A 46,576-nucleotide genomic window follows, 5' to 3' on the forward strand; every position below is an offset into this window, starting at 1 on the left:
AGCATCTGACGGGCAAAATTTTCACCCAACGCATTGAACGTAATAACCTGACGCTCCGCACCCGCATTAAACGGTTGGCTCGTAAAACAATCTGCTTTTCGCGCTCAGTTGAGATCCACGAAAAAGTCATTGGAGCGTTTATCGAGAAACACATGTTCTACTAATTGGAGGCATCACCCATGCGGGTATACCATTGCTGGTCCATTTTGTTTATCAGATGATGTTTGCCATCATCACGCCAGCATTAATTACCGGTGCCTTTGCACACCGGGTTAATTTCTCAGCTTATATGATTTTTATTACTTTATGGACATTACTGGTCTATTGTCCTTTTGTACATATGATCTGGAGTTCCGACGGATTTTTTGCCAGATGGGGCGTGGCCGATTTTGCCGGGGGCATTGTGGTACATGCTACCGCCGGACTGGCCGCACTCGCTTCCGCGATTTACGTTGGCAAGAGAATGGTTAATACGCAACAGGATCATAATATTCCGTTCGTTGCGCTCGGTGCCGGACTGCTGTGGTTTGGCTGGTATGGTTTTAACGCCGGTTCTGAATTTCAGATTAATACCATCACTGTTTCAGCGTTTGTTGCCACTGACATATCGGCGGCCTTTGCCGCTATTGTCTGGCTTATTATCGACCGGGCACATTGTGGTACGGTTAAATTATCTTCTTTTCTGACCGGTGCCGTAGCCGGCCTGGCAACCATTACACCAGCGGCAGGCTACGTATCACTCGAATCGGCGGCAATCATTGGCGTGATTGGCAGCATTATTTGTTACTACAGCGTTCTGCTGGTACGACGTCACATTGACGATGCGCTTGATGTTTTTGCAGTACACGGCATGGGCGGCATCACAGGATCTATTCTGGTGGGCGTATTTGCTTCAATGGTCTGGAGTCAGTCAGGTTCAGTCAAACCGGTAGACAGTGGAACAATGCAGATTATTAAACAAACCTGTGCCGTTCTGGTTGCCGCACTCTGGTCCTTTGTCGCCACTCTGATTATTTTAAAACTGGCAGATACTATTACTCCGGTAAAAATAAATAAAGATATCGTGGGTGATAATCTTGATCAAAAACTTCTTGGTGAAACCGCCTATGAATAAAAATCACTCCAACAACAAAAAATACCAACACCAGTGAAAAAGCAATAAAAATCTGAAAATTAATGAGGAAAAATATGAAACTCACACCCAGAGAAATGGAAAAAATAATGATTTATGCCGTTGCCGACATAGCCAGTCGACGAAGAAAAAACGGACTTAAGCTTAATTATCCGGAAGCCGTTGCTATCATCACCGCCTCAGCACTGGAAGGTGCTCGTCAGGGAAAAACCGTTGAAGAGGTTATGGATGATGCCCGTCAGGTATTAACCCACGAAGATGTTATGACCGGCGTTGCTGATTTAATTCCAAACGTACAGGTTGAAGCTATATTCACCGATGGTAGCCGACTCATTACTGTACACAGTCCAATTAAATAAATTCCTGCCACCAGGATAAATCATCTGGCAGTTATTAAGCATGGTTATATTTTTTAAGAGATATAAAATATGAAAAATCAAAAAAAACTGGCGCAGATTCCGCCCGGCGGATACCTGCTGGCGAAAACCCCGATTACCTTTAATCAGGATAAAACGGAAACACGCCTGAAAGTCCGGAACACCGGAGATCGTCCGATTCAGATAGGGGCACATTTTCATTTTTTTGAAGCCAATCAGGCACTGAAATTCAACAGAAGTGCGAGCTGGGGAAAACGACTGAATATTACCGCCACAACGGCAATGCGTTTTGAGCCAGGTGATGAAGTTGAAGTCTCGCTGATCGATTTTGGCGGGAAACAGACAATATATGGCTTTAATAACCTTGCAGACGGCTGGGTAGGATACAGCCCAGTCGCCTTTGGCGAACGTGCGCAGAAAAAATGTGCCGTTGAACGCGCCATTGCACTTAATTATCAAACAACTGAATAGCACCTGGTGTTTTTAAGGATAAAAGATGCCTGTAATTTCCCGTCAGGAATATAGCAGTTTATTTGGCCCTACTACCGGCGATAAGATCCGCCTGGGCGACAGTAATCTGTTTATTGAAATTGAAAAAGATCTGCGCGGCTATGGTGATGAATCCGTCTATGGCGGCGGAAAATCACTGCGTGACGGCATGGGTGCAGATAACGTCATGACCAGTGACAATGTACTTGATCTGGTTATCACCAACGTCACCATCCTTGATGCCCGTCAGGGGGTAATCAAAGCCGACGTCGGCATTAAAAATGGGCATATCGCCGGTATTGGCAAAAGCGGCAATCCGAACATCATGACCGGCGTCACGCCGGGAATGGTTGTTGGCGTCAGCACCGATGCTATTTCAGGTGAACATCTGATCCTGACGGCTGGCGGTATTGACAGCCATATCCATCTTATCTCCCCTCAGCAGGTGCAACACGCGCTGTCTAACGGCGTGACAACCTTCTTTGGCGGCGGTATTGGTCCAACGGATGGTACCAATGGCACGACCATTACTGCCGGTCCGGGTAATCTTTATCGCATGCTGCGCGCCATTGAAGGATTGCCAATTAACATCGGCCTGCTGGGTAAAGGCCACGCCGCTCGCAGTGCCCCACTGGAAGAACAGATTCTGGCCGGCGCCGCAGGTTTAAAAGTACATGAAGACTGGGGCGCGACCGGTTCAGCCCTGCGCCAGGCACTGCGTATCGCCGATGATATGGACATTCAGGTTGCGGTGCACACCGACAGCCTGAATGAAGGTGGCTACGTGGAAAATACTATCGATGCCTTTGAAGGTCGTACTATTCATACGTTTCATACCGAAGGTGCCGGTGGCGGGCATGCCCCGGATATTATCAAGGTTGCATCGCTGGCTAATGTTCTCCCCAGTTCAACAAATCCTACCCTGCCCTTTGGCATTAATAGTCAGTCTGAACTGTTCGATATGATTATGGTTTGCCACAACCTCAACCCTAACGTAGCGGCAGATGTCGCATTTGCTGAAAGCCGTGTGCGCCCGGAAACCATTGCAGCAGAAAATGTACTGCACGACATGGGCATCATTTCAATGTTTTCCAGCGATTCCCAGGCAATGGGCCGGGTTGGCGAAAACTGGTTACGGGTGGTACAAACCGCCCACGCCATGAAAGAAGCGCGCGGCAAACTGCCCGAAGACAGTGCAGATAATGATAACTTCCGCGTATTACGCTATGTGGCCAAAATCACCATTAATCCGGCCATTACGCAGGGCATTAGCGATCGGGTCGGCTCAGTTGAAGTCGGTAAATTTGCCGATTTGGTGCTGTGGGAACCCGCCTTTTTCGCTGCCAAGCCGAAAATGGTGATTAAAGGTGGCATGATCAACTGGGCCGCCATGGGGGATCCAAACGCCTCCCTTCCCACCCCGCAACCGGTTTTCTACCGGCCGATGTTTGGTGCCTGCGGTAAAACACTGCAGGACACCTGTCTCACCTTTGTTTCCCGTGCCGCACTGAATAACGATATCGGCGAACGTCTGGGCCTGACGCGTCAGCTCAGTGCAGTAAAAAACTGCCGTGCAATTGGTAAAAAAACCATGGTGCGCAACGATCAGACGCCAGAGATTGATGTTAACCCTGAAACCTTTGCCGTGACGGTGAATGGCCTGAACGTCACCGTCCCTGCGGCAAAATCTGTGGCGCTTAACCAGCGTTATTTTTTCAGCTAAGGAGGTAACAATGAAGATCGTTGAACGCGTACTGGGTAACGTCAACAAAGAGAACTTCTGGGCGCAACGCATGCATACGTTAACCCCCGACAGGCTGGTGTTATCACAGTGGGAAGCACAGAAAAGCCGCTGCCGTAAACACACGCTTGGCGGACTGGAGCTAGGCATATTGTTAGACCGCAATCAGCCGCTGGAAGATGGTGACGTGCTGTTATGGGATGCCAGTCAGCAACTGATGGTTATTGTTGAATTAAAGCTGCTGGAAGTGCTGGTGATTTATCCTGGCTTACTGCAAGGCGCGGTGACGCAATTGATGGCCACCTGCTTTACCTTAGGGCATGCGTTAGGCAATCAGCACTGGAAAGCGCTATTCAAAGATAACCGGGTGTTTATTCCCCTGACCGTCCCGCGCAAAATGGTTGAGTCAGTTTTAAAAAGTCATGGATTCAGTCAGTTTCCCTTTGCCTGCGTACAGGGTGAAATGCTGCTGCCCGGGTTAACCCCGGCAGAGGCACGCGTGCTGTTTGCCGGTGCAGAAGATACCTCAACGCATGTACATGTTACCTCCCAGCCACTGACCATACAGCCCACGTCCTTGCCATGAACGCACTCCGGCTAATCAGGATCATACAGTTTAGTGACTCCATGCTACCAGTCGGCACATTTGCCTTCTCTAACGGCATTGAGTCTGCTATCCAGTCCGGTGTCGTCAGAGACCCGGATTCGCTGCGTGATTTTACACGACAGGCATTACAACAAGCGGCCAGCGGCGATGTACGGGCCGCGGTCTCCTGCTGCCGGGCGCTGAGAGAAGGCGATAAACACGCCGCCCTGCAGCATGACCAGGCCTTGTTTAATCGCAAGCTGAATGCTGAGAGCCGGGTAATGATCACGCGCATGGGGAAAAACTGGCAGAAATCGCCGTGCTGAATATTGACAGCCCGTTAGTCGAATGGTGGCTGGCACAGATCCGTGCACAAAAAACCCCAGGAAGTTATGCCATCACGCAGGCGGTAGTCATGAGTGCGATGGATATTGCACCGCGTGAGGTCGCGGTAATCAGTCTGTATGGCGTCGCCGTGACCTTGCTGAGTGCCGCATTACGGCTGATGCGCATTACCCATCTTGAAACGCAGCGCATTCTGTTTGCCGTGCTGAATGAAACAGAAACCCTGTGTGATATTGCCGGACAAGGTGATATCACACAAATGGCATCCTGGGCACCCGCCAGCGATATCCTCGCGGCCTTGCATGTCAACGCATGGACCCGGCTATTTAGCAGCTAATCAAGTTTAAGGAGAAACGACCATGAAAAAAATAACCCGCATAGGCATTGGCGGCCCGGTTGGTTGCGGTAAAACCGCCATCATTGAAGTGATTACCCCCAGATTGCTTGAACTGGGTATCAAGCCACTGATTATTACCAATGATATTGTTACCACCGAAGATGCCAAACAGGTAAGGCGCACCTTAAAAGGTATTCTGGACGAAGAGAAAATTATCGGCGTGGAAACCGGCGCCTGTCCCCACACCGCAGTGCGCGAAGATCCCAGCATGAATATTGCCGTCGTCGAAGAGATGGAAGCCCGCTTCCCCGACAGCGACGTGATGCTGATTGAAAGCGGCGGAGACAATCTGACGCTCACATTCAGCCCGGCACTTGCCGACTTTTATATCTACATTATTGACGTTGCAGAAGGCGAAAAGATACCGCGTAAAAATGGCCCAGGCCTGGTCCAGGCCGATATTCTGGTTATTAATAAAATTGATCTGGCGCCTTATGTCGGTGCCAGCCTGAACGTGATGGAGCAGGACACCCGTCAGGTTCGCGGTAGCCGCCCGTATGTGCTGACAAACTGCAAAACGGGTGAAGGAATCGATGCGTTACTGGCGCTTATCCTGCATGACTTCCTGTTTACGCATCCCCAGCAGGTGGCTTCATGAACCCGATCAGCAAGGTACAACAACAGCTTGCCCGGCTGGGCACCTCCACGCGCGCTTTCGCTGCCTATCAGCAACAGCCGCCGCAGATGGCGGTGGGGTCGCCGGGGAAAAATGGTTATCTGTCCCTGCGATTTATTCGTCGTGGTGAACGCAGTTTGCTGGCGCACCTGTCTTATCGTTCACCGTTTCTGGTACAACGACCGCTCTACTGGGATGAAGCGCGACCAGATATGCCTTGTCTGTTTCTGATTACCACCTCAGGCGGCATCTTACAGGGGGACCGGCTGGCGCTGGATGTTGATATGCAACCGGGTGCCTGCGCCCATATCACGACACAATCCGCCACCAAAATTCAGTCAATGACCCACAATTATGCCGCCCAGATACAGCAGATAACATTGCGGGAAAACAGTTATCTCGAGGTACTGCCGGAGCCGCTGATTCTTCATAACAATGCGCGCTTTATTTCCTCAACACAGTTGTTTTGCCACCCCAGTGCAACGCTGCTTTATAGCGAAGTGCTGATGTGCGGGCGTAAATATCATCCGGCAGATGGCGGTTTTAAGTTTGATATCTATTCCGCCCGCACCGAAGCCGAGGATCTGAGTGGCAACGCCCTGTTTAGCGAACATTACCTACTGGAACCTAAACGCCAGTCGCTTAACGGCGCTGGCATTATGGCGGACTTCCATGTCAGTGGTAACGTTATTCTGCTGACGCCGGAACACCACCACCAGGCAATACTGACCCGCCTTCACCCATGCTATGACGCGACAGCGGGCATCGCCTATGGAGCCAGCCTGTTACCCAACCAGTGTGGCTTAGTTTTTAAAGTACTCGGTAACGAAACGCGTCAGGTGAAGTCTGCCATTTTGCTGTTCTGGCAAATCGCGCGCGAAATCATTACCGGAAGTAAAGTCCCCACGCCTTTTCTTTGGCGTCAGGCCTGATGCCGGACAGATATGATGGAAGAAAAAACACGTTGGTTAACCTGGTGTAACCGCTATCCGGGACTGCACTGGCTCGACGGGATACTGCGCGGATACAGTCAGGTGATGTTCCAGAATAATCCCCTGACCGGTCTGTTGTTTTTCGCCGCGGTTTTCGTCAGCGCCTGGCAAGCCAGCGCGCTGCAAATTGCCTGGGGATGCTTACTATCAACCCTGATAGCCACGCTTGCAGCACGCCTGCTGGTCAGTAACAAAACCGCGCTGAACAGCGGCATGCTAGGCTATAACGGCTGTCTGGTAGGGGCGGCATTACCGGGTTTTCTGGCCCCTTCGCCATGGTTGTGGCTAGGCGTTATCTTTAGCGCGCTGATGTCAGTGATTATCACGCTGGGAGTCAATCGTCTGCTGAAAACCTGGCATATCGCTGCGCTGACCGCGCCTTTTGTGTTAACCACCTGGACGCTGCTACTGGCCAGTTACGCTTTCTTAAATTTAGCGCCCTTATCTCTGCCACAACCGTTACCGGTATCGGTGCCTCACCCGGGAGAAACACCGCATGCCGGCGTGATTATTCCGGCGACGCTGGATGGTATTTCTCAGGTGTTTTTATGCCATAGCCCTCTGGGTGGCGTCCTGTTCCTGCTGGGACTGGGCGTCTCCTCACGCTGGGCAATGATGCTGGCAGTAATAGGCTCACTTATCGCCGTACTGATTGCCATGCTGGCCGGCGCCAACAGCCAGCCAATTGCCTCTGGCATGTATGCCTTCAGTCCGGTTCTCACTGCCATTGCACTGGGTTCGGTATTCAACCAGCCCAGTGTTAAAACGCTATGTTATACGCTAATCGGAGTGGTGTTTACCGTGCTGATGCAGGGGGCCTTCAATACGCTGCTCAAACCGTTAGGCATCCCAACCCTGACAATGCCGTTTGTTATTGTCTCATGGTTATTTCTACTGGCTAATCAATGGATTACTCCTCCTTCGACCCGGCCACCTAAAGGAATTTAACATTTTTCAGGAAGAATATGATGACTACGCATTCGCTACACCTGGCGGCGTTACCCCGCCGTCGCGCTATCTTATTACTGTCCGGACTGATTACGCTTAATCTGCTGGTCTGGCTGCTAAGCATTCTGGTATTCCGACACAACGCCGCCCTGATGGGCACCGCACTGCTGGCATGGAGCTTTGGCCTGCGGCATGCGCTGGACGCCGATCACATTGCGGCTATCGATAATGTGACGCGTAAACTGATGCAGCAAGGCAATACCCCGGTGGCGGTAGGGGCCTGGTTTTCGCTCGGCCACTCCACTATTGTTATTCTTGCAACAGCCGCCATTGCCGCCACAACACTGCTGTTCCGCCAGCAGCTGGAAAATTTCCATGCGATTGGCAGCGTTATCGGCACGCTGGTCTCGGCCCTGTTCCTGCTGATTATCGGGCTCATTAATCTTGCGATTTTATTTGACGTCTGGCAAAAATTTCGCCTGCTAAAACAGGGCAGGCTCAATGATGAACTGTCGCCAGAGATGCTCTCTGCTGGCGGAGTCCTGACACGTTTGCTTAAACCATTATTTAATATGGTCAACCATAGCTGGCAAATGTACCTGGTGGGATTCCTGTTCGGACTGGGTTTTGATACCGCCACTGAAGTCGGTTTGCTGGGCATTGCCGCCGCCAGCGCGCAGCAAGGGATGGATCTGTGGGCACTGATGCTATTCCCGGCGTTGTTTACCTCCGGCATGATGCTGATTGATTCGGCAGATAACCTGATCATGGTCGGCGCTTACGGCTGGGCATTTGCCCGTCCGGCGCGCAAGCTTTACTACAATATGACCATCACCAGTGCTTCCGTCATCGTTGCGCTCTTTATCGGCGGCATTGAGGCGCTGGGTCTGCTCGGCGATCGTCTCAATGGACAAGGCGCGTTCTGGCAACTGATCGGCGATCTCAATGATCAGATGGGGAATCTGGGTTTCTGGGTAGTGGGCATTTTTGTCCTCTGCTGGCTGATATCGATGATGAATTATCGCCTGCGTGGATACGATAGCCTCGATTTAACCCACAGTCAGTAATCGTGCCGGCAGCATTACCGCTGGCTATCCTGTCGGTAATGCTACCATGCGCCGGCCTGCCGGCTTTTCATCGCTCGCAGCTGACTCACAACCGCATCAGACAAACTGCACTACTGCCGCCAGCGAAGAAAAATGTGACGCTGGCCGGCAAAAAGAAGTTTATTTTCTGTCGTAAGCAGATGAATAATAGTTATTCAGGCGACAACATAGATATTTAACAGATGAAATCGCCAGCGCATTGTCAATAATGACAAGCTAAATCATGGCGTTAATCAGAACAGTCGCGCCGCTCTTCCCGCACACCTGTCACAGACAAATCCCTATCCGGTCATTATATTGTCAACATATTATGCATCGGGTAAATTACTTCGTTCCTGTCTTTTTATCACCGGCACACAGGGCAGTGCGCCCGTTTACCTTTTGGGGAGTAACTCAGCGAAATGCAATCTGGATGGCTGTCTCTGGGATTGTTTGCAAGCGCAGTTTTTCTGTATGCCAGTAAAGCGGGTCATCATAAAGGCTGGTTTAGCCTAATCCTGACGCTGTCCGGGCTGTACGTTTTGCTTAATGCTATTTTATTTGCCTGTAATTATTTTACCGGCGAAGGTATCAACGATGCGGTGCTCTACACCGTCACCAGCAGCCTGAGCGGTGCCGGTATCCACAAATACCTGCTGCCGGCAGGCGGACTGATACTGGGGCTGGTGATACTGTTTTTGTTACTGGCCTGGCTATTGCGCCGGCGTAAACCTGCCGGTCACAGCCGTCTATGGAGCCTGGCGGCACTGCTGCTGATTATTGCCTCAATAGAAACCGCGCCGGCCTATCAGCAGGTCAGCCGGCTGGTGCAATCACAGCTATCAAGCGGTGACAGCGACTTTTATAGCCACTACAAACAACCGGCCAAAAGGCTGCGACCAGGTCAGCGGCCCAATCTGATTTATATCTATGCAGAAAGTCTTGAACGCACCTACTTTGATGATAAAGCCTTTGCCAATCTGACGCCGGAACTGAATGCAATAAAAGAAAACAGCCTCGATTTCAGCAACACCGAGCAGCTGCCGGGCACCAATTACACCATTGCCGGTATGGTGGCTTCACAATGTGGCATACCGCTGTTTGCTCCGTTTGATGGCAATGCCTCCAGCGCGCTGTCGACGTTTTATCCGCGTAATATCTGTCTTGGCGACATTCTCAAAGCGGCTGGCTATCAGAATTATTTCCTGCAGGGTGCCAGCCTGCGCTTTGCCAGAAAAGATACTTTTCTCTCTTCCCACGGCTTTCAGCATCTGTACGGATTCGATGAGTTAAAACCGCTGGTGAAAGATCCTGACTACCGTAATGACTGGGGCTGGTATGACGATACCCTGCTTGAACTGGTCTACGACAAATATGTCGAGCTTTCGGCAACCGATAAGCCTTTTGCCCTGTTTGCGCTGACCGTAGATACCCATCATCCCGATGGTTTTATTTCACGCAGTTGTAGCCGGCGCAGTTATGACTTTGCCGGCAAACCGAATAAATCATTTGCTGCGGTCAGTTGCAGTCAGCAGCACATCGCCGCCCTGATTGACAAAATTAAGCGGACTCCGGGCTTTAAAAACACCATTATTGTGGTGTCTTCCGACCATCTGGCCATGAACAACACCGCCTATAAATACCTTAATCAACACGAACGTCGCGACCTGTTTTTTATGCTACGTGGCGATCGCCCCGACAGCAAAATCATTGCAACAAAACGCAGTACGCTTGATAACGGCGCAACGGTGCTGGACGCTATGGGGGGGGATAACTTTATCGGCCTTGGACGTAGCAGCCTGTCAGCCACATCTCTCAGCGTCAGCTATCTGAATCTGGCAGAAAAAATAACCCAGTGGAAAGCCAACGTTATCCAGCTGTGGAATCTGCCGAAAACTCTCAGCGACTATCAGATTGACACCGGGCAAAACACCCTGAGCGTCGCCGGGGTGGATTTTCGCCTGCCGCTGCTGCTGGCGATAAAAAAAGATAAAATTGAACCCCATTTTGATGTTTACCTTTCCGATTCACTGAAAAAACAACTCAGCCGTTTCCCGGCGGATGAAAAATTTGTCTGGATCGATCGCTGCTACAAAATGAGCAATGTCTGGAATCCGCAGCTGGCCACCAATACCCAGTATTGTCTCGCCCGCGGTCAGCTGAACGCCAGCGTAGAGATTTCGCCGGTAAGCGAAGGAATAAGCCGTGGCCGGGTTACGATGCCAGCAGATAGCCGTCCGCAGGCGACCCGCTATCAGCAAGTACAGCAGCAGCTGCGCGTCGCCGACAACGATCTGAAATATCCCGGTGATAAAATTCTGTTCTGGTTGCCAGGTATGCCCGATGGCGTCGCCCATATCAGCGGGCTGTCGCAGACGGAAAGCTGGGGCCGCTGGTCGGATGCTAACCTGCAACCGGACGTACGCATTGGTTTTCAACAGCCTTTACCCGCACGTTTTTCCCTGACGATGGAAGCGCGCGCATTTGGTGAGAACATTCATAAACCGCTGACAATACGAGTTGGTAGCGTCAGCAAGACGGTGATGCTGACCGACGACGTTGAACAGGTCACTCTGACGCTGGACAACCCGGATGCCGCCAGTGAAATTACCCTGACGCCCCCGGCGCCGACATCAACCAATGAGGGTTTTAGCGACGGATCACCTTCACGCAAGCTGGGTATTGGTCTGGTCAGCCTGCAGGTTAGTCCGCTGCCAACGCCAGCAACAGCACCATGATGACTATGATGACGAAGACGAAGACGAAGACGAGCAACCATGTACACCCTTCCGGTTAAGCGTGGAATGGCAAAAAATCATCCTGCTCTGCCCGTTGCCAGGCAGATAGCACCACGACACTAAAATGAATTTTTTATTTTAACGACAAGGATTTAACCAGTTTGAAATCGCGTCTTTGCCTATTATTTTCCCTGATCGCCGCCGCACTGCCGATTGGTGGACTGGCCAGGCCGGCGGTCACCCCACCAGACCCGCTACTGGCTTCACAGATTGTCGATCGCTACGCGGAACACATTTTTTATGCCAGCGCTGCCACCGGTATGGCCCTGGTGGCTATTGATGGTAACCAGAAGGTGTTTGCCAGCCACGGTGAAACCCGTCCGGGTAATAATATCCGGCCGCAAAAAGACTCCCTGATCCGCATCGCCTCACTGAGCAAACTAATGACCAGTGAAGTGATGATCAAACTGGCAGAGCGAAGCATGCTGCGCCTTGACGATCCGCTGAGCAAATATGCTCCGCCGGGCTACCACGTACCGGCCTATGGTGGACAGACAATCCGCCTGCTCAATCTGGCAACCCACACCAGCGGCTTGCCGCGCGAACAGCCAGGCGGTCACTGGCCACGCCCGGTATTCGTCTGGCCAACCCACGATCAGCGCTGGCGCTGGCTGAATCATGCCCGGCTGAAAACGCCGCCGGGGGAACGTGCTGCCTACTCAAACCTGGCTTTTGATCTACTGGCGGATGCCCTGAGCCGGGCCGCGGGCCAGCCTTATCCCGTGCTGCTGAAAAATGAAATCACCCGTCCGCTCGGTATGAAAGACACCACCTTTACCCCTTCACCGGAGCAGTGCGACCGCCTGATGATCCCGGCAAAAGGCGCCAGTCCTTGCGATAATACCCTGGCGGCAATTGGCAGCGGCGGGGTGTACTCGACACCGGACGATATGGGTCGCTGGATGCAGCAGTTTCTCTCTTCTGATGTGCATGCTCGCTCGCCACAGGTCGACCGGCTACAAACACTCATTTATAAACGTAACCAGTTGTCGGTAGTGGAAGGCATGGATGTGCCGGGCAAAGCCGATGCGCTGGGGCTGGCCTGGGTATATATGGCGCCGCGCGACGGTCGGCCCGGTATTATAGAAAAAACCGGTGGCGGGGGCGGTTTCATCACCTATATCGCCATGGTGCCGGAATACAATATTGGGGTATTTGTGGTGGTCAGCCGCTCCGCGTTAACCCGCTTTAGCGCAATGAGCGATGGCGTCAACGATCTTCTTACTGAGCTGGTCAATAACCAAAGCTGAGCCATCACTGACTGCGGTAACCGGCTGCTATAACACAGTAGCCGCCGGTCATGCGCTTACACACCCAGCTTGTAGCTGTGCAACCAGGAAAAATGCCGGTCAAGACTATTGAGCACGGCGTTACGTTCGGTGCGAGCCTGTCCCGGCGGCAAATGCAGGCAATCATTCAGGCTGCGTGACGACTGCTGGATTTTTTCGCCACGTGCTTTACGCTCCTGCTGGTAACGAGCCAGCCCTTCAGCAATCGAGCTGATGCGGCTGTCGTTGAGAACATGACACAGCGCCACCGCATCTTCAAAAGAAGAGATCGCTCCCTGACCATGATGTGGCATCATGCCATGGGCCGCATCGCCAATCAGCACCGCGCGCCCGCGATGCCATGACTGCATCGGACTGACCTGGAACATGCCCCAGCGTTCAGCAAGGTTGACGTGCTGCAGCAGCTGAGCCACTGCCGGATGCCAGCCGTGAAATTTCGCTCTGATGCTTTCCGCGTCAGCCGGAACTCGCCATGCTTCATGCTGCCACTTTTCCGGACCATCCATAAACACCACAATGGTCTGATATTCAAAGTTCTTACCCACCGGAAAATTCAGCACGTGCATCCCGTCGCCCATCCAGTCAGTGAAAGAACGCGGTTCCGGTAGCTTGTCGAGTTCTGCGGTTTTCGCCAGCCCGCGAAACGCGCTATTGCCGGTAAAAACCGGTGCAGCTTGCGGACTGACATACTGACGCACCACTGAGCGAATACCATCGGCCCCCACCACCAGATCGGCACGGTTACTGCTTCCGTCGGCCCAGCGCAGCGTTATCTCATCTACCGACTCATCCAGCCCGGCCAGCTGTTTGCCCAGCTGAATTCTCTCGCGTCCAACCACCTCCAGCAAAGCAGACTGCAAATGGGTACGAAAAGCACCATAGTAAGGATAGCCATAGGCATTACGGTACCAGTTTTCACGTGCCAGCAGCTGCGATCCGGCGACACTGCCATCTTCATTACGAAAGAAAGCCACTTCGGTCTCGCAGGATTGTTCCGCCATCGCGTCCGCAATCCCCATCTCGTCAAACAAGCGCGTACCGTTCGCCCATAACGAAATGCCGGCGCCAAGCTCAACCAGTTCGCTGGCCTGTTCATAAACCGTCACCTCGTGCCGGCTATTTCTCATTGCAGCGGCAAAGGCCAGACCGCCCATTCCTGCACCAACAACTGCTATACGTGCCATAATTTTGTCCTCTTACGACTGGCCGGGATAGGCTAAATAACTCATTCCGGTTATCCATTCAGGTACCGACTCATAAGCGACATAATCCGGACGCGCCCCCTTCATCGCCCCCATCAGTGCGACCCAGTTAAGCACTTCATGGCCGCCATGCCCGCCACGCTCCTCCACTTCGTCATAAGTCAGCGCGCGCATATACTCAACGTCACCGGCTTCAAAACGGGCCAGCATTTCGCGATCCCACTCTTCGTTAACCAGCGGGTGGCTATTACCCAGCGGCCACTCCATTCGGCTCATCATCTCAATTTCATACTGCGCAAAATCGGTATAAAGCGACGGGTCGTTAATCAGGGCATCTTTGCCAATCGTCTGATACACCTTCATGCGCTGCAGCAGCTCATCATCCTCCGGGGCGCCTTCAGTCCACACCGGTGGCCAGTGGGAAAGTCCCCCGGTCGCAAGAAAATGAACGCGATAGTCGTCGGGCAGCTGTTCAATAATTTCACGCACTTTTAACCCCAGGTCATAGGCGCGGGAATAAGGCATTAACGGCGGTGAAAAAACATTGATATATATCGGCACCACCGGAATATTGAATTGCGGGTTAATAAATACTAACGGCATCATCAGGTTATTGCCGTATTCAATCGGCCCCATCCGGGCGGCTTCAAAACCACCATGAATTAACTTCTCATGAAGCATTCTGGCAATATCAGCATTACTGGCAATACTATGCTGGCGGTCAAACTTCAGCGCTTCCATCATATATTTTGCCGGACCAATATTGGCATCACTAACCGGGACGGCCAGGGTTGGCATCATATTACGAAAATTATTTTCAAAGTGATCATCTAAAAAGGCAATAATTAAATTAGGCTTGGTATCATCAATACACTTCTTTAATTTTCCATGTATTTCTGCCAGCCGCTGACGTTGTTCTGCTGAAGGTGCATCGGCCCAACCTAACGCGCCAGGCACGTGAGACATACTGATTGCACTAACAATCTTAGCCATAATAATCTCATCCTGTTTATATTAAATAATGGTGTTGACCAGCTGACCAATTTCATTCATTGAAACCACTACCTTATCGCCTTTTTTCAGATAACGAGGTGGTGTAAAACCGAGGCCGACGCCTGCCGGTGTGCCGGTAGCAATCACATCACCAGGTAGTAAAGTAATGTTCTGACCAATGGTCTTAATTAATGTGGGAATAGTAAAAATCAGATCGGCTATTTGCGCCTGCTGACGCAATTCGCCATTCACCGTACAACGAATTTCCTGACGGCCAGGCTCGCCAAACTCATCGGCAGTAACCAGAACCGGCCCCATAGGACAAAAGCCGTCAATGCCTTTTCCCAGCAACCACTGGCTATGCTGCTTTTGCAAAAAACGCGAAGTCAGATCGTTTATCAGCGTATAACCAAAAATGTATGACAGCGGGTCGTCCTGGTCAGTCACCCGCCCTCTTTTTCCCAGCACTACCGCCAGTTCAGCTTCATAATCCAGCGAATTATGCGGATCAAGACGGCTGTCAATGGCATCGTCCGGACCACTGATCGAGGTCGCTGGCTTACTGAAAATAATCGGATGTGCCGGCACATTGCCGGCCGCTGCGCTGGAATCATAGCCACTGCTGGCAAACTCTTGTGCATGAGCATAATAATTTTTACCGACGCAAAAAATATTACGCCGGGTCATTGGGATCGGCGCCAGCAGGCGGACCTTCTGCGGTGATAACGCGGCCCGATTGGCACCTTCGCAACAGTCGGTAAGACGACCTTTCAGCTCGGCGAAGCGATCAATCAGCAGGTTCATATCATTGGTCTGCGCAATCTCCGTGACATCAATGATATTTCCGTCATGATCAATGACGCCAATATGTGTGTTATCCTGGTAATAATAACTAACCAACTTCATAATCAATCCTTTCCTGAAAACGGTAATTAGTCGCGCGCGCGCGCCACGGCTTCGACTTCAATAAGAAAATCTTCTTTGACCAGTCGATTCACCACCAGCAGGGTGTTGGGGGCGTAATCTGAAGAAGCAAACAGCTGCGGAAAAAGCGCCTGACGATTTTTCATAAAATTATCGATATGCTGGGAAGCCACCAGATAAGTATTAAATTTCACCACATCGTTAAAATCGCAGCCGACCGCCTCAAGCACATCACCGAGGTTTTTAAATACCTGAGCAAACTGCGCATCAAAATCCCCTTTACCAACCACGCTGCCGTCACTGCCTACCGCCAGCTGGCCAGAAATATAATAGAGGTCACCACTGCGCACTCTGGTCAGATTGGAATAGAGTCCTTGCGCAGGGCTGCCATTTTCCGGATTGATGTATTGAACATTTGCAGACATAACCACACTCCATTTAACAGGATTAATTATTTCATTGTTAATAAACGCTTTTTCTGATGGGTATTAACGGAGATATCAGTGCGACTCCCGCCGGCGGAAGCGATCGAGAATCACCGCCAGAATAATCACCACGCCGACAGCCAGCGTCTGGTAATAAGCCGATACGCCCACCATGTTCATCACGTTAGAAAGCAGTGTCAGCACCACCACACCGGTAATCACCTGACGCAAATCACCGGCCCCCCCGGTCAGGGCCACGCCGCCAAGCACCACGGCGGCCAGCGATTGCAGGGTCATATTTGCTGCCGCAATCGGCTGTGCAGAACTGGTCCAGGCCGTGAGAACAATGGCGCCAGTGCCGGCGCAAAAACCGCTCACCATATAGACCAGTACGGTATTAAAACGTACGTTGATCCCTGATTTTGAAGCAGCCGAAACGTTAGAACCCATGGCATAGACATAGCGCCCGAACAGAGTAAATTTCAGCAGCAGGCCAATCACTGCCGTCAGGGCAAAGGCAATCCATACCATCACCGGCAGCCCGAGCAACGTGCCGTAACCCACCGCATCAATATAGGCAGCGGGCACATCATAAATAGGTACGCCGCCGGAAAGGATCAGCGCAAACGCCTGGGCAACCGACAGCATTCCCAGCGTAATCACCAGCGGCGAGGTGTTGAAAAAGGAAATCAGCATGCCAGACACCGCGCCGGTAAGGGTTCCGGTTAATAACATGGTGACCAGCCCGGCGCTGACACCAAACTGATTCATCACCATCACCCCCGCCACCCCGGCCAGCGACATCGCAGAAGAGAGGGAAAGATCGAGGCCACCACGAATCACGGCCACCGCCTGGCCCAGTGAAATAATCAGTAATGGCGCAAGCTGGCAGGCAAGATTGATACCGTTACTGACCGATAAAAAACGCGGCTGAATAATGCCAGTCACCACAGCAACCACAACCACCAGCAGCGGCAACATCCAGTCAGAGAGGGAGAACACCTTTCTCCTGGTATTTTTTTCTGACGCCATCAGGCCCACATCCCGGCTTGTGTTCATAACACCCACTCCCGCTTGTGCATATCGTTTAATTCATGGTTTTCGGCGCCGACGCTATTCTGACCCACTACGTCGGCAATAATGGACGCCTTATCGTGTTCGTCCGGGGCGCAATAGGTGTTAACAATGCTGCCGTGAAACATGGTCCAGACGGTGTCACACAGCGTCATTGTTTCGGCTAAATCACTCGACAGCAGCATCACTGATACGCCTTGCGCCGCCAGCGCACGAATGCGCTGATGAATTTTATATTTGGCGTCAATATCCACCCCGGCGGTGGGTTCCTCCAGCACCAGCAGTTTTCTGGCACTGGCCATTGCCCTGGCCAGCAGTACTTTTTGCTGATTACCGCCGCTCAGGCTGGTTAGCCGTTCACGCTTATCGGCAAACTTAACGCCACAGCGCTGCAAAATCCGATCGGCGCTTGCCGCCACCCGACCGGTACGCAGAAACCCGGCCAGCGTGAGCGAACCGAGCTGACTCATCATCAGATTTTCTTCAATTGACAGCGTCGGATAGACGCAGTTACTGGCCCGGCCGGCCGGCAGCCAGGCCACGCCTTTTTTCAGTGCCTCAACAACACTTTTAGGCCGCCATTCATAGCCATCCAGACGAAAGCGCACTGAGGCACTGCGCGGTGTGGCAATATACCCCACCAGATTTTGCAGCAGCGTATCACCACCACAACCCACCACGCCGTATATCCCGACCACCTCGCCTTTACCGACGCTAAATACCCGATGACCACCGCCGCTAACCGGCAGATTTTCAAAATCAAGCAGTGGGGCAAACTTCTGTTTCCCCTGATTTTCAATACGATGACTGCCAGCGGCTTTACCGGTTAAGCGCGCCACAATGACCTCAGCGGTGACATCGCGGTTAACGGCAAACGCATCCACCACCTGTCCGTTGCGCATAATGGTGACTTTGTCGCTCACCGCCAGCACATCATCGATATGATGCGTAACCAGCACCGAGGCGATACCCGACTGACGAAGACGACGTAATACGTTGAAAAAATTTTCTTTTTCTACCGCACCCAGCATGGCAGTTGGTTCATCAAAAATAATCAGCCGCGGCTGTGACATCAGCGATTTACCAATTTCTATCAGCTGCTGAACCGCCACCGGCAGACTGCCAACCGCGCTTTCCATATCAATGTCGGCCAGACCAAGCTGCGCCAGGACTTCCCGCACGCGCACGGTTTCATGCGCTTTGCGGGTCAGGGAGAGAAGCGTTTTTCCTTGTTCTGCACCCAGCCACAAATTGGCCCGGACGGAAAGATCGGGCGCCAGCGACAGCTCCTGATACACCATGACGATGCCTGCATGACGCGCCTCCCGCGAACTGCTAAAAGCCACCGGCTGTTCGTCATACCAGATGCTGCCTTCATCCGCCGGATAGAGTCCGCTAACAATTTTGCCAATAGTCGATTTTCCGGCGCCGTTCTCACCCAGCACACAGTGCACTTCACCGGCAGCAAACTGTAGCGAGACATTATTTAGCGCCTGGGTGGCACCAAATCGTTTAGATAATCCGCTGATGCGCAGCAACGGTGAATCGGTGTTGCTGGCCGGCTGTATGTTAGGCATGTGCTTCTCTCCTCTGACAGGCTTACTGCATCGCCGGAACTTTCCAGTCCGCCGGTGCAATTTCATAGGTTTCAAAGGGATGAGTAGCGACGTTATCCTTCTCAAGTACCTTATTAGGCACGTTATAATGTGCGTAACTCAGGCCATCACTGCCGGCAGGTAACAGGTTAGGCAGTGGCTTGTGTTCCATCTCACGGATCGCGTACTGAACAATAAGCCGGCCCATCAGAATGCCAGGTTCGGAAACCACTGCCAGCATTTTGCCTTCTTCAATCATGGGAACGGCGCGTTTAACCATGGCAGAACTGACCACGGTAGCCTCGCGGTGTTGCTGGCGAATAGCCTGCACCGCACCCATACCTAAGGTAATCTGCGGAGTATAAATAAAGTTGACGTCAGGATTGCGCAGCATCAGGTCAGAGGCTTTTGACAGACCTTCCTGCAACTCAATTCCGCCGCCGAACGCCGAATCAATAACCGCTATCGGCGTGGCACATTTTTGTGCTTCAGCTTTGAAGCCTTCATAGCGCAGACGCACCCATTCGGCACCAGCCGGACCGGGGATCATGGCCACTTTTTTCGGTTTCGCCGCGGCCTTACAAACCGCATCCGCCATCAGCTTGCCGATGTAGCTGTCATCCTGCAGCACCCCGAAATCGATATTTTTACTGTTGACCGGAATACCAACCGAAGCCACCTTCATTCCCCCGGCTTTCAGTGATTTGATAATGGGGTCAAAGCCGTTAAAAGCGGCCGGTGCCAGCACCGCAACGTCGGCACCGATACTTTTGAAGGCTTCCAGCTGGGCAAACTGCTCGCGCACGTTACCGTAAGCCCCGGCAACCGACACCTGTACCACATTCACGCCGGTACGTTTTGCTTCGTCAGTGATGCCGTAAATAATGCCTTTATAAAAATCATCATTAAGATGCACCACCGTCACCGCAAGCTTAAAAGGTTTATCAGCTTTGAGTGGCGGAATTAATCCAACCAGCCGGTCCTCTGCAGATTTTGCCGGTGAACTGATTAAGGCAGAAAACATCACTGATGCAATAAAACAGGTTAAACGTAAAGATGCAGTTTTCTTTTTAGACAGAGACAGCCCGTTCATTATTGTTTCCTCATTTTAAAAACTCAGGGACAGACGCATCCCCCCTGGTAAAAGGATGTTTAAAAATAAAATTCGGCGTGTGTGCAAATAGCGAATTAACCAGTATTTATTTTATCAGTGCGTTATCCTCCTTTAGTTAGCCAACAGATTATTAAATAAAAATCTGATTCGCGGCGGCAATAAAAGCGGCGCTTCGTTCAAATGCCACAGAATGTGAACATTCACAAAGAATCTGTAAATCTGCATATTTAATTTTTGCGGCCAGTATTTCTGAAGTTTTCGCCGGAAACGGAATATCATTTCGGCCATGCAACATTAATACCGGACAATTAATCGCGCTAAGGGTGTCATCACTCAGCGTTGTTTTTTGTACATATTGCTGCTGATCACCGGAAAACATTCCATTGAAATAATCCGCATAGCCGGCGGCAAATACTACCGGCTCACGTGCGCGGATATAACTGTCATCAATAATGGAAGCATCGTGAATTAAAGTACTCAGGGTGGCAATCAGCTGTTGGCGGTCGGTTGGACAGCGCCAGACCCGCTGGGTTGCCTCATTAATCGTAAAAGGTGCACCAATTGCCCCGGTCGTCAGCACCGCTGAAATGCGCGGGTCAGCAGAGGCCAGCTTCAGCGCAATCGCCGCCGACAGCGAGTGCCCAATCACACCTATTTGCGGTGCATCAATCAGATCCAGCATCGCCCTGGCCTGGCGTACCCACATCTCAAAGTCAAAAGCAGGCTGCTGGCGGTTACGATCGCTGATACCAAAACCGATCAGGTCCATTGCATAAACACGATAGTGCTGGCTCAGCGGTTCCAGTACCCGGCTCCAGTTACCCAGGCTGGATGCCCCGGGTCCGGAACCATGAATCATCATCAGCGGCTTACCTTTCCCGCCGTGATAATACCCGACCTGCATGCCTTCAAAGGTAAAGGACGATTTTTCTAGTGTATGGGACATACCGGCTCCAATAACTGACTGGCGTATGGAAACGATAATACCTGGTGAAAACCTTTTTTAAAGATAAAAATGGATTTTTTTGTTAATTATAAGTTTAATGTATGAATATCCTTTTAACATCGCCTATGCTATGATCACCCTCACGGCGAAATGAACACGGCTAACCAAATGAATCGCAATACAAAAACGGAGAAACCCATGAAGGCGCTCAGGGAAGGTCGATCCCTTAACGAAACGATCTATTCCCGCATCCGGGAACTGATCCTTACCGGGCAGCTGCTGCCAGGCAGTAAACTGAAAATTGCCGAACTGGCACAACGTTTCGATGTCAGCCTGAATGTCATACGCGAAGCGCTGAGCCGACTCGCCGGGGAACTGCTGGTGGAAGTCGCACCTCAGCAGGGTTTTAGCGTGCGCAGCCTCGATGCCGATGACCTGATCGATCTGACCGCTCAGCGCATTCGCTTTGAAAGTATTGCCTTACGCAAATCCATTGAGTCTCAGAACGTTGAGTGGCAGGCCCGGCTGGTTGCCGCAAACCACCTGCTGGTGCATACGCCGCAGACTCAGGCAGATAACCCAACCCGGCTGAACCCGGAATGGCATGCGCGCCATGAAGATTTCAATTTGATCATGATGGAAAACTGCGGCAGTAAATGGTTATTTCTGATGATCAAACAGCTTACCGAAGCGTTTGCAATTTATCAGCGCGTGTTGCTACCAGTGGCACCGGAAGAGGGAGAACGCAATACCGATCATAACCAGCTGCTGCAGGCGATCCTGAATAATCATGCCGATCTGGCAATTACTATCCTTAGCGATCATCTCAATCAGACCCGGGATGTGATGTTACGTGCGCTGCAGGACGTGACCCACGCCGGTAAACAATTTTCGCTGTCAGAATAAGCGGCTGGCCAATATGGACAGAGAATCCCTGCGCCGGCTACGTGAAGTGACCATCAGGCAGATTAGCCAGCCTGATGACGGAATCACACGCTTAGTGCTTGGTGGTGACAATATTGCGCATTTTGCCGGGGCATTACCCGCTGCCTGGGTAAAAGTATTTTTCACCGCCTCAGTACAAGCCGAAGGTCCGGGACGGGCCTATACCATCCGCTCCATTGACCGCCATAACCAAACCCTGACAATCGATATCGTCAGGCATGCAGACGGCGCGGCAATGCGCTGGCTTCCGCTGGCACGATGTGGTGACAGAATCCGCATTGCCGGCCCCCGTGATGGCTTTGAGCCTGACGGCGTGAAAACCATGCTGCTGTTTGGCGATGAAACCGCCCTGCCAGCAATAGCCTCCATTGTTGAACAGCTGGATAACCAGACCCACGTGCATCTGATTCTGCTGCTGCGTTCGCCATTCCGGGCGACGCTTCCAGCCGTCCGCTGCCGGCTGGACCTTTGCCAGTTACAGACCGGAACAGACGACCTCGCCAGCCACGTCTTTGACTATCTTGCACGTCATCCGGTAGACCGGGTATGGGGTGCCGGCGAACAGCGTGATGTGATTAATATTCGCAAAACCCTGTTACGAAACGGCCGTCAGCGTAGCCATACCGATATCACGGCCTACTGGAAACAGGGCGAAGCCGACCATCACGATCGGTGAGCCTGACGCTGCACAGACGATTTACTGCAGCGTACGCCGGTCATCCCCGGCGATTTGCGCCCACTACCTTTCTGCGCCTCATCACCTTCTTTACATTTGCCGGGTTATTACCGCGTCGCATTGCGGCTCAATCGACATAATTATCAGGCAAATTATTCAACGCAAGGCCCTGTCATGTACAAAAAATGCTGCCTGCGTCCTTACTGTCGCTGCTTTCAGTCGCCAGCCTGCGGTTAATCAGCAGCGTGAAAACCGCGCGGCTTCGCCATCAATAACAGTAGAAAATATCTGATTGCTTCAGGGAAAAAATCGCCACAGCTGTCGCTCTATCATATTGATCAACAGAGCGGCAAACTGAGTCTGTTACAGCAGGTCGCAACGGATAAAGGCGCCAACTGGATTAGCCTGCTGGAATAACACCCGACGACTTGCAGCGTTTTACCGATCGCTGACCGCAGGGGGGGCCTGCACGGCCGGCAGCGGCGCGCTGCTATCCCTTATCTGTAAACTCACCGGCAGAACCGTCTGTGAGATCGGGGCCTGTGGCTGTTGCAGCCGGGCCAGCATCGCCCGCGCCGCCATTTGCCCAAGGCAACGCTTCGGCTGATCCACCGTTGTCAGTCCCTTGCGCTGCCAGCTGGCCAGCGCGCTAAAATGGCCGCCGAAAATATCATCAAATCCACAGACGGAAATATCCTCAGGAACCGCAATGCCCTGCTCAGCCAGCTGATTTATTACCGCAAGCGCCACAAAGTCATTTGCTGCCAGCAGCGCAGTCGGGCGAGGCTGACAGCGTAACAGCGCCGCCACCGCATGGCGGGCACTGTTGCCACGATAATCCCCTTCAATCAGATAATCGGCAGGGGCGGCGCAGCCCAGCCGGGCCATCCCCGCCTGCCATGCGGCTTTACGTTCAACTACCGTCGACGACTGCGCCGGTCCGGTAAGACAGGCAATACGCCGGTGGCCCAGTGCATAGAGATGGTCCAGCAGCAGATCAATCGCCTGCTGGTTATCCGGGCCAATATAATCGGCAGTAAAATCGCTGGGCATACGGTTAACAAAAACGCAGGGCGGACCGTTTACCAGCAGAGCACGCGAAGCCTCACTCAGACTTTGCGACAGCATAATTAACCCATCCACCTGCCGGTCAAGCAGCGAGCGAATCAGCGTCTGCTGGCGCCGGGGATCTTCATCGGTATTACAGAGAAACAGGGTATAACCTGCTGCGCTAACGCCTTCATCAATGCCTTTCACAATCGCCGGAAACAGCGGGTTGGTGATATCCGCCACCAGCACCCCCAGCGTCATTGATTGCTGGGTACGCAGTGCTCTGGCAATGGTAGACGCCCGATAGCCAAGGCGTTCGGCCACAGAGAGAATTTGCTGTTTTTTTTCCGGACTGACATAGCCGTTACCTGCCAGTGCCCGGCCAACCGTGGAACGGGACATACCCAGCTCACGGGCAATATCCGCAAGGGTCGCCCTTCTGGCGGCGGCCCGTAGCGAAGATGATTTCATCAGCGCTCTCCTTTCATTCAGATAGCGTGGTTATACCTTAACCGGCGGAAAAATTAAACTGGGATCGATCTCACATACAAATTTCCTGTCGCCAGTTAAGTTAACAGCACAGCCTGAACAGGACTGGGTGCGCCGATCATAGCGGCGCTTCTTTTTCGCTGCATGTGGGATCGATCCCATATCTAACCACGGCGTCATCTGCAGACAACATGAAGAGAACGATAAAAGTAACCACGCTGGCCGATGCCATTGGCAGCGTGGCAGACGGAGAACGCATTGCACTGGGTGGACTGGCGATTTATCAGCGCCCGATGGCACTCACAGCGGAACTGGTTCGCCAGCGCAAGCGTCATCTGACGCTGGTCGGCATTGTGAATGGTATTGAAGCAGACCTGCTGATTGGCGCCGGGGTGGTTGATCGCATCGAAACCTCCTATGTCGGACTGGAACGTTTTGGCCTCGCGCGTAATTTTCGCCGTGCCGCGCAGCAAGGCAGCCTGCATAGCACAGACTATCCGGAACTGATCGCCTGGGACCGCTTCCGTGCCTCCCAGGAAGGCTTGCCTTTCTGGCCCTGCACTTTTCTCGGTGGTAGCGGTATTACCGCACATAATCCTGATATTGTGGCTTTTGCCTGTCCGGTAAGCGGTCGTCAGTTATGGGCGGTGCCGCCGGCCAGTCCGGACGTGGTGCTGGTACATGCCCCGCTGGGGGATGCATTTGGCAACGTCGCCTTTCATCAGCGCAAAATGTTGCCACAAAGTGCCGATATTACCCTTACGCGCAGCTGCGATCGGGTCATTGTCAGCGTGGAAAAGATCGTGAGCAGCCGGGAGCTGCAGCGCCAGCCCCATCTGGTGGAAATTCCGGCTTTCCGCACCAGCCATATTGTGGAAGCCCCGTTCGGTGCCCATCCCACTTCTATGCCCGGCCTGTACGATTGTGATGACGCCTTTTTTAACGACTATGTTAGCGCCAGCGCCTCACCCCAACAATTCGCCATCTGGCTCACGCACCATATCAGCCAGCTGCCAGATCATCAGGCTTATCTGCAACAGCTTGGCGTTAGCCACCTGATGGCCCTGCGTCATACGGAGATCCCACAATGAAAGCCGCCGTCTGCAGCCGCGAAGAACTGATCGCCATTTTGCTGGCTAAGCAAATGCGTAACGGCGAGGTCGGTTTTACCGGTCTGGCGACCGGCAGCATGGCCGCGCGTTATATCACCGGTATTCCGCTGGCCGCCATGTCATTTGCCCGTCATACCCATGCGCCGGATCTGACAATTCTGCTGGCCGGCTGGTGTATTAATCCGTACCTCAGCCAGCTGCGTGTCCTGCCCAGTGCCGAGTTTGATAACCACTTACAGCAGCTACCTTGCGAAGCACAAATGCAGGCCTATCCTGGTCACTATGCCGTTCGCCGTGGAGAGGTTGATTTTGGCTTTGGCTCCGGAGTACAGGTTGATCGTCAGGGAAATATCAACAGTACCTGCATCGGTGCCTTTCAGCAGCCTGAGGTGCGGCTGGTAGGCTCGATTCTGCTCCCGGAACATCTGACCTGTTTTGGTCGCGAGTATCTGATGATGCCGCGCCACGACCGGCGCACTCTGGTGGAAAAAGTCGATTATATCTCCGGCGTCGGCTGGCCTGGCGGACAAGCCGGCCGCTACGCCCTTGGATTAGAGCGGGGTGGACCACAGTGGATCGTCACCCCGCTGGCCATCTTCTCCTTCGATCGCCAGCAGGGCAATGCGCAACTGCACTCAATACATCCGGGGGTTACCCTGCAGCAGGTCCGTGACCACACCGGTTTTGCCATTACAAACGAGGAGGTAGCGGTGACCCCGTGGCCAGACGCTGAAGAACTGTCGCTGCTGCGCCGGGTGGTAAATCCCCACGGTGCGCTGATCCCCCATACTGAAGAGGTATAACACCATGAAATGCAAACTAACCCGCCTGCAGGATGCTGTGGCACGCATTCCTGATGGTGCCAGTATTGCCCTCGGTGGCTCACTGTTACGGCGCCAGCCAATGGCGCTGGTCCATGAGCTGATTCGCCAGCGCAAGCGCGATCTGACGCTGCTGACCTGGGCGACCACGCTGGCCAGTGACATGCTGGCCGCCAGCGATGCCATTCGCCGTTGGGAAGGTATTTACGCCGGTTTTTTCCGCCACGGCCTGGCACCAAACTTTCGGCGCGCGGTACAGAGTGGCCGCATTGAAACCCATGACTATTCCGAATTGGCCTTCGTCGCCCGCTTCCGCGCAGCGGCGATGGGGTTACCATTTTTGCCTTCTACAGCCCTGCTCGGTACCGGTATGGTGGATAAAAGCCCTGATGAGATTAAGCCGTTAAGTTGTCCGTTCAGCGGCCGGCCCTTGCTGGCGCTGAAAGCCGCCGCCACCGACTTCACCTTATTGCACGGTTATGCCGCCGATGAGTACGGCAACGTACAGTGGCCGGTGGTGCGCGACAGTGATGATATTGACCAGATGATGGCCTCCGCCTCAACGCGACTGATTGTTACCGTTGAGAAAATTATTCCCCACCAGCAGGTGCAACAGCGGCCGGCGCTGACCTATATCCCCCATACCCTGGTGGAGGCACTGATTGAAGTGCCCTATGCCGCCCATCCTACCGCCACCGACGGTTTTTATGATGAAGATGAAGCCGCACTCAAAGGCTGGCTGGCCGCCTCCGCCACCCCTCAGGGGGCGCAGGCCTGGCTGAAGAGTATGTGTTCAGCTGTCCACAGCGCGCGGATTATGTGGAAAAAGTCGGATCGATTTCAGCCCTGAAACGCTTCGACGTCACCCGGGAGTTTTAAAATGAATACGCCACATTACACCACAGAAGAGCTGATGATTTGCGCTATCGCCCGCGAGCTGGCTGATGATCAGCTGGGTTTTGTCGGTCTTGGTACCGCTGCCCGCGCGTTTACTTTAGCCGTGGGTATTCCGATTGCCGCCGCCCGTCTGGCACAGTTAAGTCATGCGCCGGGTTTTTCTATTTACTGGGGCAATCTGCTGACACCGGCGCTGGATAATATTCCCGATGCGCTATGTCAGGACGCCTACACCCGCTGGCCCGCTGCCGCCTCACCGGCCGATGTCGGCTACAAAATTGATATGGTAACCCGCGGACGCTTTGATGTTTCCTTTGAATCAGCACCCCAGGTGGATCAGTACGGCAATCTGAACATTACCGAAATTGGCGGCAGTCAGCCGCCTGAAACCCGTCTGGTTGGCTGTCTGGCCCAAACCGAACACCTGGCGTTTATTAAGCGGCCGATTATTGTCACCGACCTTAGCCGGCGCAGCTTTGTGCCCAAAGTAGATTTTATTACCAGCGTCGGCTATCTCGACGGTGGCGACAGCCGTTCCCGCCTCGGGTTGCCGGGACCAGGGCCGGCCCTGTGTGTCACCAACAAAGCCATTTTCGACTTTCACCCACGGTCAAAACGCATGCGCTTACGCTCCCTGCATCCCGGCGAAACCCTGTCAGGCGTGCTGGCCGCGATGAGTTTTCAACCGGAGATTGAAGGTGAACCCGCTTTCACGCCGGTGCCAACCTTAAAGGAAGTACAGCTGATTCGGGAAGTCATTGATCCAAAAGGGACGCTTTATCAGCTCCATGCCGGCAGCTGAACCTGCGGCGCGTCAGTCTTCCCTGACGCGCCCGGTTGAACCTCGCACAATCAGTTTCATTGGAAAAATTTTCTTTTTCGCTTTTAGCGACCCTTTCTGGCGAATCATTTTCATCACCAAATCGGTGGCGGCGGCGCCCATTTCGCGCCGTTGCAAAGCTATAGTGGTAAGATTAATCGGCGAAAAAGAAGCCATTTCAATATCATCCAGACCAATCAACGAGAAATCCTCAGGAATACGCAGCCCCATTTCATGAGCGGCATTCATCACGCCAATGGCGCTCATATCATTGGCCGCCAGAATGGCGGTGGGCGGCGATGGCATAGCAAAAAATTGTTTTGCCGCCTGATATCCGCCGTTCACCTGATAATCCCCCTGCACCACGTATTGCGCCACTCGCGGTAAGCGGTGCAGCTGTAACCCGTGCAAATAGGCAGCATAGCGCTCGTCAGCGGTTGAGGAGTCTCGCGGCCCTCGAATCAGCCCGATACGACGATGCCCCAGCGCCACCAGATGTTTCACCGCCGCGCCAATCCCTTCTTCGTTATTCGCGCCCACGTAATTATCATCATGACTAAGAGAACGTCGCTGAATCATGACATAGGGTGTATCACCGTTGAGCAGTGCGCGCACTTCAGGCTGTTCACAGTGTTGCGACAGTAACACCAGGCCATCAACGCGCCGGTCAAGCAGCACGCGCATTTGCGCCAGCTGCTTGTCCAGCTGGCCGTCGGTGTTACACACCAGCAGGCTGCACTGCTCGCTGTCAGCGATATCTTCAATGCCGCGCAGAAAATCAGGCGAAGAGGGGTTAGCGACATCGGCCAGCAGCACCCCCAAAGTAAAGGTACGCTGCATCCGTAGCGACCGGGCCACCACTGACACCCGGTAACCCAGCTTATCCGCCGCCGCCTGTACCCGTTCACGGGTGGAAGCTTTCACAATCGTTTTACCGGTCAGCGCATTGGATACCGTTGAAACCGCCACGCCGGCCTCACGCGCCACGTCGAAAATAGAAACTTTGCCGCCAGCGCTGTGCTTGCTTTGCGGGGGTTTTCTGGTCATTCAGTGGCACCTGCTGAAGATAATGAGTAGTGAGAATGAACGGATTATTACACAAGCATTAGTGATGAAAAAAACGTTTTTAGACGGAGTGTGGGCTGAAACACATCGGGGAAGCCTGAGCCTCCCCGATGATAGTTAACGACTTTTTGCCAGAATCGCTTCATTATTGCTACTTTTCGCCGCTGACCCCAGCATATCGTCGTTAAGATCGCGATGCATGGTTTCACCGGTCGCCAGCGCGCAGAAGCCGGTCACCGCGCCAGAAATAATGATCATCCAGGTAATCGGCCAGAAGCCACCGCCCGCCCAGGCCACCAGTGCTGTCGCCACCATCGGTGTAAAGCCGCCAAAGACGCCGGCCAGCTGTGAGCCGACCGACACGCCGGTATAACGCACCTCGGTACTGAACATTTCCGACAGGTAACAGGGTTCAATGCTATACATTGAACCAATGACAAAACTGTAGCCGAGGATCAGCGCCAGGTAGACCCCCCACAGGGTGCCACTCTCCACCAGCCAGTAGAACGGATAAGCCAACAGACAGGAGCCAAAGGCACCTATCAGGAAAACCGCACGACGGCCAATTTTGTCAGACAACATACCCCATAGTGGGAAGGTAATCAGCCCGCTGGCGGCCGCCACCATCACACCCGTCAGTACCGCACTGCTTGGCATATTAAATTTAGAGGTGGTGTATTGCAGAACATAGCTGATAATCAGATAGCCCACCACGCTTTCACTGATGCGCAAACCGGCGGCGAGGAATATCTGCCGGGGAAACTTTTTAAACACCTGCACAATCGGCAGACTGGTTTTTTCACGCTCGGCCAGCATCTTTTTAAACAGAGGCGGCTCCTGGATCTTCATGCGAATAAAGATGCCAATCAACATCAGGATAATGCTGGCAAGAAAAGGAATACGCCAGCCCCAGTCGAGAAAGATCGCTTCAGGCAATGCCGAAGCCAGCGCGAAAGAGCCGGTAGCGCAAAGCACGCCAAGTACGTTACCTAACTGAACAAAGGTGCCGTAAAAACCCCGTTTATTTTTCGGCGCGTACTCAATCATCATTGTTGTTGCACCGCCCCACTCTCCGCCGACGGCCAGTCCCTGAATCAGGCGGATAATAATCAGTAATATCGGGGCAGCCAGACCGATGGTTTCATAGGTCGGCAGCAAGCCAATTACCACGGTGGCAATCCCCATAATACTTACCGAGGCGATAAGCATCGCCTTGCGGCCAACGGTATCACCATAGTGACCAAAAATAATGGCGCCAATCGGTCGGGTGACGAAAGCTACGCCGAGGGTAGCAAACGACACAATCGTCGCCACCGTCGGCGTCAGTTCAGTAAAAAACAGATGAGGAAAAACCAGGGCGGCAGCCGCGCCGTAGATAAAATAGTCATAAAACTCAATAAAAGTGCCAATCAGGCTGGCAAAAGCGACGCTGCTCAGCTGTTTCTTATCGACTTTTTCGCTGTCAGCCGGGGTTGCAATCTGATTCATATAACCTCCCTCAGGAGTGAGCTTGTAGGGTAAGTCCAGGGTGTGCGGTCTCCCGCCCCCTGCTGGGTTGTAGTAAAAGTAAGATGAAAAACTGCAACAGCCGGAAACCGGCCGGGTACACGCCAGCCGCCGCCTGGGACACGCGGCAGCGAGCGGATTCTGGTTTAGGGTTGTCGTCTGCCGCGAGCCCAGCCAATGGCCGTACGTTCACCATGCTGGTTCTCCGCCCAGACATGAAAAGTCACCGTCTCACCCTGCACTGATTCAACCAGCGCCCGGCAGGTGATATGATCTCCCCGGTATACCGGTCGGATATAAGCCATTTTGATCCAGCCAGAGCTATGCCAGCCCGGCCCGATAAAGCGCGCCAGCATCTCGGCAATCCAGCAGGTTTCCATCATTCCCTGTGCCAGGGTGTCACGAAAACCGGCGTTAAGCGCCACCTCAATATCGGTATGGATGTTGTACCACTGGCTGTTACCGCCGGAAAAAACCGTCATCTGCCCCTGTTCAGGGTGCTTGACCAGCGGTGCCACCGGCGTACCTGCGACCATATCAGCCGTGGCATGGTGTAACGGTGTCATATCGACCGGCCATTGCGGATCGATATGATCCCCCTGCGCACTTTTTGCCGCGCCGCCGCTACCAAGCTGTATGCCATCGGGGATGCGCATAATCTCGGTGCTTATCTGGCGCACATAAGGCGTCCCCTTATCGGCATCACGCGCTTCGCTGTCAAAAACCGTATAGCCCTTACCACGCTTCATATATTTGTCGGTATAGCGGCCGCTATAGTGAATACGTGCGTTTACAGGTACCGGATTAATAAACCAGATCTCTTCCTTTTGATGCAGGCCAACGGTACGACTGGGATCGTAAACGCTGCAAAATAACGCCACCAGATCGCGCCCCAGCATCGCAGCAGGCACCCAGGGCGCCTGCTCCCCCATATAGGCGTGACTGAAGTCATCGAGCGCAAAGCAGGCGCGACGCCGGTAAGCTTCATCCACGGTAACAGTCAGGGGACCAATCGGCTCACCAACCACCACATTTTCGAAAGTGGGTTCACGTAATTCAGGATTAATGCGGGCCATGCTGCGCTCCTTTTACGGTGTCTGAGAATGCGCCTGAATACCGCACCATTCCGCCAGCACTTCTTCGGTATGGGCGCCCAGTACCGGCGGTGGACGACGAATCGAACCGGGGGTATCAGAGAGCCGGACGGTTACGCCGTGTGTGGTATAAGTTCCGGCGGTCGGGTGGTCAATATTCACCAGCTGATGACGCGCCTTCAGCTGCGGATTTGTCAGCACATCGGCCACGCTGGCCACTGCAGAACAAGGCACGCCCGCCTTATCCATCAGACTGACCACATCATCGGCGTTGAGCCGCGCCACCCATCCGGCAACCACGCTGTCAATAGCACTGTTGTTGCTAAGACGGGCGTGATAGTGATTAAAACGTGCGTCCTCCAGCAGATCCTGACGCCCCATGGCGGCAATAAGACGCTGAAACAGCGCATCGGTACCGGCCGAAAGATAGACCCAGCGGTCATCGGCAGTCTGATAGCAATTTACTGGTGCCGAATAGCGGTCAAGATTACCGACACGCGGCATGGTTCGTCCAAGCTGCGCCTGTTCCGGAATAGCCGAAATCAACATGCTAATAGCACTTTCCAGTAAAGAAGCTTCCACCAGCTGGCCACGACCAGTGGCATGACGTACATTCAGCGCCCCCAGCGTACCGATAGTGGCATACAAGGCCGAGGCATAATCAACCATAAAGGTACCAGCCATTGTGGGAGGACCGTCCGGCTGCCCGGTGATACTCATGATCCCACTCATGGCCTGGGCGATAGCATCAAAGCACGGACGCTGGGCAAGAGGCCCCTCCTGACCAAAACCGGAGATACGGACCATAATCAAACGTGGATTGAGCTGATGCAGCGTTTCCCAGCCACACCCCATTTTTTCCATGGTGCCGGGGCGAAAGTTTTCAATCAGCACGTCAGCTTTCGCAATCAGTTGCCGTAGCTGCCGCTGGCCTTCTTCAGCACGAAAGTCAAGTTCAAGACTGCGTTTATTGCGATTAAACGACAAAAAATACAGGCTCTGATCGTTAAGCTGCGGTTGGTTTTGCCGGGTATCTTCGCCCTTACCTTTTCGTTCAACCTTCACCACGTCAGCGCCCATATCGGCCAGCTGCATAGCGCACATCGGCCCGGCAATAAAGCGCGATAAGTCGAGTACTTTTAGTCCTTCCAGCGATCCTGACATCAGCGTGCCTCCTGTAATTGGCTGGCCTTTCCGAGCGCGGCATCAACCAGGTGAGCAAAGGCCACCATGCCGGGGTCATCAAGACCCACGGAGCGTTCGGCAAACATCCGCGCCCGCCCGATTTTATTCGGCCGCTGACGGAATGTCGCCAGTGCCTGTGCCACCGCCTCGGGGGCGGCCTGACGCCAGTTTTCCTCCGGCTGGCTGACCAGTGCCTGATGCAGTGCCTCAATCGCATCAAGAACGGTTTTATCGCCGGGCGCGGCGCCCCCGCGGGCCATCAGGGCCGTCAGCACCGCTTGCAGCAGCGCGGGGATCGCCTGCGCATCCAGCGTCTGTTTACCGGCACTCTGCTTTGCAGCGGTTAACAGTGCAACGCCAAGCAGGGTGCCAAAGCTGGAGCCTGATGCCCGTACGCAGGCCATTGAGGCGGCCTGAAATACCGCTGCAATATCGGACGGCACCGGCGTCAACGCTTGCTGGGTCAGGCGGGCGCATTTTTCCAGGGTTGCACCGAGATCGCCGTCCCCCAGCTGACCGTCCAGCGCATTCAGTTCGGCCGCCGAGTGGTGAATTTTTTCGCAGCAGCGCAGCAAAGCGGCGCTCAGCTGTCGGGCATCAAGTTTCATTGGCTACTACTCCACTAGGGGGAAACCACCGGCGTCGCCAGCAGCGACGCCAGCTCATCGTCCAGTTTCATTAGCGTCAGCGAGGCTCCCGCCATCTCCATCGAAGTGGCGTAACGACCAATCTGCGGCGGCAGCCAGCTGATATTTCTTGTGCGCAGCGCACTTTGTATCCGGCGCCACAGAATAAACAACTCTTCCAGCGGCGTAGCACCAAGTGAGTTGACCATCACCGCAACCCGATCGCCTGCTTCCAGCGCGCTGTCTTCACATAGGGTAGTTAACATCTCATCGGCGAGGGTATCCGCCGTCAGCAGCGGCCCGCGACGAATACCGGGTTCACCGTGGATTCCCATCCCAATTTCCATCTCATTATCGGCAAGGGTGAACGTGGGTTTGCCGGCTTCCGGCACGGTACAAGGGGATAACGCCACGCCAAGGGTGACGGTATTATCCAGCGCACGCCGGGCGATCTCTGCCACGTCGTCAAGTGTGGCACCTGGCTGTTCGGCTCGGGCACCGGCAACCTTGTAGGCATAGATCAACCCGGCGACACCACGTCGCTTAAGGCGTTCGTCACGTGATGCGCTGCCGACATCATCACAGGCCAGCACGGTGCGCGTGCGAATGCCCTCAGCCTCCAGCATTTCTGCCGCCATGGCAAAGTTCATCTTATCGCCACCGTAATTGCCAAATAGCAACAGCACCCCCTTGCCGTTATCGGCAGCACGAATAGCCGCCATGCAGTCCATCACCGCCGGGCCGGCAAAGACGTTCCCCACCGCGCAGGCATCCAGCAATCCCGGACCAACATAACCGGCAAAGGTGGGCAAATGCCCGCTGCCACCGCCGGAGACAATACCCGGCTTATCCTTCGCCGGAATGGCTCGGGTAATCACCCTTCCCGACTCGCCGGACTGGGCATAAAGATGGGGAAAGGCCTGGCACATCCCCTGCAATGCCTGATCGGCATACTCTTCCGGACTGTTAAGGATCTTTTTCATCATGTTGTTCCGTTCATCAGTATTTCAGGCCATCTTTATCATCAAACAGCGTCACCGGCGGGTAAGCGCGTTCATCGGTTATCACGTCAATCACCGTGGTCACGCCGGCACTGAATGCTGCTTTCAGCGCCGGCAGGAAATCCGCCGCTTTATCAATACGCACACCGGAGCACCCACAGGCACGCGCCACGGCCGCATGGTCGACGGCATGAAAATCGCAGGCATCGGAATAGTCACCAAACAGGGCTTTTTCCGCATGTTTTTCGTAACCAAGGATCTGATTATTGAGGACCACCAGCACCACGTTAATGCCCATCCGCCTTGCCGTTTCCAGTTCGGACCAGACATGGGCAAAGCCACCATCTCCGACCAGCGCAAACACCGGCGCCTGCGGACAGGCAATTTTTGCCCCCAGCGCGTAAGGAAAGCCCCAGCCAAGCCCGGCCAGACCGCGCGGCGTAACAAAGCGGCTGCCAACCCCTCGCGCTGTCAGGTAGTTAGCCACCCAGACCGACGAATAGCTGGCGTCAGCAACCACAATGGTTTCCGGCGTTAACAGGGTGTCAAGATCGCGCATCAGTCGTTCCGGACGCAGCGGCGATGCATCAAGATTCAGAGTATGGCTGACTTCGGCCTGCCAGCGTTCATGACCAGCAGCAATGCGCTGACTCAGGTCAGCCCGCTGCTGATGACGCAGCGTCAAATCCTGTTGTTGCAAGGCATCATTCAGCGCTTCCAGCGTCAGACGGGCATCACCCACCAGCCGCAGAGCGTCATAATTGCGGCCAACTTCCTGGCCATCAATATCCAGGTGGATATAGCGGGCGTTGTGCGGGTAAAGCGTCCAGCTGTCGGTACCATTCTGATTGGTACGATTCCCGATCATCAGGATCACATCGGCATCACTGACCAGCTGGCGTAAATGACGGGTACGTCCACGCTCGCCCATAAAGTAGCCGACGACCCCCACAGAAAGTGGATGCGTTTCATCCACCGCGCCCTTGCCCATTGCCGTGGTGGCAACCGGCAGGCTGGCGCCTTCCTGCAAGCGAGCCAGCGCAGCGCTGGCATCCGACAGATGCACACCGCCACCAGCAATCACCAGCGGCGCGCGCGCGCGCGCCAGCAGCGAGGCCGCCTGCGCAATGGTCTCAGGTGAGGCAATACAGCGATCCAGCGGAAAGTGACCGAGAGAACAACGATGCTGGCGTCCGCTTTGCCCTGCGCTTTCGTTAAACAGATCAATGGGAATCACCAGCACCGCCGGCCCGGCGCGCCCGGAGGCTGCCGCGGTAAAAGCCATATCAATATAGTCCTCCAGCCGGTCAATCTCGCTGACCCGACGGGTCCACTTAGCCACCCCTTTGAACAGTTCAGCGTGGTCCAGCTCCTGGAAGGCATTTTTATCGACCATCTTGCGGTGAACGTCCTGGACAATAGCCACAACCGGAATCGATGCCTTGTAACACTCCGCCAGACCGGCCACCAGCAGCGTCGCTGCCGGGCCGTTCTGCGCGGTCACCACGCCAACTTTATGCGACAGACGGGCATAGGCATCGGCCATATAACTGCCGGCATTCTCCGCCCGGTATCCCACCTGACGGATACCGTATTGCGGCTTGACCAAAAACAGAGCGGCCGGAATACTCTGTCCGAAAATAACTTCCACGCCGTGGCGCTTGAGGGCGGCAGCGGCAATATGCGCCCCGGTTCTGCCCTGCGGCTCGCATTGTTCAGCGCTCATGATGACTCCCGTTGTAATAGGTGATGACGTTGTTCAGTCACTGCCCCGGCCGGAAGCAACAACTAATTAACGTATGATTAACTTACCCTCACCTTTGCATAAAAACGTTTTTATTAAAAACGTTTTTATGCATTTTGTCGGTTAAGATCACGTAATAACGGGTTTTTGCCAGGGAAGGTTTTTTTAATGAATTGAAATTTAATGATTATTTACTGATGACAGACTGAAATTTAATCACTGCTTACGCAACATTGCCTTCGCTAAGTGATAATGGCAGGCACCAGCCTGTATGCGGAATAACATGCTAGTTAGTTATAATAATACAATTAAAATTGTAAATAAAAATCGATTAACCAGTCATAAAATCCGCAACAAGATGGTAAACACCAAAATAATGTGATCAACATCGCATTATTGGTTAATGAACTAATAGTCACTGTAGTTATCATTATCCCCATAGACGGCACGCGCTTTTCTGCTGCCGCAGCAATGAAATGGAGGAAAAAGAAATGAAAACTATTCGTACAATATCTATCGCCGCCATCACCGCGCTACTGCTGGCCCCTTTTGCCAGCTACGCCGCCAGCGTTTCTGCTCGCGGAAGTACGCTGGACGCCGCAGAAGCTATTATTGCTAGCAAAGCTAAGGAAGCAGGCGCTCAGTGTTATAAAATTACCAGCGCCCGTTTTAACAATGGGGTATATATGACCGCTGAGCTATATAAATAACCCTTACTGACCTTTGTGAAGTCCGTTTTCGCTGCTCTCCGGAGCAGCTTTTTTATGGCCAGAACCTGGCAGAAAACCTACACCTGTCAGCCCTGTCAGCAAATGTCCACAGGGCATCAAACTGCGCTTAAGCCAGCAGACCGGGGAGGTTGCCAGTCAGCGGTAAAAGTAAAAAAAAGCGCCCCGTAAGGCGCTTTTCTCACCGACGGTTATCAGGCGTGCGGCGTACGAATCAGATAATCAAAGGCGCTGAGTGACGCTTTCGCCCCTTCACCGCTGGCAATAATTATCTGTTTATAAGGCACGGTGGTACAGTCACCTGCAGCGAATACACCTTTCACGCTGGTTTCACATTTGGCATCGACAATCACTTCACCAATGCGGTTACGTTCAACGGCGGAACCTTCCAGCCAGTGGGTATTAGGCAGCAGGCCTATTTGTACAAAAATACCGGCCACTTCAAGGTGATGCGTCTCGCTGCTGAGGCGATCAACATAGTCTAGCCCGGTGAGTTTGGTACCGTCCCCTTTGACTTCTGTGGTCTGCGCATTCAGCACAATATCAACGTTTTTCAGGCTACGAACTTTATTCTGCAACACCTGATCGGCTTTCATTTCGGGGGCAAATTCCAGCAACGTCACGTGTTCAACAATACCCGCGAGGTCAATTGCCGCTTCTACGCCGGAGTTTCCTCCCCCAATCACCGCAACCCTTTTGCCTTTGAACAACGGGCCATCGCAGTGCGGACAATAAGTGACACCGCGCGTGCGGTACTGCTCCTCACCGGGGACATTCATATTACGCCAGCGGGCTCCGGTGGCAATGATCACCGTACGCGCTTTCAGTATCGCTCCGCTGGCAGTATGCACTTCATGTACACCGCCTTCACGATCTGCCGGTGTCAGCTTAGTGGCGCTCTGGCTGTCAATCACATCAACCTGATAATCATCCACGTGGACCTTCAGCGCAGCGGCCAGTTTTGCCCCTTCAGTTTTCGGCAGCGAAATATAGTTTTCAATATCCACGGTGTCCAGCACCTGACCACCGAAACGCTCCCCCATCAGGCCGGTACGGATGCCTTTACGCGCCGAATATATCGCCGCTGCCGCACCCGAAGGGCCGCTTCCTACAATCAGCACATCGTAGGTTTCACGCTGGTTAAGCGCCTCTGCCGCACGCTGGTCGGCGTTGACGTCAACCTTGCTGATAATGTCTGTCAGCGTCATACGCCCCTGGCCAAACTCTTTACCGTTAAGAAAAACGGCGGGCACTCCCATTACGTTACGTTCCTGAATCTCGTTCTGGAACATCGCACCGTCGATTGCGGTATGGGAAATTCGTGGGTTGAGCACAGCCATTAAATTCAGCGCCTGTACCACGTCCGGACAGTTATGGCAGGAAAGTGAATAATAGGTTTCAAAGGCCAGATCGACGTCAAGTTCGCGAATCTGATCCAGCAGCGCCTCCGCCTCTTTCGAAGGATGACCACCGGTGAGCAACATTGCCAGCACCAGAGACGTAAATTCGTGGCCCATTGGCGAACCGGCAAAACGCGGTCCCTGGTGTGAACCGGGATTGGTGATCAGAAAAGAGGGTTTACGCACCGGTAAATCGTTCTGTTCTGTCACGCTGACTTTGTCAGAAAGGCTGGCTATATCTGCCAGTAAACTACGAATTTCTGCCGACTTGTCGCTGTCATCCAGTGTTGCAACCAACTCAACAGGTTTGGTTAAACGCTCAAGGTAAGCCTTAAGCTGATTTTTCATATTTGCGTCGAGCATGATGTTCCCTCCCGGCAGAAAAAAATCGGGTGCCAGGCACCCGATTTAACAGATATCAGGTTGAGATCCGGCAGTATGCGAGGATCGCAGCCCCTTATATACTGAGGATCAGATTTTACCCACCAGATCCAGTGATGGTGACAGGGTGGCATCCCCTTCTTTCCACTTAGCCGGACAGACTTCGCCTGGGTGAGAAGCAACATACTGTGCTGCTTTCACTTTGCGTAACAGATCGGCAGCGTCACGACCAATACCTTCTGCGGTCACTTCAATGGCCTGGATGATTCCCTGAGGATCAACGATGAAGGTGCCACGGTCGGCCAGACCTTCTGCTTCACGCAGGTTGTCAAAATTACGGGTCAGGGCGGCGGTGGGGTCGCCAATCATCGCGTATTTAATTTTGCCAATGGTGTCAGAACTGCTGTGCCATGCTTTGTGGGTAAAATGGGTATCGGTGGAAACCGAGTAGATGTCGACGCCCAGCTTCTGGAACTCTTCGTAGTGGTCGGCAACGTCACCCAGTTCGGTCGGACAAACGAAGGTAAAGTCAGCCGGATAGAAGAAAAACACGCTCCAGCGTCCTTCAACATCTTTCTCACTGACTTCAATAAACTGGCCGTCTTTAAACGCGGTGTTTTTGAAAGGCTTAATTTTGGTATTAATCAGAGACATCAGGTTTCCTCCATTTTTGCGTTGACCCACAAAATAACCAAAAGCGTCAGCAGGATCTAATCCGTTTCAGTTATCAAATCAATAAGCGCAGGCTAACAAAAAGGCAGGGGAAAAAAGGAGGAAACCACAGCGGGATAATAGCCGGTCATGTGAAAAAAGCAATGGCTATCTGGCGGGGAAAAAGCCGGCGGGGCAGCAAAGTTATCCCCGCCGGTTAAGGGTGCCTGTCAGGCAGACAGTCGCCCCCACACCAGATTCCCTTTATGAAAGGTCGCACTACGTGGCGAGATGCGGGCAACCGCCTCGGCGGAACATGAGGCATCCACCAGCATAAAACTGGCCTCATCCTGTACTTCTGGCCAGACCTGTTCGCCCTTGTCATTGAGCGGCAGCCGGCCGCCGGTTGCCAGAAACAGGGCACGGGAAAGTGTCAGTTCGCTGGCGTGGGTATAAAGCTGAGCATAGAGATTGGCCTTCTCCAGCATGTCACCCGAACCAAATGGCGACCAGTGATCGATAACGCTGTCGGTTCCGGTCATCACCACCACCCCGCTATCGTGCAGCTGTTTTAACGGCATATGCAGGCTGCCGGGGGGCACCGTTGAAACAACACCGATCTGATTTGCCGCCATACGACCAGCCAGCTCAGCAACCTGCCGGGTTTGCATCGTAGCGAGTACGAAGGCATGACTGATTGTCAGCTTGCCTTTCAGTTCGGGGGTTTGCTCTACGGTATCCAGCATGTAATTGAGCGCCGCAACGCCTGCCGGGCCGGTTTCATGCAGATGAATATCCACCCCTTTACCATAGTCGATGGCTATCTGAAACAGGCTATCAAGCGACTTTTCCATCGCACCGTCAACATCAGTCGGGTCAAGGCCGCCAACGTAATCCGCGCCGTGCTGCATTGCCTCACGCATCAGCCCTTGCACCTTCGATCGCAGCAGACCGTGCTGGGGGAATGCCACAACTTCGCCGGTAAAATCCGCTTTGCGGCGTGCCAGCACCGCCAGCAGATTTTCCAGGTTTTTCAGACCAGATACCGGGTCAATATTACAGTGGCTGCGCGCAAAGGTGGTCCCTTTTGACTGCAGCAGATCGATAAGCCTGCTGGCCCGCTGCTGCGTATAGGGTTGCAACTCAGGCAGCAGTTTTTGTTCCAGCCGGATCATATCCTGAATCGTCGTTCCGGCAGGACGGTCAGGGGCGCGCCACGGCCCGCCATAAAAAGTCTTGTCCAGATGGATATGCATATCACGCGCCGCCGGTAACATCAGTTTGCCGCCGGCATCGTAATGCGGCAAGGTGGCGTCCGGGTGACGGTTATTGACCCGTAGCGCAACAATTTTACCCTGGTTAATTTCAAGCGTTTTTAATTCGGTACGGCTATGCACTACCCGCTGATGCTGATAATCAAAGCCGGTTTCCAGTAAAACGTTGTCCAGATAATAATGCGTGCAATTAAGGGTGGTGATGCCTTTTTCGCCACAGTCGGGCAGCGTCGCTTGCGCAGCCGATGTTACGCCGCCAAACAACGCGGCCGCCGTAAGCGCCCCGCTCTGGTTTAAAAACTCACGACGGCTTTTATTCTCCTTCATTTTTGTTTCCTCTTTAAATGAATGGCAGAAATCACGCGGCCACCGCGCCTTGTTTTGCCAGGCGGTGCGGCTGGACAAACACAATAAAAGCTGGCTATTAATCAGCCACCTGCGGCAATAAGTAGTCTGGCGATCTGCTGAAAACCTTTCTCCTGCGCCAAAAAAAGTGGGGTTTTGCCATATTTATCAGTCAGCTGCGGGTCGGCCCCGTGTTTCAGCAGCAGCCTGACAATCTGCTGCTGACGCTCGCCACCATCATTGAGCACAATAGCCTCCAGCAGCGGCGTCCAACCGAGGTAGTTGGTGTGATTAACGTTGATCGCCGTGTCGCTGAGTAACGCATCCACCATCTCCACATGGCCTTTCTCGCAGGCAGGCGTCAGGCCAACCCCACCAAAGCGCGTCAGTCGCGTCAGGTCGGGTGAAGCAGGCAGCAGCATGCGGAACAAGGTTACGTCGTTGTTAAGGCAGCTAATCAGAAAGGGATTTAAACAGGTCTGATCCTGTTGATTGATGTCGGCACCGGCACCGATCAATAAGCTGACACAATGGTAATGTTTATTCAGGCTGGCGAGAATAATGGCGCTGCGCCCCTGGTGATTGCGGTGATTCACATCCACCTTTTGTTGCAGGCCGTCGATCAGCCCCTCGCCGTCTCCCCGCTCTGCTGCCACCAGAAACGCGGCCTCAGCCGTCTTATCAGACATGGATTTTCTCCTGCATTTTGTAACATTTCCTTCGCTGTCAATGCAGGGTAGCAATGGTATTAGCAGAAAAATACTGGATTAAAAGTGATTCATCAGAATCACTCTAATTATTAAAATAAAATTACCAATAAAGCGTTGTTTTGCACTGCATCAGCCTGTAAAAGCCGCTCAATGTCTGATGCCCCCTAAGACAAAGCAGTAAAAAAATTTCTTAATTCGCTGGCAAATAAGGCATTAAGCGCAAATAACGTAAGAAAATGTTCTGTGAATATAGGCACCGTGAAACATTAAATTTTGTTCAAGTCTGATGAGCCGCAAAACGCGTTAACCTGTCGGTTTAACACCCAGCAAACCAGATACTGACGGAGAAGGAGTAGAAGGAATGCATTCTATTTTCAATGAAGAAAACTTGCTGGCCTTCACATCAACGGCACGTTACGGCAGTTTCAGTCGTGCCGCGCGCGAACTTGGTCTGACCACGTCCGCCATTAGCTACACCATTAAACGTATGGAAACAGGACTCGACGTTTTACTTTTTATCCGTAACACCCGCAGCGTCGAGCTAACTGAATGTGGGCGTTTTTTTTACCGTAAAGCCATCGACCTGTTAACCGACTTCAATGCCATTAAACGTAATATTGATGCAATTGCTCAGGGCGTGGAAGCGCGGGTGCGCATCTGTATTAACCAGCTGTTGTATACGCCAGGGCATACAGCACGCCTGTTGCAGGTACTGAAAAAACAGTTTCCAACCTGTCAGATTGCGGTCACCACAGAGGTTTATAACGGTGTCTGGGATGCCATTATTAACGATCGGGCAAATATCGCTATCGGTGCGCCTGACACCCTGCTTGAGGGCGGGGGTATTGATTATGTAGAAATTGGCTCGGTACGCTGGGTTTTTGCTATCGCCCCGGACCATCCGCTGGCAAGCTTGCCGGAACCGCTCGCTGAAAGCCAGCTGCGGCTCTATCCGACGATTATGGTGGAAGACACCGCCTACACGCTGAATAAAAAAGTTGGCTGGCTGCTGCACGGCCAGGAACCGATTCTGGTTCCCGACTTCGACACGAAATACCTGTGTCAGTCGCTGGGTGAAGGTATTGGTTTTGTTCCGGATTTTATGGTCGACGGCCCCAACGATCGCCCGCAGCTGGTCGCCCGTAAAGTACGTAATCCGCGCCAGGACTCGCATATGCTGCTGGCCACGCAGAATTCAGCCACCGGGCAGGTGACACAGTGGATCAAAAAAGAATTTTCCCCTCAGGGGCAATTGAGTGCCATCTATCAGTACATGCTGCACCGGGAGCATTAATCCCCTTTTGCTGGCATCGCCGCGACAAACTGTACGTGGCTTGCCTGCGGCTGTCATGTAAAACGCCCCGCGACACAACTGGCGCAGGGCGTTTTGATTACCAATGACCCGGTGGAAATCACCGGGTGTGCCAACTCAGGCGGTCAGCGCGATTTTTTCATTCAGGGTATCGCGGATACGATTGACCCAGGACTGCGTGTTTTCGCGGGTGCGTTCTGCACGCGGAATATCAATGGTATAGGTATCGGTAATCGTCGCAGGATCGCCGGTCAGCAGGCAGACACGATCTGACAGCATGACGGCTTCTTCAACGGCATGGGTCACCAGAATCATTGAGCGGGTGGCAATTTTACGCTGTTCCCACAGGTCAATCAGATCCTGACGCAGCTTCTCGCCGGTATAAATGTCCAGCGCAGAGAATGGCTCATCAAGCAGCATCAGTTTAGGTTCAACCGCCAGCGCACGGGCAAAACCTACCCGCTGACGCATCCCGCCGGACAACTCCTTCGGATAAGCGTTAACATAATCGGTCAGACCAATCAGTTCCAGCATCCGCATAGTGCGACGTTCAATTTCCTCACGACCCAGCTTCGCCGCCTGCAAGCCAAAGGCAACGTTATTAAACACGGTCAGCCATGGAAACAGCGCGAAGCTCTGGAAAACCATGCTGGCATCACGACACGGGCCGCAAACCGGCAGATCATTACAGACGATGGAACCAAAATCAGGCTCAATCAGACCGGCGATCATACGAATCAGCGTTGACTTACCGGAACCGGAACGGCCAAGCAGGGCCACCACTTCGTTGTCATAAACTTCAAAGTTGATATGTTCAAGCACCGGAATGCTCTGCTTACTTCCCTTGTGGAAGGATTTAGAGACATTTTTCATTTCTACAAGTGGATGACGTTTTTTCATAATCTTTCCAGGTAAAATAGTTTTAACGGGCTAATCAGCCTAATCTGTAACGGTTTTCCGCGAAACGATAAAGCGGCGTCCAGACGAAAATAATGCACAGGGCGACCATGAAACACATGGCTACACAGCCCAGCGCCTGTTCCGGATCCTGACCGGCGGAAGTCGCCTGAGAAATGAAAGCACCCAGTCCCGTGGTGTGCAGCGTAATGTCACCCCAGCTCAGTACTTCAGCAGCAATAGCCGTATTCCAGGCACCACCTGCAGCGGAGATAACACCGGTAACAATGGACGGAAACACCGCGGGCAGAATAAATTTCGTCCACCACATCAGGCCACGGACCTGATAAACCTTACTGGCTTCCATCAGCTGGCTTGGGATCATGGAAGTACCGGCAATGACGTTAAACAGGACATACCACTGGGTACCCAGCATGATCATCGGCAACGTCCAGTCATCAAGACTCTGGTGGAAGGTGATGATCATAATGGCCACGAACGGATAGAACACGTTAGCCGGAACCGCAGCCATAATCTGGATGATCGGCTGGAAGAAACGAACCAGCTTAGGACGTAAACCAATCCAGACACCCAGCGGTGTAAAGATCACCACGCTGAGCAGCATCGCACCAATAACCCTGGCAGCCGTCAGTCCCATCCATTCCGGCAAATTCGGCATATACTGCTTCGGAATGAACAGCCACAGTTCATGAGCGTAATAAATGCAGATAACCGCCAGCGCAAGATACCAGATGCCCGCCCACAGCCAGTTCAGCACACTCATGGTGCTGAACAAACGGTGCAGGCGCAGTTTGTACCAGCCACGCGGCAGAACAAACAGCCAGAAGAATGCAAATCCGGCAGCCATTTTACCCAGCCAGCAGCCGATTAATGAACGATGCATGCAGTTATAAAACCATGAGGTCGGTACACGGTTTTCTGAAATATCTTCATATTTAAACTGATGGGCATAGCGTACCAGCGGACGGAACAGCAGCTGATCAAACACCACGATAGTGACAATCAGCGCCATAATGCTGTAGATCACGGCCTGCGAATTACCGTCATTCAGCGCCTGGCCCATATAGGCACCGACACCCGGCAGATTGACGCTGTTATCGCCAATTGTCAGCATTTCTGAAGCAATCAGGGCAAACCAGGCCGCTGACTGCGACACCATGGTATTCCACAGAAGCCCAGGAAAAGAGAAGATAAATTCCAGACGCCAGAAGCGCTGCCAGCCATTATAACGGAATGCATAGGTCGCTTCGGTCAGGTCAGCCGGCACCACACGCATGGTCTGAAACAGCGTCAGCATCATATTCCAGGCCTGACCGGTAAAGACAGCGAATATCGCCAGCCCTTCCAGCCCCATCATGCTATGGGGAAAAAGACCAAGGAAAAAAGCAGTCGTGAAGGTCAGAAAACCAACCAGAGGAACGGATTCCATGAAGTTGACGAACGGCAGAATCACGCGTCGCATCGGCGCGAATTTTGCAGCCAGTACGCCAAATACGATACTGAAGGCCATTGAATAAAACAGGCCGATCACCAACCGCATACTGGTACGTAACGCATAATAAGGCAGATTATGATAATCAAGACTTATTGGCGCTATTGTGCTGCCATTAAATTCACCGTGCATTCCTATCCAGCCATAGATAAAAAGAAAAATAGCCGAACCAAGAATCAGTGCAACGATAATATCGTTCAGGTTAAACCTGACATTTGTTTTTTCTGTGCGCATAGACTGCATTGAAGGCGCTCTCCAGATTAAAATAAACAGCGCGCAGGAACTATCATCAGTAATACAACTGAATAAATACCTGGTGGATAAAAACGAGCTAATTCGCCATCAAAAAGAAAATTGATGGCGAAAAGTTCGTAATGATTTTCAGGGTATTAATGCATCCACTTCGGCAATCACAAGCTGCTGACGTTTCTCAGCCATTTTTTTCAAAAAAGCTTTAAAAGTAACAGACAGTTTGCGCTTATTAGCTAAAGCAGGATAACCCTTAGGTGCCTTAGGTTTATGGTAATAAGAGTGATCAAATGCATATGCTTTTGATGAACGATTTACGACCAGAGACCCGACATAGCAGGAGAAGAAATAATCGATACAGAACATCCTACACCTCGATTAATTGTATAAGTATAAATAACGGTATTTGCGCATGCTCGCGGTGAGCAGCGACCTGATGCCGACTATTCGTACTTACACATTAACGCGTGTTCGGAATAATCAGCCTGTAATGGCGTGCCCCGATGGAGGCTCGTCAGATGCAGCACTGAACATTTATGTTCCTCTCGATGAGTGAATATTTGCGCGAATAGTATGCGCGGATAAATATAAACGTAACCTTTACGAGGCGTTTTTTTCCTGCTTTTTCCGCCAGAACACTTCGCCTGGCACCAGCCGGCTGTGACCGGCATTTCCAGAGGGAAACGATCGAAAAAAAACGCCATCTTACGATGACGTTAATGTAGCAAAACAAGCAAATAAAAATTGCATTTACGCAGTTTTCAACAGGCATTATCAACGAGAGAATAGATAAAACTCGTTGATTTATATCAATAAAAATACCATTCCAGGCAAAATTGGGTGATGCCTCCAATTAGTAGAACATGTGTTTCTCGATAAACGCTCCAATGACTTTTTCGTGGATCTCAACTGAGCGCGAAAAGCAGATTGTTTTACGAGCCAACCGTTTAATGCGGGTGCGGAGCGTCAGGTTATTACGTTCAATGCGTTGGGTGAAAATTTTGCCCGTCAGATGCT

Annotated in this window: 45 protein-coding genes and 2 pseudogenes; 23 read left to right on the top strand and 24 right to left on the bottom strand. The window is 52.9% G+C overall.

The annotated features are described in order from the left end of the window. From BL249_RS15735 to ampH, 14 genes and pseudogenes are all read left to right on the top strand, one after another. Positions 1–164: IS1 family transposase (locus BL249_RS15735; protein WP_241898819.1), on the top strand; the 164-nt coding region annotated here is incomplete at its 5' end. Positions 165–172: 8 nt separating this feature from the next. Continuing rightward, positions 173–1,114, top strand: a complete 942-nt coding sequence (locus BL249_RS15740) for an ammonium transporter (protein WP_256385424.1) — start codon at positions 173–175, stop codon at positions 1,112–1,114. A gap of 74 nt (positions 1,115–1,188) precedes the next feature. Further along, a complete protein-coding gene (locus BL249_RS15745) occupies positions 1,189–1,491 on the top strand; it encodes an urease subunit gamma (RefSeq protein WP_099706148.1) in 303 nt (100 codons plus the stop codon). A gap of 69 nt (positions 1,492–1,560) precedes the next feature. After that, positions 1,561–1,980: an urease subunit beta gene (locus BL249_RS15750; RefSeq protein WP_099706149.1), complete on the top strand. Its 420-nt coding sequence runs from the start codon at positions 1,561–1,563 to the stop codon at positions 1,978–1,980. A 25-nt stretch (positions 1,981–2,005) separates the two neighbouring features. Continuing rightward, positions 2,006–3,721 (top strand): urease subunit alpha, encoded by a 1,716-nt coding sequence (locus BL249_RS15755; RefSeq protein ID WP_099706150.1) that lies wholly within the window; start codon positions 2,006–2,008, stop codon positions 3,719–3,721. Between the two features lie 10 nt (positions 3,722–3,731). After that, positions 3,732–4,325: an urease accessory protein UreE gene (ureE, locus tag BL249_RS15760; RefSeq protein ID WP_099706151.1), complete on the top strand. Its 594-nt coding sequence runs from the start codon at positions 3,732–3,734 to the stop codon at positions 4,323–4,325. Next, positions 4,322–5,007 (top strand): annotated as a pseudogene (locus BL249_RS15765) (urease accessory protein UreF). Before ureE ends, BL249_RS15765 begins: the two are co-directional and overlap by 4 nt. A 22-nt stretch (positions 5,008–5,029) precedes the next feature. Next, a complete protein-coding gene (gene ureG / locus BL249_RS15770) occupies positions 5,030–5,665 on the top strand; it encodes an urease accessory protein UreG (RefSeq protein WP_099706152.1) in 636 nt (211 codons plus the stop codon). Further along, complete coding sequence (locus BL249_RS15775) at positions 5,662–6,615, top strand: urease accessory protein UreD (protein ID WP_099706153.1); 954 nt, start codon at positions 5,662–5,664, stop codon at positions 6,613–6,615. Before ureG ends, BL249_RS15775 begins: the two co-directional genes overlap by 4 nt. A 12-nt stretch (positions 6,616–6,627) precedes the next feature. Then, positions 6,628–7,623, top strand: a complete 996-nt coding sequence (yut, locus tag BL249_RS15780) for an urea transporter (protein ID WP_168174287.1) — start codon at positions 6,628–6,630, stop codon at positions 7,621–7,623. A 20-nt stretch (positions 7,624–7,643) separates the two neighbouring features. Further along, a complete protein-coding gene (locus BL249_RS15785; RefSeq protein WP_099706155.1) occupies positions 7,644–8,690 on the top strand; it encodes a HoxN/HupN/NixA family nickel/cobalt transporter in 1,047 nt (348 codons plus the stop codon). A 2-nt stretch (positions 8,691–8,692) separates the two neighbouring features. Further along, a complete protein-coding gene (locus BL249_RS15790; protein WP_099706156.1) occupies positions 8,693–8,908 on the top strand; it encodes a hypothetical protein in 216 nt (71 codons plus the stop codon). Between the two features lie 222 nt (positions 8,909–9,130). Further along, positions 9,131–11,446: a phosphatidylglycerol--membrane-oligosaccharide glycerophosphotransferase gene (gene opgB / locus BL249_RS15795; RefSeq protein WP_099706157.1), complete on the top strand. Its 2,316-nt coding sequence runs from the start codon at positions 9,131–9,133 to the stop codon at positions 11,444–11,446. Between the two features lie 161 nt (positions 11,447–11,607). Next, positions 11,608–12,756 carry a D-alanyl-D-alanine-carboxypeptidase/endopeptidase AmpH gene (gene ampH / locus BL249_RS15800; RefSeq protein ID WP_099706158.1) on the top strand — a complete coding sequence of 383 codons (1,149 nt, stop codon included), beginning with the start codon at positions 11,608–11,610 and terminating at the stop codon, positions 12,754–12,756. Positions 12,757–12,812: 56 nt separating this feature from the next. On the opposite strand, the gene BL249_RS15805 is transcribed toward ampH, so the two are convergent. The 8 genes from BL249_RS15805 to BL249_RS15840 all read right to left on the bottom strand — a co-directional run bounded on the left by BL249_RS15805 (position 12,813) and on the right by BL249_RS15840 (position 21,068). Continuing rightward, positions 12,813–13,979: an FAD-dependent oxidoreductase gene (locus tag BL249_RS15805; RefSeq protein ID WP_099706159.1), complete on the bottom strand. Its 1,167-nt coding sequence runs from the start codon at positions 13,977–13,979 to the stop codon at positions 12,813–12,815. Between the two features lie 12 nt (positions 13,980–13,991). After that, the gene (locus BL249_RS15810; RefSeq protein ID WP_099706160.1) at positions 13,992–14,990 is read right to left on the bottom strand and encodes a DODA-type extradiol aromatic ring-opening family dioxygenase; all 999 of its coding nucleotides are present in this window, start codon (positions 14,988–14,990) and stop codon (positions 13,992–13,994) included. A gap of 21 nt (positions 14,991–15,011) precedes the next feature. Beyond that, complete coding sequence (locus tag BL249_RS15815) at positions 15,012–15,896, bottom strand: fumarylacetoacetate hydrolase family protein (protein ID WP_099706161.1); 885 nt, start codon at positions 15,894–15,896, stop codon at positions 15,012–15,014. Positions 15,897–15,922: 26 nt separating this feature from the next. Beyond that, on the bottom strand, positions 15,923–16,339 hold the full coding sequence (locus BL249_RS15820) for a RidA family protein (protein WP_099706162.1): 417 nt from the start codon (positions 16,337–16,339) through the stop codon (positions 15,923–15,925). A gap of 75 nt (positions 16,340–16,414) precedes the next feature. Next, a complete protein-coding gene (locus BL249_RS15825; RefSeq protein ID WP_099706163.1) occupies positions 16,415–17,398 on the bottom strand; it encodes an ABC transporter permease in 984 nt (327 codons plus the stop codon). Then, positions 17,395–18,990, bottom strand: a complete 1,596-nt coding sequence (locus BL249_RS15830; protein ID WP_099706164.1) for a sugar ABC transporter ATP-binding protein — start codon at positions 18,988–18,990, stop codon at positions 17,395–17,397. The genes BL249_RS15825 and BL249_RS15830 overlap by 4 nt, the downstream gene beginning before the upstream one ends. A gap of 22 nt (positions 18,991–19,012) precedes the next feature. Further along, positions 19,013–20,101 carry a substrate-binding domain-containing protein gene (locus BL249_RS15835; RefSeq protein WP_099706165.1) on the bottom strand — a complete coding sequence of 363 codons (1,089 nt, stop codon included), beginning with the start codon at positions 20,099–20,101 and terminating at the stop codon, positions 19,013–19,015. A 151-nt stretch (positions 20,102–20,252) separates the two neighbouring features. After that, positions 20,253–21,068 carry an alpha/beta fold hydrolase gene (locus tag BL249_RS15840; RefSeq protein ID WP_099706166.1) on the bottom strand — a complete coding sequence of 272 codons (816 nt, stop codon included), beginning with the start codon at positions 21,066–21,068 and terminating at the stop codon, positions 20,253–20,255. A 198-nt stretch (positions 21,069–21,266) separates the two neighbouring features. On the opposite strand from BL249_RS15840, the gene BL249_RS15845 reads away from it, so the two are divergent. The 3 genes and pseudogenes from BL249_RS15845 to BL249_RS18815 all read left to right on the top strand — a co-directional run. Further along, complete coding sequence (locus BL249_RS15845) at positions 21,267–21,974, top strand: GntR family transcriptional regulator (protein WP_099706167.1); 708 nt, start codon at positions 21,267–21,269, stop codon at positions 21,972–21,974. Between the two features lie 13 nt (positions 21,975–21,987). After that, positions 21,988–22,689 (top strand): siderophore-interacting protein, encoded by a 702-nt coding sequence (locus BL249_RS15850; protein WP_099716808.1) that lies wholly within the window; start codon positions 21,988–21,990, stop codon positions 22,687–22,689. Positions 22,690–22,953: 264 nt separating this feature from the next. Beyond that, positions 22,954–23,106, top strand: a pseudogene (locus BL249_RS18815) (beta-propeller fold lactonase family protein); the annotation flags it as partial. A 21-nt stretch (positions 23,107–23,127) separates the two neighbouring features. Here the strand turns inward: BL249_RS18815 and BL249_RS15855 are convergent. Continuing rightward, the gene (locus tag BL249_RS15855) at positions 23,128–24,210 is read right to left on the bottom strand and encodes a LacI family DNA-binding transcriptional regulator (protein WP_099706169.1); all 1,083 of its coding nucleotides are present in this window, start codon (positions 24,208–24,210) and stop codon (positions 23,128–23,130) included. A 209-nt stretch (positions 24,211–24,419) separates the two neighbouring features. Between BL249_RS15855 and BL249_RS15860 the strand changes: the two genes are divergently transcribed. The 4 genes from BL249_RS15860 to BL249_RS15875 are packed head-to-tail and all read left to right on the top strand — an operon-like array spanning position 24,420 to position 27,860. Further along, a complete protein-coding gene (locus BL249_RS15860; RefSeq protein WP_099706170.1) occupies positions 24,420–25,319 on the top strand; it encodes a CoA transferase subunit A in 900 nt (299 codons plus the stop codon). Further along, entirely contained in the window at positions 25,316–26,143 is an 828-nt protein-coding gene (locus BL249_RS15865) for a CoA-transferase (protein ID WP_099706171.1), read from the top strand. The genes BL249_RS15860 and BL249_RS15865 overlap by 4 nt, the downstream gene beginning before the upstream one ends. A 4-nt stretch (positions 26,144–26,147) precedes the next feature. Next, the gene (locus tag BL249_RS15870) at positions 26,148–27,011 is read left to right on the top strand and encodes a CoA transferase subunit A (RefSeq protein WP_099706172.1); all 864 of its coding nucleotides are present in this window, start codon (positions 26,148–26,150) and stop codon (positions 27,009–27,011) included. Positions 27,012–27,041: 30 nt separating this feature from the next. After that, positions 27,042–27,860, top strand: a complete 819-nt coding sequence (locus BL249_RS15875; protein ID WP_099706173.1) for a CoA-transferase — start codon at positions 27,042–27,044, stop codon at positions 27,858–27,860. Positions 27,861–27,872: 12 nt separating this feature from the next. Here the strand turns inward: BL249_RS15875 and BL249_RS15880 are convergent, their stop codons facing one another. The 7 genes from BL249_RS15880 to BL249_RS15910 all read right to left on the bottom strand — a co-directional run bounded on the left by BL249_RS15880 (position 27,873) and on the right by BL249_RS15910 (position 36,081). Continuing rightward, complete coding sequence (locus tag BL249_RS15880; protein ID WP_099706174.1) at positions 27,873–28,925, bottom strand: LacI family DNA-binding transcriptional regulator; 1,053 nt, start codon at positions 28,923–28,925, stop codon at positions 27,873–27,875. A gap of 135 nt (positions 28,926–29,060) precedes the next feature. Then, positions 29,061–30,431: an MFS transporter gene (locus BL249_RS15885; RefSeq protein ID WP_099706175.1), complete on the bottom strand. Its 1,371-nt coding sequence runs from the start codon at positions 30,429–30,431 to the stop codon at positions 29,061–29,063. Positions 30,432–30,595: 164 nt separating this feature from the next. After that, on the bottom strand, positions 30,596–31,525 hold the full coding sequence (locus BL249_RS15890; RefSeq protein WP_099706176.1) for a MaoC family dehydratase: 930 nt from the start codon (positions 31,523–31,525) through the stop codon (positions 30,596–30,598). A 12-nt stretch (positions 31,526–31,537) separates the two neighbouring features. Further along, positions 31,538–32,707 carry a CaiB/BaiF CoA transferase family protein gene (locus BL249_RS15895; protein WP_099706177.1) on the bottom strand — a complete coding sequence of 390 codons (1,170 nt, stop codon included), beginning with the start codon at positions 32,705–32,707 and terminating at the stop codon, positions 31,538–31,540. Continuing rightward, positions 32,707–33,336, bottom strand: a complete 630-nt coding sequence (locus BL249_RS15900; protein ID WP_099706178.1) for a DAK2 domain-containing protein — start codon at positions 33,334–33,336, stop codon at positions 32,707–32,709. Before BL249_RS15900 ends, BL249_RS15895 begins: the two co-directional genes overlap by 1 nt. A gap of 14 nt (positions 33,337–33,350) precedes the next feature. After that, positions 33,351–34,340 (bottom strand): dihydroxyacetone kinase subunit DhaK, encoded by a 990-nt coding sequence (locus tag BL249_RS15905; RefSeq protein ID WP_241898904.1) that lies wholly within the window; start codon positions 34,338–34,340, stop codon positions 33,351–33,353. A 13-nt stretch (positions 34,341–34,353) separates the two neighbouring features. Continuing rightward, entirely contained in the window at positions 34,354–36,081 is a 1,728-nt protein-coding gene (locus BL249_RS15910) for an acetolactate synthase catalytic subunit (protein ID WP_099706180.1), read from the bottom strand. Between the two features lie 509 nt (positions 36,082–36,590). Between BL249_RS15910 and BL249_RS15915 the strand changes: the two genes are divergently transcribed. Next, positions 36,591–36,809, top strand: coding sequence for a DUF1471 domain-containing protein (locus BL249_RS15915; protein ID WP_099706188.1), 219 nt, complete (start codon positions 36,591–36,593; stop codon positions 36,807–36,809). A gap of 212 nt (positions 36,810–37,021) precedes the next feature. Here BL249_RS15915 and ahpF read toward each other — a convergent pair whose 3' ends face one another. The 4 genes from ahpF to BL249_RS15935 form a co-directional block, all read right to left on the bottom strand. Further along, positions 37,022–38,590, bottom strand: a complete 1,569-nt coding sequence (ahpF, locus tag BL249_RS15920) for an alkyl hydroperoxide reductase subunit F (protein WP_099706181.1) — start codon at positions 38,588–38,590, stop codon at positions 37,022–37,024. A 108-nt stretch (positions 38,591–38,698) separates the two neighbouring features. Beyond that, positions 38,699–39,262, bottom strand: a complete 564-nt coding sequence (gene ahpC / locus BL249_RS15925) for an alkyl hydroperoxide reductase subunit C (RefSeq protein ID WP_099706182.1) — start codon at positions 39,260–39,262, stop codon at positions 38,699–38,701. 227 nt (positions 39,263–39,489) lie between these two features. Then, positions 39,490–40,860 (bottom strand): amidohydrolase family protein, encoded by a 1,371-nt coding sequence (locus BL249_RS15930; protein ID WP_099706189.1) that lies wholly within the window; start codon positions 40,858–40,860, stop codon positions 39,490–39,492. A 101-nt stretch (positions 40,861–40,961) separates the two neighbouring features. Continuing rightward, a complete protein-coding gene (locus BL249_RS15935) occupies positions 40,962–41,567 on the bottom strand; it encodes an ankyrin repeat domain-containing protein (RefSeq protein WP_099706183.1) in 606 nt (201 codons plus the stop codon). A gap of 382 nt (positions 41,568–41,949) precedes the next feature. Here BL249_RS15935 and BL249_RS15940 point away from each other — a divergent pair, with 382 nt between their 5' ends. Beyond that, positions 41,950–42,882 carry a LysR substrate-binding domain-containing protein gene (locus tag BL249_RS15940; RefSeq protein WP_099706184.1) on the top strand — a complete coding sequence of 311 codons (933 nt, stop codon included), beginning with the start codon at positions 41,950–41,952 and terminating at the stop codon, positions 42,880–42,882. A gap of 135 nt (positions 42,883–43,017) precedes the next feature. On the opposite strand, the gene BL249_RS15945 is transcribed toward BL249_RS15940, so the two are convergent. The 4 genes from BL249_RS15945 to BL249_RS15960 all read right to left on the bottom strand — a co-directional run. Continuing rightward, entirely contained in the window at positions 43,018–43,800 is a 783-nt protein-coding gene (locus BL249_RS15945) for an ABC transporter ATP-binding protein (protein ID WP_099706185.1), read from the bottom strand. A 34-nt stretch (positions 43,801–43,834) separates the two neighbouring features. After that, complete coding sequence (locus BL249_RS15950) at positions 43,835–45,544, bottom strand: ABC transporter permease (protein ID WP_241898905.1); 1,710 nt, start codon at positions 45,542–45,544, stop codon at positions 43,835–43,837. 147 nt (positions 45,545–45,691) lie between these two features. After that, positions 45,692–45,925, bottom strand: coding sequence for a hypothetical protein (locus BL249_RS15955; protein WP_099706187.1), 234 nt, complete (start codon positions 45,923–45,925; stop codon positions 45,692–45,694). A 487-nt stretch (positions 45,926–46,412) separates the two neighbouring features. Continuing rightward, positions 46,413–46,576 (bottom strand): IS1 family transposase (locus BL249_RS15960; RefSeq protein ID WP_241898819.1); only part of this gene is annotated, 164 nt, incomplete at its 5' end.

Source organism: Erwinia sp. OLFS4 (assembly GCF_002752165.1).
Lineage (GTDB): Bacteria > Pseudomonadota > Gammaproteobacteria > Enterobacterales > Enterobacteriaceae > Izhakiella.

What these genes read in the sequence shown, in the direction of transcription:
- BL249_RS15755 (WP_099706150.1), top strand. Translation starts at nt 2,006, where the DNA reads ATGCCTGTAATTTCCCGTCAGGAATATAGCAGTTTATTTGGCCCTACT.
- BL249_RS15845 (WP_099706167.1), top strand. Translation starts at nt 21,267, where the DNA reads ATGAAGGCGCTCAGGGAAGGTCGATCCCTTAACGAAACGATCTATTCC.
- BL249_RS15830 (WP_099706164.1), bottom strand. Translation starts at nt 18,990, where the DNA reads ATGCCTAACATACAGCCGGCCAGCAACACCGATTCACCGTTGCTGCGC.
- BL249_RS15880 (WP_099706174.1), bottom strand. Translation starts at nt 28,925, where the DNA reads ATGACCAGAAAACCCCCGCAAAGCAAGCACAGCGCTGGCGGCAAAGTT.
- BL249_RS15930 (WP_099706189.1), bottom strand. Translation starts at nt 40,860, where the DNA reads ATGAAGGAGAATAAAAGCCGTCGTGAGTTTTTAAACCAGAGCGGGGCG.
- BL249_RS15825 (WP_099706163.1), bottom strand. Translation starts at nt 17,398, where the DNA reads ATGAACACAAGCCGGGATGTGGGCCTGATGGCGTCAGAAAAAAATACC.
- opgB (WP_099706157.1), top strand. Translation starts at nt 9,131, where the DNA reads ATGCAATCTGGATGGCTGTCTCTGGGATTGTTTGCAAGCGCAGTTTTT.
- BL249_RS15955 (WP_099706187.1), bottom strand. Translation starts at nt 45,925, where the DNA reads ATGTTCTGTATCGATTATTTCTTCTCCTGCTATGTCGGGTCTCTGGTC.
- BL249_RS15815 (WP_099706161.1), bottom strand. Translation starts at nt 15,896, where the DNA reads ATGAAGTTGGTTAGTTATTATTACCAGGATAACACACATATTGGCGTC.
- BL249_RS15820 (WP_099706162.1), bottom strand. Translation starts at nt 16,339, where the DNA reads ATGTCTGCAAATGTTCAATACATCAATCCGGAAAATGGCAGCCCTGCG.
- ahpF (WP_099706181.1), bottom strand. Translation starts at nt 38,590, where the DNA reads ATGCTCGACGCAAATATGAAAAATCAGCTTAAGGCTTACCTTGAGCGT.
- BL249_RS15935 (WP_099706183.1), bottom strand. Translation starts at nt 41,567, where the DNA reads ATGTCTGATAAGACGGCTGAGGCCGCGTTTCTGGTGGCAGCAGAGCGG.
- BL249_RS15785 (WP_099706155.1), top strand. Translation starts at nt 7,644, where the DNA reads ATGACTACGCATTCGCTACACCTGGCGGCGTTACCCCGCCGTCGCGCT.
- BL249_RS15910 (WP_099706180.1), bottom strand. Translation starts at nt 36,081, where the DNA reads ATGAGCGCTGAACAATGCGAGCCGCAGGGCAGAACCGGGGCGCATATT.
- BL249_RS15810 (WP_099706160.1), bottom strand. Translation starts at nt 14,990, where the DNA reads ATGGCTAAGATTGTTAGTGCAATCAGTATGTCTCACGTGCCTGGCGCG.
- BL249_RS15915 (WP_099706188.1), top strand. Translation starts at nt 36,591, where the DNA reads ATGAAAACTATTCGTACAATATCTATCGCCGCCATCACCGCGCTACTG.
- BL249_RS15905 (WP_241898904.1), bottom strand. Translation starts at nt 34,340, where the DNA reads ATGATGAAAAAGATCCTTAACAGTCCGGAAGAGTATGCCGATCAGGCA.
- BL249_RS15855 (WP_099706169.1), bottom strand. Translation starts at nt 24,210, where the DNA reads ATGAAATCATCTTCGCTACGGGCCGCCGCCAGAAGGGCGACCCTTGCG.
- ureG (WP_099706152.1), top strand. Translation starts at nt 5,030, where the DNA reads ATGAAAAAAATAACCCGCATAGGCATTGGCGGCCCGGTTGGTTGCGGT.
- BL249_RS15895 (WP_099706177.1), bottom strand. Translation starts at nt 32,707, where the DNA reads ATGTCAGGATCGCTGGAAGGACTAAAAGTACTCGACTTATCGCGCTTT.
- yut (WP_168174287.1), top strand. Translation starts at nt 6,628, where the DNA reads ATGATGGAAGAAAAAACACGTTGGTTAACCTGGTGTAACCGCTATCCG.
- BL249_RS15805 (WP_099706159.1), bottom strand. Translation starts at nt 13,979, where the DNA reads ATGGCACGTATAGCAGTTGTTGGTGCAGGAATGGGCGGTCTGGCCTTT.
- BL249_RS15940 (WP_099706184.1), top strand. Translation starts at nt 41,950, where the DNA reads ATGCATTCTATTTTCAATGAAGAAAACTTGCTGGCCTTCACATCAACG.
- BL249_RS15775 (WP_099706153.1), top strand. Translation starts at nt 5,662, where the DNA reads ATGAACCCGATCAGCAAGGTACAACAACAGCTTGCCCGGCTGGGCACC.
- BL249_RS15885 (WP_099706175.1), bottom strand. Translation starts at nt 30,431, where the DNA reads ATGAATCAGATTGCAACCCCGGCTGACAGCGAAAAAGTCGATAAGAAA.
- BL249_RS15835 (WP_099706165.1), bottom strand. Translation starts at nt 20,101, where the DNA reads ATGAACGGGCTGTCTCTGTCTAAAAAGAAAACTGCATCTTTACGTTTA.
- BL249_RS15850 (WP_099716808.1), top strand. Translation starts at nt 21,988, where the DNA reads ATGGACAGAGAATCCCTGCGCCGGCTACGTGAAGTGACCATCAGGCAG.
- BL249_RS15900 (WP_099706178.1), bottom strand. Translation starts at nt 33,336, where the DNA reads ATGAAACTTGATGCCCGACAGCTGAGCGCCGCTTTGCTGCGCTGCTGC.
- BL249_RS15860 (WP_099706170.1), top strand. Translation starts at nt 24,420, where the DNA reads ATGAAGAGAACGATAAAAGTAACCACGCTGGCCGATGCCATTGGCAGC.
- BL249_RS15870 (WP_099706172.1), top strand. Translation starts at nt 26,148, where the DNA reads ATGAAATGCAAACTAACCCGCCTGCAGGATGCTGTGGCACGCATTCCT.
- BL249_RS15950 (WP_241898905.1), bottom strand. Translation starts at nt 45,544, where the DNA reads ATGCGCACAGAAAAAACAAATGTCAGGTTTAACCTGAACGATATTATC.
- ahpC (WP_099706182.1), bottom strand. Translation starts at nt 39,262, where the DNA reads ATGTCTCTGATTAATACCAAAATTAAGCCTTTCAAAAACACCGCGTTT.
- BL249_RS15890 (WP_099706176.1), bottom strand. Translation starts at nt 31,525, where the DNA reads ATGGCCCGCATTAATCCTGAATTACGTGAACCCACTTTCGAAAATGTG.
- BL249_RS15875 (WP_099706173.1), top strand. Translation starts at nt 27,042, where the DNA reads ATGAATACGCCACATTACACCACAGAAGAGCTGATGATTTGCGCTATC.
- BL249_RS15745 (WP_099706148.1), top strand. Translation starts at nt 1,189, where the DNA reads ATGAAACTCACACCCAGAGAAATGGAAAAAATAATGATTTATGCCGTT.
- BL249_RS15750 (WP_099706149.1), top strand. Translation starts at nt 1,561, where the DNA reads ATGAAAAATCAAAAAAAACTGGCGCAGATTCCGCCCGGCGGATACCTG.
- BL249_RS15840 (WP_099706166.1), bottom strand. Translation starts at nt 21,068, where the DNA reads ATGTCCCATACACTAGAAAAATCGTCCTTTACCTTTGAAGGCATGCAG.
- BL249_RS15945 (WP_099706185.1), bottom strand. Translation starts at nt 43,800, where the DNA reads ATGAAAAAACGTCATCCACTTGTAGAAATGAAAAATGTCTCTAAATCC.
- BL249_RS15865 (WP_099706171.1), top strand. Translation starts at nt 25,316, where the DNA reads ATGAAAGCCGCCGTCTGCAGCCGCGAAGAACTGATCGCCATTTTGCTG.
- ureE (WP_099706151.1), top strand. Translation starts at nt 3,732, where the DNA reads ATGAAGATCGTTGAACGCGTACTGGGTAACGTCAACAAAGAGAACTTC.